Source organism: Dactylosporangium sp. NPDC051484 (assembly GCF_040689395.1).
GTDB lineage: Bacteria > Actinomycetota > Actinomycetes > Mycobacteriales > Micromonosporaceae > Dactylosporangium.
Genome location: NZ_JBFAZX010000035.1, coordinates 1 through 56,227, shown reverse-complemented (window position 1 = coordinate 56,227; position 56,227 = coordinate 1). Strand labels below are relative to the sequence as shown.

Sequence of the window (56,227 nt, the reverse complement as noted above, 5' to 3'; positions counted from 1 at the left end):
GGAGGTCGCTGGAGCGCAACGTGGCTCTTCCCCTCGAGCGGCGGATGGGCCGGCCCGAGCGCAATGAGCGGGTCAGAGAGGCGCTCGCGATGGTGGGGCTCGAGTCGCGCGCGAAGGACTACCCGTGGCGACTCTCCGGAGGCATGCAGCAGCGCGTCCAAATCGCCCGCGCGCTCGCGCTGCGTCCCCGCGTGCTGTTGATGGATGAGCCCTTCGGCGCTCTCGACGCGATGACCAAGGCCACGTTGCAGGACCAACTCCTCACCGTGCAGCGCGAGACGGGCGCCACGATCATCTTCATCACTCATGACATCGAGGAGGCGATCTATCTCGGCGACCGTGTCGCATTGATCGCCGGGTCGCCAGGCCACATCCCGCTCGAGATCACCACAGACCTGGACCGTCCCCGTAACCAGGTGGAGACTCGCGAACTGGCGCGCTACCTCGAAGTGCGGCACCAGCTTCATGCCGCTTTGGCCGCGGAGCACAACAAGTGACCGCCTTCCGGAACCTCGCACACCGCCTGAACCTCTCCGGCTGGGTTCTCGTGGTCATGCTTGTGTTGGCATGGCAGTTCGCCATCGTCTGGAAGATCGTCGAGTTCGATTATCTTCCCAAGCCGACCGAGGTCCTCCACGCGCTCGGCGAAGTCATCTCCGACGGCACGCTGTTCAGCCAGATGGGACACACCCTCACCACTGCGGCGATCGCATCCGTCATCGCCGTGGCGCTCGGCGTTGGCCTTGGCGCCCTCATGGGTCTGGTCCGGCCGGTCGCCAACTTCACCGGCGCTTCTGTGGACTTTTTGCGAAGCATCCCCGCCGTCTCGTTAATGCCGGTGGTGCTCCTTCTTTTGGGGCCGGCGGTGAAGTCGGAGGTCGTGGTAGGTGTGTTCGCCGGGGTCTGGCCAATCCTGCTCAACACGATCGGCGGCGTGCAGGCCATCAACCCACGCCTACACGAAGTCGGCCGGGTTCTGCATCTGGGCAGGCTTCAGCGCACGTTCAAGATCGTCATCCCCTCGATCGTGCCCTCGATCCTGGTCGGAGTCCGCTTGACGGTGGTGACCTGCCTGGTCGTGGTCATCATCGCCGAGATCATGATGAACCCCGAAGGGCTCGGCTGGGCGCTGACAACGGCGCAGAAATCGCTGCGACCGGACCTGCTGTTCGCCTACGCGATCGTGACGGGCGTCCTCGGCTACCTCATCAACCTGATCCTCGTCCTTGCCGTCCGTGCCTGCATGCCGGGCAGCCCCGCCCTCAAGGGGAGAGTATGAGAACGGTCCTGCGCTGGTTGTGTGGCCTCGTGCCGCTCGCTGTCGGACTCATCGTGTGGGAATTGAACAGCACGGCCGACGCGCTCTCGTTCCCCGCGCCGTCCTCATGGTGGACGGCTGGCAAGGAGCTGGCGAGCAAAGACAGCCTATGGCCGGCGCTGCGCTCCACGATGGAGACCTTCTTGATCTCGATGCTGCTCGCGACGATTCTGGGAGTGGCAGCCGGTGTGGTCATCGGTTTCACGCCGAAGCTGGAGCGCGCGCTCACGCCGCTCATCGACTTCTTCCGCACGCTTCCGCCCCCGGTGATGGTTCCCGTCTTGACGCTGCTGCTCGGCATCACCCTCAAGGCCAGCGTGGCCATCGTTGTGCTGAGCGTCGTCTGGCCGATCCTGCTCAACACGATCAGCGCGGTCCATGAGATGCCCGGAATCCGCCGGGAGGTCGCCCGGGTCTTCGGCCTGGGCCGGACGGAGGCCTTCTTCAAGGTCACCCTGCCCTCGCTGCTTCCGGGCATCGTCGTGGGGCTGCGGACCGCGCTGTCGATTGGACTCGTGGTCACGTTGCTGACCGACATGCTTGGCAGCGCAGACGGGATCGGACGGCTCCTGGTGATCCAGCAGCAGCTGTTCTTGCCCTCAGCGGTGTGGGCGCTGCTGTTCGTGATCGGCGCGCTCGGCTATCTGCTGAACCTGGCAGTCCAGGCAGCGGCGTCCTTCCTGCTGCGACGGCATCCAGCCACGCAGCACTGACTTCGAAGCACCTCGCTTCGGGACCCCCGGCGCTCGTGCGCCAGAAACAACCAAGAAACAACAAGGAGTAAGTGAAGTGAAGGTAACCAAACTGCTGGCAGGCATTGCCGGCATGCTCCTCGTCGGCGGACTTGCAGCGTGCGGCGACGACAAGTCTGCAAGCGAGTCCGGGGGAGCGGGATCCGAGCTCACGAAGGTGCGACTGGCGTTCACGCCGGGTGCGACCACGCTGCAGGTCCATCTGGCATTGACCAAGGGCATCTTCAAGAAGCACGGCTTGGATGTCCGGGCGACCGAGGGACTCGACCTTCCGACATGGATGGCCGGACTCGACAAGCAGTGGGATGTCGCGATGGAGACACCCGGGGTCTTCGTCTCGGGCGCTAACAAGCTCGATCTGGTCGTCCTCGCCGGTGCTCAGGCCCTCCTGAAGGACAGCCTTCAGGGTAATCCACTCATCACGCGAGACCCCAGTATCAACAATCCGATCGATCTTGTCGGCAAGCGAGTTGGCGTCGCCACCCTCACCGGCAGCACCCCGACGTCACTGAACTACCTCGTCACGAAGGCTGGTGGAGACTTCTCGAAGGTCAAGCTTGTGCAAGTCTCCTTCGAGCAGGCTGGCGATCAGCTCAAGGCCGGACAGCTCGACGCGGTGGTGTCCAACATTCCGAACGCCGACGTGATGCTCAAGGACCCCAAGAACCGGGTCCTCTGGGATCCGCAGCACGATGCCCTCCGCATGATTGCTCCCGCTCAGGATCCCTTCGCCAGCATCCTGTTCACCTCGACCCGCAAGTGGTCCGAGGCGAACCCTAAGGCCGCCCAGGCCTTCCAGGACGCACTCCAGGAGGCAGGCGAATGGATGGACGCGAATGAGCAGGACGCGAAGAAGGAGCTGTCCTCTTGGTTGGGCACTCCCAGCGATGTGATCGCAGGCGTGAAGTGGCCCCTCCCGGTCCGCGCTCGGATCACCCCGGAGATGCTCCAGCCGGTCATTGACCTCTACGTCGCCGCCGGCGTCCTGCCCAAGGCCGAGGCACCCGACCTCTCCAACCGGTTCCCCGTGAAGGGCAACTGAGGCCAGACCCGTGTCTACGCCTGACCTCTGGGACGGACTGCGTAACGGCCCGCTCCCAGGAGACGACTCGGCCTACGTCCTCCCGGCCGGAGAGGCGCCCCGGATCGACTCGCTGAACCTTCTGTTCAGTGTGCTCGCCCGCAAGCGAGACACGGCAGGTGCGTTCTCATTGCTCGAAATGGCGGGTGCGCGGGGCGCTATGGCCCCCGCGCACTCGCACGGCGATGAAGCCGAGGCGTTCTACCTGCTCGAGGGCCGAATGGACGTTCACGTCGCCGAGCTGAGCCGCAGTGCCGCCCCTGGTGACTTCGTCTACATCCCCAAGGCCACACGCCACGCGTTCGAGATCACCTCAGCATCGGCCAAGTTTCTATGCCTGATCGTTCCGGGCGGTTTCGAGGACTACTTCCTCGAATTGGGGGCCTTGACCGACGACACGTTCCCACGCGAGCCCCACGAGTTCGCTATTGCCGCGGCCGACCTGCGTGCGGATGTCGCCGCCCGGCACAGTTGGAGACGTGAGCCGGACTACGTACGGCGGGCTGGATCACCCGGGCGGCCGTTCCGTAGCCCGGAATCCCCGCGAACGCCAGATGGCTCGGCCGGTCGGCGTCCTACGCTCCATGTTCCCCAAGAACCAACTGAGGAGACGGCCCATGACGGGCGTGGCATTGATGTCGAATGACATCGCCGTGGAGGAGTCCACTGTCGAACTCGAGGTGGCCGAGAAGCACCTCGCCGCGCCCGACATCGTGACCCTCACGCTCCGGGCGACCTCCGGCGAGGATCTTCCGGCGTGGACTGAGGGGGCGCATGTCGACCTCGTGCTTCCCAACGGGATGACGCGCCAATACAGCCTCTGCAGTCCGGTCGACGATCTCAGCACCTATCGCGTCGGAGTCCTGCGAGATCCGGCGAGCCGTGGCGGATCGGCCTACATCCACGACGCGCTCAACGTCGGTGAGCGCCTCACGATGCGCGGACCCCGCAATCACTTCGAGTTCCTCCCCTCGCAGCACTACGTGTTCATCGCAGGCGGCATCGGCGTCACACCCCTGATTCCGATGGCGATCGCCGCCCAGCGGGCCGGCGCCGACTTCGAGTTCATCTATTGCGCCCGCAGCCGCAGCGCGATGGCCTTCCTGACGGAACTTCAGGACCAGTTCGGGGACAGGCTCATTGTCAACGCCGACGATGAGTCGGGGCTGTTCAATCTGCACGGATACTTCAACGAAACACAGGAGTCCACCCTGGTGCTCGCCTGTGGCCCCGCTCCCTTCCTCGACGCGACCGTGCGAGCGACAAAGAACTGGCCCAGCGGCACCGTCCGCTTCGAGCGGTTCGAGCCGCTGGAGGTCGACGACTCGACCAACGTCGCCTTCGAGGTCGAGCTCATCAGGAGCGGCAAGGTCCTTGAAGTTCCAAAGGAGAAGTCCGTTCTCTCGGTGCTCAAAGACAACGGGGTGCGGGTGCTGTCCTCCTGCACGGAGGGAACCTGCGGCAGCTGCGAGGTGGCCGTTCTCGGTGGCGACCCGATCGATCATCGCGACGCCGTCCTCAGCGCCGAGGAGCAGGCGAGCGGCGAGATGATGATGGTCTGCGTCTCTCGCTGCGAGGGCGGGCGCCTCATCCTCGATCTCTGACGATCTCGTGCGCAATGGAATACGAAGTTCCAAGTGCGCCACATCGCCCGGAACCCGCTCGAATGGTCATGCGCAACAGTTGCCGGAAGGACCCAGATCCATGACGACCCTGCCCGAGCTGGACATCGACCCGTTCACCGAGGACGTGCTCGCTGACCCCACCGACTTCCACAAGCTGCTTCGTGCGGCCGGTCCGGTCGTGAAGCTGCAGCAAAGCGAGGGCCACGACATCGTCGGCGTCGGCCGGCACGCGGTGATGCAGGCCGTCTACGAGAACCACGCAGACTTCATCAGCGGTCGTGGCAGCGGCATCCTGGACCTCGCCCGCGACGAACCCTTCCGGGTGCCGGGCCTGTTGAACGAGACCGACCCGCCGTATCACGACGTCGTCCGCAAGGTGACGACCGAGATCATCTCACCGCGCTTCCTGCGTGGCCTGCGACGAGACTTCCAGGCAAAGGCGGATGCCCTGGTCGACTGGCTCCTCGACAAGAAGGAGATCAACGCGCACCTCGACATGACTGAGGCATTCCCGCTCGAAGTCATCCCCGACGCGATCATGGGCGCCCGATCCCACGGCCGGGAGAACCTGCTGAAGTACAGCGTGTGGCTCTTCGAGTCCATGGGACCCAAGACACCCAGAGCCCGCAGGGTCCTGGAGAGCGTGGACAACGTCCAAGGCGCCGTCGCGTGGGTGGAGGAGAGCTCCCAGCGGGAGAACGTGCATCCCGGCAGCATCGGCGCGAAGTTCTGGGAGGCCGCTGACCAGGGCTTGCTCAGTGAGTCAGAGGCTGCGACGATGACCCGCACCCTCGTGGGTGCGGGAATGGACACCACCATCTACTCGCTGGGCATGACCGTGAACCTGCTGCTGGACAACCCCGACCAGTACGCGTTGCTGCACGCCCAGCCCGAGCTGGGCAAGTTCGCGTTCGACGAGGCACTACGCTGGGGGACGTCGGTGCGACAGGTGTTCCGCACGCCGTCTCGCGATGTCGAGATCGAGGGTGTCCCGGTCAAGGAGGAGCAGAAGATCATGCTCGTGCTGGGTGCCGCCGGCCGTGATCCGCAGCGCTGGGGCCCGACCGCCGATGACTTCGACATCACCCGGGACTCCAGTGGCCACCTGTCACTGGGACGAGGGATCCACAGCTGCGTGGGTGCACCTCTTGCGCGCATGGAGGCCGAGATCCTGCTCGGCACGTTCGCGCGCCGCGTCAAGTCGATCGAACGAATCGGCGAATCGACGCCTTACATCAACAACACCCTTCGTGGTTGGGTCGACATCCCGATGCGCCTCCACGCCGCCTGAAAGAGAACCGGTGAACGCACGAGCGCTCGAATCCCAGGAACTTCGGTGTCCATTCGCCCACGGTGAGGCGTTCGACCCATACTCGCCTCAGGCCAGCCAGGACCCCGAGCCCTGGCTGGCTCAAGCCCGTCAGGCTGTCCCAGTGTTCTGGGACGACAGGATCGGCGGCTTCGTCTTCACCAGGTACGACCACATCGTGGAGATCCTCACCAACCCGAAGGTCTTCTCTTCCAAGCACATGCTCAAGCACCGTCCCATACCCGAGGAGCTTGCTGAGTACTTCCCCGACGGCCACCCCGGCCTGCACTCGCTCACGTTCATGGACAACCCACGACACGGGCGCATCCGACGACTGGCCAACCAGGCATTCACCCCCCGGCGGATCGCCGAGCTGGAGCCGGTCGTTTCGGCCATCGCGAACCGGCTGATCGACACATTCCAGGAAAAGGGCGAAGCCGATCTCCTCGCGGAGTTCACCGCACAGCTTCCGATGCTGCTCATGCGCCATATCGCGGGCGCGACAGAGGAGACCGACCTCGACTTCACGAGCTGGGGACCGGATTATTTCGCCCTCACCGAGAGCGCACCCCCGCTCACCCATGATCGGATCGAGCAGATCGGCGCCAAGTCCGGCCGCATTCTGAAATGGATGCGTGAGTACGTCGAGCTCCGCCGCGCCAAGCCCGGCGACGACTTCATCTCCAGCCTTATCGAGGCACGTACCCCCGAAGGTGACACGGCGCTCAGCACGACCGAGGTCGTCGGCGTGCTGAGCGCCATGCTCAGCGCCGGCATCGAGACCACAGCACACTTTCTGCCACAATTGCTTCGCCACCTACTGTCGGACCCGAACCTTCTCGAGTTGGTGAAGGCCGACCGTGGCCGCATCCGACCGGTCATCGAGGAAGCGCTGCGCATCTACCCAGCCTCACGAGGCATGCGGCGCACGGCGCTGGAGGACGTCGAGGTCGGTGGCGTGCTCGTCCCAGCGGGCACAGATGTCTTCGTCTACCTGATCTCGGCGAACTTCGACGATGGGGTGTTCCCGGCCCCGCACGTCTTCTCCGATGAGCGTCCCAATGGCGAACGGCACCTTTCGTTCGGCCGCGGGACACACTTCTGCATCGGTGCGCCACTCGCCCGCCTGGAGATCCGGGTCGCGCTCAACCTCTTGCTCGACCGACTTCCAGGCTTGCGCCTGGATCCGGCCGAACCGGGCCCGGAGGGCGCCGTGGATTGGGAGCCGAATCTCACGGTGCCGCGGCTGAAGCACTTCTACGTGAAGTGGGACGCGGCGGCGATCCGAAGCGATATCTAGGGGTTGATCGTGCCAACCGACAACGGGAATGGCCGACGAACACGAAGCGCACGCTGTGCGGCGGGGGCGACCATGGAGGGCAGCCACTCAGCCCGGTAGTCGACGTCGACCACGACCTCGTCGACACCAGCGATGGCGCCGACCTCCTCATGGATCTTGGCTTCGATGATGCCGATCTGCATGCAAACGTTGCTGGTCAGCTGCAACCGGACAACGGCTCTCGCGCCCGTCCTCTCGGCTCCCAGGACCAGGCCCATGTCGACGAGGTCGATCGGGACCCCCGTCGCGATGCTGCATGGGTCGACGATGCGTCGCAGCGCGGCCTCCACGTCCGCGTCGAAGTGCGTGGTGTCGGGCGGCCCGTCCTGCGCTCCCAGCGCCATTGACGTGTTCTGCTCGGTCGTCATCCGAGCCTGCCTTCCGCGCGGAGTTCGGTGAGCGCGGCGACGTAGAGCTTCTCGAACTCCTCCTTGGTCTCGCGGATGAAGTCCAGGTGCGGCATCTTCCAGTAGGAGTCGGGATAGTCGTTGCCGTAGGACCCGTCGTCAGAGAAGACCTCCATCTCCCAGTAGCTGCGGTAGCCGGCGTCGAGGAGAGCCTTGATGATGGGGCCGGCCGTCGCCCGGCCGCGGCCGGGCAGTTCGCGGTCGAAGCCCCCGCGCTCGTCCACCTTCGCATCGCAGACCTGGACACTGTTGATGTAGGGCGCGTAAGCCCGGATCCGCTCCAGCAGGTCCGGCTCCGGCCAGCTGTGGAAGACGTCGAACATGATGCCGACGTTCGGGCTGCCCACCTCGTCGATCACGTCGACGATCATAGGGATCTCGTAGACGGGATTGCCCCGCCGCTGGGCGAGCAGCTCGAACCCGATCAGCACCCCGTGTGCCTCGGCGACATCGGCGATGGTGCGCAGGTTGGGGACCAGCGCTTCGACAGGGCCGGCCGGGTGCTCGGCGTTTCCGGAGGTGCCGGGCGCCACGGCGATGACTGCCGGCTTGAACTTGGCCAGCCGCTCAATGCTCCGGCAGATCAGCTCTGTGCGCGCCTCGGGCTCCTTGGGGGTCCCTGGCAGGTCGAAGGGGATACCCAGGATGGAGTGGCGCATCGGCACGGCGGTGCTGGTGGCGATGCCGCGGGACTCCATCAGCTCCAGCAGCTTCTCGTCCTCACCATCGACGAACTTGCCCTCCCACAAGCCCACGGCGGCAGCCCCGACCTTGGCCGACTGCTCGACGTCGTCGTAGATCGAGTTATGGGGCGTGGAGTAGGAGCACATCGCGAACTGTGGTGCGTCGACATCCGGGAACGAACGTGGCTGCAGGGGTGTCATCGGATCCTCCGTCGTGCGGTTGGTCTGGCGCGACGCTATCCGCCCGCCACTGGCGCGACGGGGCGCGTCCGCACCGATTCCCTCCAGGGGAACAGGCTCAGCGGCCCTGGAACGTGGCCTTCCGAGGCCCGTCGGTCAGGAAGGAGGCAAGTCCGGTCGCGGCGTCCTGCGTCGAGAAGACCGAGGCGAACAGCGCCGACTCCAGCTGGAGCCCCGTGGCGAGGTCGCAGTCGGCGCCGCTGTCGATGGCCCGCTTCGCCGCCCTGATCGCGATGGGCGCCCGGCGGGTCAGTTCCCGGGCGAGCCGGCGCGCGGTGGCGAACACCTGGTCGTCGGGGACGACCTCGTCAGCGAGACCCCACGACACCGCCTCGGTGCCGTCGATCGTCTCGCCGAGGTAGATCATCCGCTTGGCCCGAGCAGTGCCGACGAGCCGCGGTAGCCGCTGCGTGCCGCCGCCGCCGGGGATCAGACCGAGATGCACCTCGGGCAGGCCCCAGGTCGAGCCGACGCCGGCAACGCGGAAGTCCGCCGCCAGCGCGAGCTCGCAGCCGCCGCCCAGGGCGAATCCGGTCACCGCGGCCACGACCGGCACCGGGATGGCGGCGACCGCCGCGACGGCTTCCGAGATCCGTTCCAGGCCCTGCACCGCGTATCCGCGCTCGAAGCTCGCCATCTCCTTGATGTCGTCACCGGCGGCGAAGTACCTCGTCCCGCCGATCACCACGGCGCCCAGGTCGTGCTGGATCGACAGATCGCGCGCTACGGCGATCAGCTCGTCCTTGGTGCACCCGTCGATGGCGTTGACCGGTGGCCGGTCGAAGGTGACGACAGCGACGCGAGGCAATCCCTCGGCGTCGTCGTACTCGACCGTCACCCGGCTGCCCTGTGCTGTCATCGATGCCTCGTTTCTGGGGTCCGACTCGGACCCCAAACGCTAGGGAGCTCGGTCGCGCTGCGGAATCGGAGGAGGCGCGGAATCCGCTCCGTGGAACTCCGCGGCCCGAGCCGGGGTCCCCGCCTGCCGTGCCCATAGGGTCGGGGCACCGACGAGCAGGAGGTACCGACACGTGCAGGCGGTCTACGCAGCATCAATCAACCCTGATCAGCCGCTCGCCGGGCTCGTGGTGGGTGAGCGCCCCGAGCCCGTCCTGGAGGCGGGCTGGACGATGGTCCGGGTCAAGGCGGCCGCCCTGAACCATCACGACCTCTGGAGCCTTCGCGGTGTGGGGCTGGCAGCGGAGCAGCTCCCGATGACGCTGGGCACCGACGCGGCCGGCGTGGACGTCGAGACCGGCGAGGCGGTCATCGTGCACTCGGTGATCTCGAGCACCGACTGGCGCGGCGACGAGACGCTGGACCCGCGACGCACGCTCTTCTCCGAGAAGCACCAGGGCACCATGGCCGAGCTGGTCGCCGTGCCACGGCGCAATCTCGTCCCCAAGCCGGAGGGCCTTTCATACGCCGAGGCGGCCTGTCTTCCCACCGCCTGGCTCACCGCCTACCGGATGCTGTTCGTCAACGGGCAGGCCAGGCCGGGGCAGACCGTGCTGGTGCAGGGAGCCACCGGCGGCGTGGCCTCCGCCGCCATCGCGCTCGCCCGGGCCGCCGGCTGCCGAGTGTGGGTCACCGCGCGGACCGACGCGAAGCGCGCCGTCGCGCTGGACCTGGGCGCGCACGCCGCCTTCGCCACCGGGACGCGGCTCCCCGAGCCGGTCGACCTCGTCGTGGAGACGGTGGGCGAGGCAACCTGGGCCCACTCGGTGCGCTCGCTGCGACCCGGCGGTACCGTCGTCATCTCCGGGGCGACCACCGGTGCGAATCCGCCGGCCATCCTCAACCGCGTCTTCTTCCTGCAGTTGCGGATCATCGGGTCCACGATGGGCACCCGCGCCGAGCTCGGCGAGCTGCTGACGTTCCTGGCCTCGACCGGGCTGCGGCCGAGGATCGACCGCGAAGTGCCACTGGCCGATGCCCGTGGCGCATTCGCGGCCATGGAGGCCGGCGAACTGGTCGGCAAGGCCGTCCTGACCGTCGCGTGAGAGAGAACTGAGGAAACCCAACGATGACAGCACCCGTGTACAGCCGCTTCGTGAACGTCGGCGGAATCCGGACCCACTACCTCGACGCGGGCGACGGGCCGCCGGTGGTGCTGCTGCACTCCGGGGAGTTCGGCGGGTCCGCCGAGATCTGCTGGGAGTTCAACATCGCTGCGCTCGCCGCCGGCCACCGGGTGATCGCGCCGGACTGGCTGGGCTTCGGCCAGACCGACAAGCTGCGTGACTTCGTGTCGGGCTCGGACCGGATGGTCCGCCACATGGCTGCCTTCCTGGAAACGATGGCGATCGACGAGGCCGACTTCGTCGGCGTGTCGATGGGGGCCACGACCCTGCTGCGGGAGGCGTCCTCGCCGCGCTGCAGGTTCCCGATCCGCCGGATGGTCACCGCCAGCGGCGGTGGTTTCGTGCCCGACAACGAGGAGCGCCGCAAGAGCCTCAACTACGACGGCACGCCGGAGATGATGCGGGCGATCCTCAAGTCGAACTTCTCCGACCCTCGGTGGCACGACGACGAGGAATACGTCGCCCGCCGGGTCGCGGCCAGCAACGCGCCCGGTGCTTGGGAGGCCGTGGCCGCAGCGCGGTTCAAGTCTCCCCAGGTGCCGCCGAGGTCGCAGTTCGGGCAGCCCGACACCATCGCCTACGAGAGTATCCCCTTCCCGACCCTGGCTGTCGCGGGAAGCGAGGACCAACTGCGGGAGACCGGCTACCACGAGGTGCTGGGCCGCATCCCCAACTCGACGGTCGTTGTGCTGGAGGGAGCCGGCCACTTGCTCAACATCGAGCGCGCCGAGGAGTTCAACGCGCTCGTGCTCGACTTCCTGGGCTGATGCGCTAGATCGCCATGAAGAGGATCTCCTCGCGGGAGTACATCCTGTTGTGCGCCTCCTGAAGATGAGCCTGGGTCTTCTCCACAAGCTCGTCCTCGGTCTCGGCCTTGATGACCGTCCCGCAGGGACAGGTGATGCTCGTCTTCATCGCCCTTTGCCTTTCGTTGCGGTGGCGGAGTCGTCGTATCCGCCTTGCCCATAGTCATACGCCATCGCGTGCTCGATGTTGACCGCTGCGTTGCGCAATACCGCCACGAGGGACGGAAGAAGCTGTTCCCGATACCGGGTGTCCGGCATCGACACGGCAATGCCGGCGACCGTCGTGCCGTTCGCGTCGCGGACCGGCACCCCGACCGCGGTGATGCCGCGCTCCGAGCGACCTCGGTTCACGGCGACCCCGCTGCGGCGGACGGCCGCGAGCTCGCTTCGAAGCGTAGCTGGGTGGACGTGCTCCGTGGCTCGGTTGGCGTCCCCGGGCGAGCCGTAGAGCTCGGCGAGGTCTTCATCGCTCAGCTCGGCGAGCAGGAGAAGACCGGCTGTGGTGCGGTGAGCGGGAAAGACCATTCCCTCCCGCGAGCCCACTCGCAGCGCTTGGCTGGACTCGACGCTGGCGATGAATCGAACGGTGGCGCCTGACCGAATGGCGAGGTTGGCGGACTCGTCGAGCCGGTCGACGACTCGGCGCAGCTGAGGCAGGGCCGCCGCACGAAGTCTGGAGGCGAGCGAAGGCGAGTGCCTGGAGAGCTCGAGGACGGGTCCCACCCGGTAGCGCCGGTTGTCGTCCTGCACGGCGAAGTCGCGGTAGACGAGCATCTGCAAGAGGCGGTGGGCGGTCGAGGTGGCCACATTGAGCCGTGCGGCGACCTCGCTCACGGTGAGGGGACCTTCGAGCTGCAACGCGGCGGCGATGCGAAGGGCGTTGTCGACGCTGGCGATCGCGTACGCCGGTCGAGACTTCAGAGGCTGTTCCATGGGTGCTCTCTGCTGTACAGAATTTCGTTCTCTCTTGAACGGGATGGTGCCTAGGGTAGCGGACATGGCCGCCATCGACACCCCCGTCCAGCTCAAGGCCGTCGCCGCGCCGGGCCAGCCGGACGTCACCCCGGAGCTCGAGCAGCTCTACCAAGGCTTCGAGCGGGAACTGCTCGTGCCGCTCTGGACCGAGATCGGCGACCTCATGCCGGCACACCCGCGCAGCCGCGCCGTGCCGCACCTGTGGAAGTGGGACAACCTGGTCCGCCTCGCCGACGAGGCCGGGCACCTGGTGCCGGTCGGTCGCGGCGGCGAGCGCCGCGCCATCGCCCTGGCGAACCCGAGCCTCGGCGGTCGTCCGTTCGCGACCCCGACGCTGTGGGCGGCGATCCAGTACCTCATGCCCGGCGAGGACGCCCCCGAGCACCGCCACACCCAGCACGCCTTCCGCTTCGTCGTCGAGGGCTCCGGCGTGTGGACCGTCGTCGGCGGCGACGCCGTCCCTATGAACCGCGGCGACTTCCTCCCGCAGGCCGGCTGGAACTGGCACGCACACCACAACGCGTCCGACCGGCCGATGGCCTGGATCGACGGCCTCGACATCCCGCTGCAGTACGTCACCGAGGCGCAGTTCTTCGAGTTCGGCCGTGACGAGATCTCCGATGCCGAGCGGATCACGCCGCGGTACTCCCGCTCCGAGCGGATCTGGGGTCACCCGGGCCTGCGGCCGGTCGGCGTCGCGCACACCACGCCCGGCTCGCCGCTGCTCGCCTACAAGTGGGAGCACACCAACCGTGCCCTCGCCGACCAGCTCGAGCTGGAGAAGCAGGGGTACGCCGGCACGGTCGAGCCCGGCCACGCCGCAGTTCGCTACTCCAACCCGCACGACGGCAGCGACGTGCTGCCCACCATCCGCGCCGAGTTCCACCGCGTCGCCCGCGGCGCTGAGACCACGCCCGTCTGCGAGACCGGATCGAGCGTCTACCAGGTTTTCGACGGCTCCGGCACCGTCACCGTCGGCGAGGTGTCCTGGTCGGTCACCCGGGGCGACCTGTTCGTCGTGCCGTCGTGGCAGGCCTTCTCCGTTCGCTCCGAGGCCGGGTCGAGCGACTCCGACTCCGGCGCCCTCGACCTCTTCCGCTTCTGCGACGCGCCCGTTTTCGAGGCGCTCCAGCTCAATCGCACCCAGATCGACAAGTAAGGGACACCGCAGCATATGAAGCTCGCGACCATCCGAACCCACGAGCATGGGACCGGCAGCACCCGCGCGGTGCGGCTCGAGGTCCTCCCCGACGGACGCGGCGTGCTCGTCGACCTCGGGTACGCCGACCTGGGCGCTCTGTTCGCCGAGGCGGACTGGCAGGCGAGGGCGGCATCGACCACCGCGGCCGGGGGAGCCGTGACCTACGACCTCGAGGGCGCCGACTTCGCGCCGGTCGTGCCGACGCCGTCCAAAGTGATCTGCGTCGGCCACAACTACAAGGGCCACATCCAGGAGATGGGCCGGGAACTGCCGTCGTACCCGACGCTGTTTCCGAAGTTCGCCGAGACCCTGCTGGGAGCGAACGACGACGTCACCAGGCCTGCCGAGACGGACGCGCTCGACTGGGAGGTCGAGCTCGCCATCGTCGTGGGCAAGCAGGTTCGCCGCGCCGGCGACGCGGAGGCCGAGGCGGCCATCGCCGGCTTCACGGTCATGAACGACGTCTCCGTGCGCGACTGGCAGTTCCGCACCATCGAGTGGACGCAGGGCAAGATCTGGGAGGCGACGACGCCGGTCGGACCGTTCGTCACGACGCCTGACGAGGTCGGCGGCGTCCGCCCGGCCCTTGAGGTCAGGACCGTGGTGGACGGCGAGGTCATGCAGCGGGACAACACCGGCGACCTGCTGTTCGACCCGGTCTTCCTGGTCTCCTACATCTCCACGATGATCACGCTCCAGCCGGGCGACATCATCGCCACCGGCACCCCAGCGGGCGTCGGCCACGCGCGGGACCCGAAGGTCTACCTGGTCGGTGGCGAGACGGTCGTGACCGAGATCGAGGGCCTCGGCGCGTGCACGAACCGCATCGTCAGGGACGCTTGATGGAGGACGTGTCGACGCGTGGCGCCTCGGCAGGCTCGGCGAGTGCGGTCCGGCGGACCGCCGCCGACGCGCGGCGCTGGATGCAACAGGGCACGGCGCTCTTCGTCGAGGCGGCCGACAGCCTCACCGAGGCCGAGTACGACGTCGCGAGCCTGCTGCCGGGCTGGAGCCGCCGCCACCTGGTGGCCCACGTGGCCGCCAACGGCGACGCGCTGGGCAACCTGGTGCACTGGGCGGCGACTGGCGAGGTGACGCCGATGTACGCCTCTGCCGAGGAGCGCGCCGCCGGGATCGAGCGGGGCGTCTCGATGACCGCCGCCGAGCTGACCGGCTGGGTGCGGCACTCGGCGGACGCGCTGGACAAGGCGATGGGCTCGCTCACGCAGCGCCAGTGGCAGGCCGAGGTGATGACCGCCCAGCGGCGCACCGTCCCGGCCACGGAGATCCCGTGGCTGCGCTCGCGTGAGGTCCTCGTGCACGCCGTCGACCTCGACCGTGGCGTCGGCTTCGCCGACCTCCCGGCGAGCTTCCTCGAGGCCTTGGTCGAGGACATCTGCGCCAAGCGTGGCCTCGGCGCCTCCGCACTGCCCGCCGGCCCTCTCGCCGAGGTGGCGGCCTGGCTCGCGGGCCGGCCGCACACCCTCGTCGAGGTGCCCGAGCTCGGGTCCTGGCTCTGAAGGACCGCTGCTGTCTCCCCGACGATCCGCGGCTGAGGTGAGTGCACCGCAGCCGCGGATCGTCGGAGTACGAGAGCACGTGGCTCGACTTCGATCGGCGCGGTCGGCCGTCGGTGCGCGGTCTCGATCGCTTCTACGCTGAGGTGCTTCGGGCAGCAGCTCGTTCGCCTGCCGGCTGGAGCGTGGTGCGGCGCCCCCCGGATGGAATCAGAAGCCCGGCCGCTGCCGCCAGCACCGCAGCCATCATGATGAAAGTGAAGACGTTGACGTATCCCTGCTCCGCCGGATAGCCGGTGGGACCGGTCCTGGCGGCGATCAGGGTGGCAGCGATCGCCGAGCCGAAGGCCCCGCCGATCGTGCGGATGTTCGCGTTCATCCCCGTCACCGCGCCCGTCTGGTCGGGCCTCACAGCGGCTACGACGGCATTCGCGAGGCAGGCGTAGACAGCAGCGACGCCGACGCCGGTGAGGCCGGAGACGACGTACATCTGCCACGTTTCGTCGTGGAAGTAGGCGGCCATCCCGGCGCCTGCGGCGGTAAGCAGCGACCCGGCAACCACCACCTGCCTGGTCCCGATTCGTCGCGCGACCATCGGGACGAGAAACCCGAGGGCGAACGCTCCAACTGTCTGGGGCAGCGTGATGTGGCCGGCCTCGATGACCGATGCACCCAGGCCGTAACCTTCCGATCTGGGTACCTGGGAGAACTGGGGATAGAAGGTGAACCCGGCAAACATGGCCAGTCCCGTCGTGAGTGCCACGACGTTCGCGCTCCAGACCCCACGAACGGTCATCATGCGCAGGTCGATGAGTGGCACCGGAAGCCGCCACTCGACGACTGCCCACACCGCACAGGCGACCACCGCCAGAGCAATCAGCCCAAGTGCCCGCAGCGAGATCCAACCGGCTGCCGGCGCGCTCGTCACACCTACGAGGAGTGGCACGAGCCAGCCCGCCAGGAGCAACGCGGGTAGGAGAGGCACTCGCTCCCGGCTCCGCGTCGGCGATTCCGGGACCAGGAAGAGCATCGCCACGGCGGCAAGGGCGGCGACCAGCCCGGGTAGCAGGAAGATCCAGCCGTAGCCGAACGCATGCAGGATCGGCCCTGACGTCATCATGCCGGCCGCGAAACCGATCGCCATGAGCGACGAGATGAGGCTGATGCCGATCGGCACGAGCCGCGTCGGCATCTCGTCTCGCACCATGCCGAAGGCCAGTGGGAAGAGGCCACCCGCCACGCCCTGCACCACACGCGCGACGATCAGTACGGCTATGTTGGTGGCGATCGCGGCAAGGACCGAGCCCGCTGCCAGCAGCACAAGGGTGACGAGTGTGAGGCGCTTCTTGCCGTAGGCGTCGCCCAGGCGGCCGAGAATCGGCGTGGCCACCGATGACGAGATGAGGAACGCGGTCATCACCCAAGAAGCGGCCGACTGGGTGGCGCCGACCTGTTCCTGGATTCGTGGGAGCGCGGTGACGGCGGTCGACTGCAGCATGCAGTACGACGCCACGCCGGGCGCGACGACCGCGAATGTGAGCCAAGGACGCGCTGGTGGCGCGCTGTGGCTACGCACTCAGGCGCCGGATCGGGATTCGTGACCGGTGAGTGAGGCGAGTGAGGAGCCGGTGACCGCGCGGTAGTTGTCCAGGAGCTGCTGTACCTCGCTCGGGGAGATCACATTGGCGATGTCTTCGAAGGGCAGATCGCCGGTCCGTTCGAACACCTCACGAAGCAGGGCGTCGGGAGGGTTCACGCGATTGAGCTGAACGATCTCTGCCGTGCGCGGCAGGCGCTCGCGCTCGTAGCGCGTCAGGGCAGCCCGTGGGTTCGCCTCTTCCACGAGCGCATCGGTCAGGGCCCGGGTGTCGAGGATCGCCTGGCCGGCGCCGTTGGAACCGCGGGGCACCATCGGGTGGGCGGCATCCCCGAGCAGGGTGACGCCACCCTTGGTCCAGAAGGGCAGCGAGTCCTGGTCGAGCATCGGATATTCATAGACGCGTTCGGCGCCCCTGAGCATGGCCGGAATGTCGAGCCAGTCGAAATCCCATCCCTCGAAGGGCTCGAAGAACTCACCATCCTCGGCGACCTGATTCCAGTTGCGGTTGGTGCGCTGCGGGACCGCGATCTCGGCCACCCAGTTCACCAGCTGGGTGCCGTCGTCGTAGTTCAGGATCGGGTAGATGACGAGCTTGCCGGTCTCGAGCCAGCCCACGCGAACCATGCTCGCGCCGTCGAGGTACGGCGCCATGCGCGTTGTGCCACGCCACATCGTGTAACCCGAGTAGAGCAACGCGCCCTCGTCGGGGTGCAGGATCCTGCGGATCGTCGAATGGACGCCGTCGCAACCGACTGCGACCACGCCGTCGTAGGTCGACTCCGCACCCGCGGAGTCGACAGTCCGTACGGTGACCCGGTCTCCATGGTCGACGAAGCCAGTCGCCTTGGCGTCGAGTACGAGACTCTCCTCGCCGAGACGTTCGCGAACCAACTTCGCCAGCGTGAGCTGGAGCTCGCCACGATGGATCGAGTACTGCGGCCAAGGAAAGCCAGCCGCGTTGCCCGCCGGGTCGGCATGGATGAACTGACCGAACCGGTTGTAGAAGACCGATTGCGACGTCTGCACCGAGATGGGCGTCAAATCGTTCTGCACGCCCAGCTGCCAGAGTTCCTTGCTCGCGTGCGGAAGGATGTTGATGCCGACACCCAGCGGCTTCAGGTCCGGTACCGCCTCCAGAACCCGCGCGCGGATACCTGCACGCTCCAGCTGCAGCGCCAAGGTAAGTCCGCCAATGCCGCCACCGATGATGAGGACCCCGTTGGTCGCCGTCATCCTCCGCCTCCCGCCTCTGCCATCGCACTTGGCCGTCACGCGGCCACACCCGGGACTCGTACCTGGGGGCAGCCACGACTCTTGTGCAAGTGAGTGCGAACGCGAGTGATGGCGGCAAAGAATTCCGTCCTTCGCGACACGGCACGGTCCCGCGTCAGCGCGGTGTCAGCCCCCACGTGTGACCGACGCCACCGACGTGCGATGCTCGTTCCACTATGAGGAATCAAACGGGCGGAACACTGTCATCGGTCGACAACGCGTTGCGTGTGCTGGAACTCCTGAGTGTGCGCACCAGCTTGCGGGTCATCGAGGTCGCCGACCATCTCGGCGTGGCGCGCTCGACTGCCCACCGGATCCTGGCCGCACTGCTCGCCCGCGGCTTCGTGGTCCAGGACGCGCACAAGATTTACCGGCCCGGCCCGGCCATCGAGCGCTTTCGACTTCCCCACCTCGGCAGGCCGCGCGCCACCGAAGATCTGGTCCATCCGCACCTGGAGCGCCTTGCGGCCGCGGTGGGCGAGACATGCCACGTGGCCGTTCTCGAGGGCAACGGCACCCGCTTTCTCGACAGCGTGGAGTCCTTCCAAGCGCTGCGCGTCGGCAATCGGATAGGCATGTTGCTGCCCGCTCACAAGACCGCCATCGGGATCGTTCTGCTCGCTGAGCTCCCGCTGACGACCCTGCGATCCATCTATCCGCGTGGCTTGACCGGAGACGCCCGCGAGGCGAAGCAAACCCTCGTGGCGCTCGAGGGCAAGATCAGGACGGTTCGCCGGACGGGTTACGCCGTCAACATGGGGGACAGCGACGTGGGGATCTGCGCGATCGGCATGTGCCTGCGCGATCCCTTCGGCCGCGCGTTCGCCGGCATCGCGATCGCCATCCCGACTCCGCGGTTCGACCGGAAATCGACGCAAGAGCTCGTTCGGGAGCTCAGCAACACCGCCGAAGCGGTGCGGCAGGAGATGGCTCAGGGTCTCACGTTGGAGTCGCCTGTTTCCTCGGGCGGTGCGGCGCATTCCCCACTCGCCGACAACTGACCCTGATTCCGGAAGGCGGAATCCGGCCAAGGTTCGCGAATGGGTGACTCGGTCCGGCCCTACGGTTCTACAACGCCTCAAGAGCACCGGGTGCGTTCGATCTCAGAGAGGGTCGCCGTGATCACCACGACTAGCAGCTCAATCGAGCGCTGCATCCTCGGCGGTTTCCGAGGTGGGGAATGAGCGCGCGGCCTCGGCACGCGCGATCGGTCGCGAACGACGCGACGTCGCACTATGTCGTCGTCGGAGACGGTCCGCCCCTGGTACTGCTGCACGGGTTTCCCCAGACCTGGCGGGAATGGGAGGGGGTGATCGAGCACCTCGTCGACGAGTACACGATCATCGCACCGGACCTGCGGGGACTGGGCGGCGTGCCAGGGCCTGCAAGCGGCTATGACATCTTCGCTCTGGCTGAGGACGTGCGGGCCATCGTCGAACGTGAGGTCGGCAGCGGACCGATCACGCTGTGCGGGCATGACATGGGTTCCTACGTCGCCTTCGCCTACGCGTTGACGCATCGTGACGGTGTCAGTTCCCTCACCCTGGTGGACGCACCCCTTCCTGGCACATCGCTGGGTGACTCGCTCAGGACCAATCCACGCACCTGGCACGTCGCCTTCCACCAGAACGCCGACGTGGCGCATCTGCTCATTGCCGGCCGCGAGCGGGAGTACCTGGAGTACTTCATCCGCTCGCGACTGATCAATCCCGACGCCGTCTCAGGTGCCACGATGGACTCGTACGTTGGCGCCTACACCGCGCCCGGAGCGCTGCGCGCGGCGCTGGAGATGTACCGATCGTTGCCCTACAGCTCTGAGCTCGTGCGCGCGGAGCTGCACGAACGTGGCAAGCTGACCTGCCCTCTTGTCTACGTGGCGGGAGCGTTGACCGCGATCCAGGACGACGTGCGCGCCATGGTCGAGGAGATGTCTCTGGGCGGCGACATCCGGGTGGTCGAGTCCTCGGGCCATTACGTTCCCGAGGAGCAGCCGGAGGTCCTGGCCGGGATCATCCGCGACATGCATGCGAAGGGTCTCACATGACCGCACCCGCACTCGAGCGGCCCCGGTTCTCGTTCACGGCCTACTGCACCCCCCACAACGATGCGTTCGACGACATCCGCGACGCGGTGGCGACCGGCGCTGATGGCATCGGCCTCTCCGAACTCAAGATAGAGACCGGCCGGGAGAACGAGCTTCACGACGCGATGGAGCAAGCCGGCCTCGTCTCCACCTTCTGCGTGCCGCGAAGCCACACCCTGCTGGGAATGCCGTTCGGTCCAGCCTCGCAACTGAAGCTCTCTCTCCAGCAGCGCGTCGACATGATCGCGGCCAGCATCGAGCGCCTCGCTCGGTTCAACCCTGTCGCGATCGTGATCGCGCCCGGCGCGACCGGCGATCCGATCCACCCGGCCGGTCCCGTGGAGGACGTCTACGAGGCGTTGCCGATCATTGCCGACGTAGCGGCTGAGTTCGGTCAACAGATCGCGTTCGAGTTGCTCGGCCAGCGGCGAGGATCGGCCATCTCCACGATCCCCGACATGGTCGCGGTCATGGACGCGATCAACCGGCCCAACGTCGGCCTTGCCCTGGACAACTTCCACAGTTGGCCCGAAGAAGGGCTCTACGAGCACATCCACGAACACATCGACAGGGTCATCGCTGCTCAGGTCTGCGATGTCCGCATCGACGAGCGCAGCGGGCTTGACCGCGAGATGCCCGGCCTGGGCCGCGCGACCGCGGTCCCCTGGGTCGCGAACCTCCTCGACGCCGGCTACCGCGGATGGTGGGAGTTCGAGGTCTTCTCCGACGACGGCACCTTCGGCAACGACTTCCCCGATTCCTACTGGCACATGCCCCACGCGGAGTTCCTCCGTATGGGACGTCAACACTTCGAGACGGTCTGGCAGGAAGCCACAGACCTCGCAGCCGCGATGCAGCGAAGGAGCCGAGGACGGTGACCCGAACGAAGCTCGCCCTCAACCAGCGGATGACCCCGCACAACGACTTCTTCGCCGACGTCTCCCAGGCGCAAGCTCTCGGGTACGACGGGATCGGTCTCGACGAGATCAAGATGCCCGAGGGGATCGACGCTCGCGCCCTCGAGGCCATGGAGGCCGCCGGCCTGGTGTCGACCTTCGTCACGCCCAGTATCTGGCCGATCATCCCGGGTCCGCTCGACCAGCCCGGCCAGCTCACGGACATCTCTGCTCGCGTCGAGGCCATCTGCGCGAGCGTCGAGCGGCTGGCGAAGTTCTCGCCGCTCGGCGTCGTGGTCGGTGGCGGCCGCAGCGGTGATCCGACCAACCCGGCCGGCACACCGGACGAGATCGCCGAACCACTCGCGCGGATCGCGAAGACAGCCGCCGCCTACGGTATGGACGTCGCGCTGGAAGTGATGCCGCTGCGCCGAGGATCCGCCATCCCCGACGTCCCGACAGCGGTGGCGCTCCTGGACGAGCTCGGACTGTCCAACATCGGCCTGCTCATCGACGTGCAGCATGTCTGGGACGAAGCCGACCGCGACCCCGTCTTGACCAAGAACGCGTCACGTGTGCTGTACGCCCAGCTCAACGACGTCAGATCGCCCCAGCGCACCTGGGCGGACCGCCTGCTCCCGGGCGATGGGCTCAGCCAGGCGCCGGCGATCGCCAACGCATTGCAGGCGGGCGGATATCAGGGCTGGTGGGAGCTGGAGGTGTTCTCCGACGACGGCACCTTCGGCGTCGAACTGGAGGACTCGCTGTGGCGGATGCCCCACCTGGAACTCCTGCGCCTGGGCAAGGAACGGATGCTGCGCACTCTCGGCAGCCTGTCAGGGGAGGCCTGAAGCCATGAACGCGTCCCACGAAGTCGAGGCCACGGCGCGGGCATTCGACGAATTCGAGATCGATGGATGGTCCAAGCTCGGCTCCGCGTACCACGAAAGACTCGGCCCGCTGACCAGTCGTGCCGCACCCGACATCGTCGCCTCCGCGCGCCCCCAACCGTCTGACACGCTGCTCGACGTCGGAACCGGTCCCGGCTACGTCGCGGCGGCAGCAGCACGGCAGGGGCTGCGCGTCACTGGCTGCGACATCTCCGAGCCCATGCTCAGGCTCGCGCGCACACTCCACCCCGAGATCAGGTTCGACGCGGCGGACGCCCGCGCCCTGCCCTACGGCGACGGTCACTTCGACATCGTGACCTCCGGCTTCGTCCTGCTCCACACCGCGATGCCGGAGGTGATGGTCGCCGAGGCGGTCCGAGTGCTCAAGCCCGGCGGACGCTTCGTCACCTCGGTCTACGACGAGCCGGCCAAGGCACGCTTCGCCAGCGTGTTCGGAGAGGCACTCGGGAGCGTCCAGATCGCACCACCTCCGATGCCGCCTGGTCCCGGACTCTTCGACCTGTCCTCAGCCGAGAAGCTCCGGGTCCTGCTGAGCGAGGCCGGCCTCGTTGACGTGACCGTCAAGACGCTCGACCTGAGCCACGACCTGCCGAGCGCTCAGGACCTCTTCGACAGCTTCGCCGAGAGCACCGTACGAGCCGGCACGATCCTGTCGGCGCAATCCACCGCCACCCGTCAGCGGCTCGTCACCGCACTCGCCGCCGCGCTCGAGCCCTACCGCAGTGGCGACCACTACGAAGTACCGGTGTCCTTTCTCGTGGCATCGGGCACACGCCCCCCGAAGGAGTCCAGGTGAGCACCAATCGCCGTCCCGCCGATGTCCCCGACTACCGGGCTCGCGCCGCGCTGGACGGGCAACGCATCGTGGTCCTCGGAGGGGGTGCCGGCATGGGCCGCCAGACCGTGCACGCGCTCAGCCAGCTCGGCGCCACGGTGGTGTGTGTCGACCGTGAGCAGGCCCTTGCCGAGACTGTCGCCGCGGAGTCCGGAGCCATCCCGATGGCCTGCAACGTGATGGACCCCGACGACCTCGGCCGTTGCTTGACGGCAGCGGTGACCGAGCTCGGCGGCTCCCCGACCTCCATCGTGGACATCATCGGCACGGCCTGGATCGGCGACTTCAAGGACATGACGCCGAGCGATTGGGAGTTCCAGCTCGACATCAACCTCCGGCACGCCGTCCACGTCGCCAACCTGATCCACGAGCTTCCCGAGCTTCCCGAGTCGCTCGCCTTCGTCGGGTCGATCTCGGGCAACAGGCACGTGCCGCGGCAAGGCGCCTACGGCGTGGTCAAGGCCGCCCTTCACCAGCTCGTCCGTGCGCTGGCCGACGAGCTCGGACCCCAGGGCGTGCGCGTCAACGCCATCGCTCCGGGCTGGACCAAGACACCACGCCTGCTGGAGAAGCTGGGGGAGGAGGCATGGCGCATCGTCGACGCGGAGATTCCCCGCGGATTCGCGGCCGATCCCTCGGAGATGGCGGGACCACTCGCGTTTCTCGTGTCGCCGCTCGCGAGCTACATCACCGGTCAGATCCTCACCGTCGACGGCGGCCTCACCAACGCTCAGGCCACTCCCCGCGTCTTCTGACACCCGCCTTCCAACGCCGCATCTTTCAACCCGCATCTCAGCGCACACGCGAGGAGCCTCCATGAAGGCGATCAGCTTCACGAAGCCTGGTCCATCGTCGGTACTCGAGTACGGCGAACTGCCCACTCCCGAGCCCGCTGCCGGGGAGGTACGCGTCCGGATCGCGAAGTCGGGTGTCAACCCGAGCGACTGGAAGTCACGCGCCCGTGCCGTCTACGAGGCCTCCGGCGAGCGAACCATTCCCCATCACGACGGTGCCGGCGTCATCGACGCGGTAGGGGAGGGAGTCGACCCGGCCCGCATCGGCCAGCGGGTGTGGCTCTACTTCGCTGCCTGGCAGCGCCCCGGGGGGACAGCGGCGCAGTGGACGACCGTCCCGGACCGGCTCGCGGTGCCACTGCCCGACGACGTGCCAGACGAAGTCGGGGCCTCGCTCGGGGTGCCGGCCATCACCGCCCACAACCTGCTCGGAAACCTGGGTGCGCTCAAGGGCGGGACGGTGCTGGTGAACGGCTTCGGCGCCGTCGGCTTCGCGGCCCTTCAGCTGGCGACCTGGGCGGGAGCTCGAGTCGTCGTTTCCACGAGCTCGGCCGAGAAGCGCGACCTGGCGAAGAGGCTCGGCGCTGACGACACGCTTGACCCGACACATCCGGACAACCTCGCCGTTGCGAGAGGTCTGATTCCGGAGAAGGCGATCCGGATCGTCGAGCCCGCGCTCGGTGCGAACATCGAACGCGATCTGGCCGTGCTCGCGCCGAGCGGCACCATCGCCATCTACGCGACCGAGGGGCCGGCCCCCTCGGATCTGCCGGTGCGCTCCTTCATCAACCTCAACGGCCGCCTGGAGTTCACCGGACTCTACTGGCTTCCCCGCGAGTCGGTCACGAAGGCAGTGGAAGGCATCAACGAAGCCCTCGACGCCGGCTACCTGCGCGGCTACCCGATCCACCGATTTGCCCTTGAGGAGACCGCAGCAGCTCACGACGCGCTCGCCGGGGGCATCTTCGGCAAGGTGATCATCGACGTCCCGTAGGACAAGGGAATCGCATGAGCGGGCTACCGGGGGTGTACGGCGTAGGTCAGGTGCGTCACCCTCGGGGAGGGCTCCACGCGGACCGGCTCCAAGGCCACGCGGGCCGCGTCCACACCCTCGAACAGGCGGATTCCGGAGCCGAACAGCACGGGCGCCAGCGCGATCGAGAACTCGTCGATCAGACCGGCGTTGACGTACTCAAGGATCGTCTCGGCGCCGCCGGCGATGCGGACGTCGCGGTCGCCGGCGGCCTCGCGGGCCTGGTCGAGCGCGGGCTCGATGCCGTCGTTGACGAAGTGGAACGTGGTCCCGCCCGGCCGCTGCCAGGGGTCGCGCTTCTCGTGCGTCACGACGAAGACCGGCGTGTGGAACGGCGCCTCCTCCGGCCACGCCTGCTCGCCGGCGTCGAACATGCGCTTGCCCATGACGCTCGCGCCGGTGCGCTCGAACGTCTCCCGCACGATGTCGTTGTCGAGTCCTTCCTCGCCGCCCTCGCCGAGCTTGAGGTTCTCCCGGAACCACCGCTGCGGGAACACCCACGCCTGAAGCTCCGACCACTTCGTCATCCAGCGCTGGACCCTCGGGTCGCTCTGACCTTCGGGTGAGAAGACGTCCTCGACAGGCACGGCCTCCGGCGCCATGAAGCCGTCGAGCGACATCGTCACGCTGAAGAACACCTTCCCGGCCATCAGCCCTCAGCTCCCTTCCGAACGATCTCGGTGACGTAGGCAGCCAGGTGGCTCAGGGTCTGCTGGCCGCCCTCGATCGCGTGGTACTTCTCGACCGCCTCGTCGCGCAGTTCCTTGGTGGGGAACACCGTGCGCATCTGCATCCGGGTCGCCGCGCCGTCCGGTTCGAACGTCAGGACCGACTCGAAGGCGTTCGGGTCGTCGCGGGACTCACCGTGCAACAGCGCGATCCGCTCCGGCGGGGTGATCTCTGTCCAGGTGATCCACTCCTGGTAGTCCGTCCCGTCCGGTCCGTGCATCACGAAGTCCCATTCCCCACCGATGCGGAACTCGAACGCCCGTGTGGTGGTGGTGAACCCCTCCGGTCCCCACCACCGCGACAGGTGCCGGACCTCGGTGAACGCCTCGAACACCAGCTCTCGCGGGGCGTCGATGCCCCGGGAGATGAGGATCTCGCGGTCGGCCGTCGCGGACTGCGCCGGCGCTCCTCTTTCCGTCGAGCTCATCGGCTACTCCTCCTGTCTTGCCTGCTTCAGGTCCTGCACGTATGCGTCCAGCCGGTCGAAACTGTCGTTCCAGAACCGCTCGAATCCGCCGGCCCACTCGTGGACCGGCCGCAGCCCGCGGGCGTCAAGGCCGTAGAGGCGCTGCTTGCCTGCCTTGCGGTCCCGCACCAGCCCGACCTCCCGGAGCACCCGCAGGTGCTTGGACGCCCGCGGCTGGCTCATCCCCAGCTCCTGGGCCAGGTCGTTCACCGGCCGCTCACCCGCCCGCAGGAGCGCCAGGATGTCCCGGCGCTGCGGCTCGGCGATCGCGTTGAAGACGTCCGACGTCGTCGCTGCTCGTGCCATAGCGGCCATCATATTCCGATAAGGGAATGCGTCAAGCCGGGATGGGTGAAGTCGCGGACCAGAACCCGGCCGGATAACCGCTTGGGCCCTGCGGCGCACCGGCGTGCGCCGCAGGGCCGAAGCCGTCACGTCACGAAGCTGAACCTTCCGACGCTTCGAGCGGTGCCCAGCGGCGTGGTCACGGTGATGTAGCCGGTTCTGGCGTTGGGCGGGGCGACGAAGGTGATGGTGGTGCTGGACACCACGGTGAACTGGGTGATCTCCACGCCACCGAGGGTTACCGAGGTCGCGCCGAGGAAGTCGGTGCCTTCAACGGTCACCACCGCGCCCTCGTAGCCGCCGTACGGGCTGAAGTCGGTGATCGTCGGCGCGGCCGGCGAGACGGTCACCAGGGTCGAGGCCACCATCGGCGTCGAGGCGGCGTCCTCCCGGTAGGCGGCGGTGATCCAGACCTGGCCGGCGAACAGGCCCTTGACCACGCCGGCGTCCGACACCGTGGCGGTCGCCGGGTTGCCGCTGGTCCAGGTGACCTTGGCGTTGCTGGCGTTCTTGGTCGTGCCGTCGGACATCGTCAGCACGGCGGTCAGCCGGACCGTCTTGCCGTTCAGCACGTTCGGCGTCGGCGGCGAGAGCGACACGCTCGCCACGTCCGGCGCGGTCACCTCGACCTGGGCCGTCGCCTTGATCGCCGGGTCGGCGCCGAGGGTGACGGTGATCGTGGTCTTGCCCTTGGCGACGCCCGTCACCTGCAGCGTGGTCGGGTCGACCGTCGCGATCGTGGTCGACTTGCTGGTGGCGGTGACGAGCGCGCCGGCGTCCCGGGTGGAGCCGTCGCTGTAGACGGCGGTGACGTTCAGCTGCTGCGTGCGGCCTTTGGCCACCGTCACCGGCGCCACGCTGATGCCGGTGAGCCTGGCCGAACCGGTGGTCAGCCTGCCCATGATCGCGTCGGCGTACCGGCGCGCGCCGGCCCGGTTCGGGTGCCCGATGGAGGCGATGGGGCACGGGGCGAACTGGAACACGGTCAGGCAGGCGCCCACGCGGCTGCCGACCACCTCGTCGTCGAGGCCCGAGAAGAGCTTGCTGTCGGCGTCGAACAGGCCGTCGCCGGGGCCGAAGCCCGGGTCGACGAAGTGCAGCCAGGTGTGATTCGGGTCGAGCGCGGCGACGTGCTGCTGGGCGAGGTTGCGGAAGTCGCGGTCGAAGGTCGCCGAGCGCTCGATGAGCGTGTTCGCGCCCAGGTCGGCCACCGCGCGCAGCCAGTCGCGGGACTTGCCGAGCCGGTCGGCCAGGACCAGCTGCTCCGCCGCGACCAGGCCGCGGTCGAAGATCGGGTAGTAGCCGGTGTAGATGATCGTCGCCTCGGGATGGTCGCTGTGCAGGGTCCGCAGCATCTGCTCGACCGGTGCCCCGCAGCGCTGCGTTATGGAGTCGCGCAGGTCTTGCAGGCCGACCAGGGGGTTCAGGATCTTGTCCACGCCGACGTCGTTGATGCAGCCGTCCACGAGAATGACGTCGGCCTCCTTGTCGCGCACCTGCTGGGCCTGGCAGACGCCGATGTCGGGGCTGCTCGTGGGTACCTCGCCCCCGTAGTACCCCGCCGTGGCGCGCAGGCCGGGCGCGCAGCCCGCGCCGTCGTGGACGAAGGCGCCGGAGTGCGAGACGTTCATCGCGTCGGTGTACTCGACCGGCCGGCCGCTCTGCTGGTGCAGCGCGTCCTTGACCAGCTCGGGGTACTTGTGGTTGGGTGCGAGGCCCTGACCCCAGGCGATCGAGTCGCCGAGCACGAGCATCCGGATCGGGTTGCAGCCGGACCCGACCGTCGTCGACCACTCCGGCCCCGTCTCCGGGGCGTCGTCCGTGGCGGTGATACGCAGCCGGGCGCCGGCCGAGGTGAGGTCGGAGGTCTTGATGGTGAAGGTGGCGACGGCATCGTTGCCGCTGAGCGGGCCTTGGCCGACCGGCGCCTCGACGCCGTCCAGCGTGGCCGTGTAGCCGGTGAGGCCGAAGAACTCGTCGGAGAAGTGCGCGGTGACGGTGACGTCCTGGTCGCACGAGGCGGTGCTGGACACCGTGGCCTGGACGGTCGGCGCGGCCGGCAGGGCGCTGGTTTCCCCCTCCTGGATCGGATGCACCATCGTGCGTTTGCCGTTGATGATGGCGCTGACCGCGAACCAGCCGGAGCCGCCCTTCGGCAGCGGGATGGCGGCCCTGGTCACGCCCGCCGGCAGGGTCGCCACCGGGGTGGTGGGGAACTCGGTGTTGAGGTCGGGCGTCTGGTAGATCTCGTAGCCCGTGGCGCCTGGCACCGGCGTCCACTTCAGGCCGACGCCCATGCCGAGCCCGACGGCGTCCAACTGCGGGCCGTGGTCCGGGTCCGACAGTGCCGGGTGCTTGGTCACCACCGCGGCCGGGCCGCCGGCGCCGCCCGCCACGGCCACGAACGACTTGCCGAGGTTGAGCTCGCCGTCGATGTCGGGGGCGAAGATGAAGTCGTCGGCCCAGAAGATGGCGCCGGGCTCGATCCGGGCGGTCTCCTGCCGCAGCGCCTGCCCCGGCTGTCGCAGGTAGTGCGGGCTGTGCTGGTCGGTCATCTGCACGGCCGCGTTGTAGATCGGCACGTCGGCCACGTTCTTCAGGCCCACCCGCACGCGGTACGGGTAGCGGTTGTAGATGTCCTGCTCGGCGTCGACGATGATGGTCACCGCGGAGCCGCCCCACACGTGCACGGGCTTGATGGTGCGGGCGTCGACGGTGACCGGCTCGCCGAACGGGCTCAGCGTCGCCGCGTAGGTGGCGTTCAGGTCGTAGAAACCCTCCTTGTCGCCGCGGACCAGCCAGGCGGTCGTGGCGCTGTGCCCGCCGGAGACGTCGGGGACGGCGACCGTGGCGTGCTGCTGGATGGTGGTCGGCGCCAGGGTCAGCCCCGCGGGCAGGGTGAGCGTCGCGACGCCGCCGTCGAGCGAGAAGTCCGGGCCGGCGAGGTTCGTCACGGCCAGCTGGACGCTGAAGAACTCCTTGAGCCAGCTCGCCTTCGCGGGCATGACCAGCCACACCAGCTGCGGTTTCTCGCGGACGTGGGTGACCGAGACGGAGACGTCGTAGCCGCCGGCGGTGAAGCCCGCCGTCCGGCGGTCCGTCGAGCAGGACGCGTCGGCCCCGTTGGCGTCCGGGCAGAGCGGGAAGCCGCCGGGCGAGGCGTAGCCGGTCAGTTTCACCGGCTCGGTGTTGATGGCGAGGCTGATGCTGAACTGGTAGACCCGCTGGTTGCCGGGGTCGTCCGGGTCGATGCCGGCGGCCACGATCTCGTCCTTGGTCAGCGGCTGCGATGTCAGCGACGTCTCGGCGACCTGGCCGGTCGTGAGGTTCACGGTCGTCGTGCCGCTGCCGTCGGTGACCGTGCCGGTGCCGGTGCCGGGCAGGTAGCCGGCCTGCCAGGCGTAGACGGTGTAGGTGCCGTCGCCGAGGGCGTTGAGGTGGGCCTTGCCGTCGGCGTCGGTGGCGGCGCTGGTGCGCGCGCCGGAGGCGTCGACGAGCATCACCGAGGCGCCCGGGAGCGGGGCGCCGCCGCCGGTGACGGTGACGACCAGGCCCTCCTCGGCGGGCTTCTGCTTGACGGTGACGACCAAGGTGTCGGTGCTCGTCTCGGCGGCCGAACGCACGGTCAGGGTCGCCGTGTACGTGCCCTCACGGGTGTAGGTGTGGTCGGCGACCACGCCGGACGCGCTGCCGCCGTCGCCGAATGCCCATTGGTACGACTCGATTCCCAGGCTCGGCCGTGAACCCCCGCCGTCGAAGCGCACCGGCTCGTCCACGACCGCGTTGACGTCGTCGCCGGCGTCGGCGATGAGGGGCTCGCCGGGGGCGACGACGAAGGTCACGGTGCGATACGTGCTGAGCCGCCCGTCGCTGACCGTGAGCCGGGCGACGAACGTGCCGGCCCGGACGTAGGTGTGGGTCACCGCCGCGTGTGGCAGCGCGCCGTGGTCGGTGGTGCCGTCGCCGAAGTCCAGCGTGTACGTCAACGCGTCGCCCTCGCGGTCGCTGCCCGCCACGCCGAGCTGGACCGTCAGCGGCGCCACGCCGCGGGTCTGCCCGGCGGTGAGGGTGGCGCTCGGCGCGGTGTTGGCCGCGCTGCTCACCGCCACGTCGACCGTCTTGGAGGCGGCGGCACCTGACGGGCCGGTGACGGTGATGTAGGCCCGATACACACCGGGCTGTGTGTAGGTGTGCGCGAGGGAGAGCGGGTCGTACGGCGCGGCGATCTGGCCGGTCGCCACCGCTGTGCCGTCGCTGAAGTCGACGCGGTACGCGAGCGCCCGTCCCGTCGGCTCGGAGGCACTGATCTTCAGCGTGGTGGCCAGCGGCGCCGGCCCGCGCGCGGGCTCGGCCGTGACGCTCAGCGGCACCGAGGTCGCGTCGATGACGACGGGGATCTGCGGCGCGTACCAGGAATGGTCGGCGCCGAATGCGTCCTGGTAGCGCACCCTGGTCTGGAGCACGGCCGGCCCGCTGACCAGCCCGCCGGTGAAGAACGTGGTCCGCCAGACGCCGTCCGGGGACGGGTTGAACGCGGAGCTCCCGCCGCCGGTGTTGAGATAGAAGTCGACTTGGCTGAGCTGGAACCCGTCGGCAGGGCGGAACTCGGCCGTGGCCAGCCCGGTCAGTACCGCACCGGGGGTCGGCACGGTCACGCCGCCGGGGGAGCGCGCGTCGACGCCGACCTGGACACTGTCCTCGGCGGTGCGGCCGCCCGCGGTGGTGGCGGTGACCCGGACGGTGTACACGCCGTTGGCCACGACCGCGCCGGCCGCGTCCCTGCCGTCCCACTCGAGCGCGTTGTTCGTGTAGCCGTAGCAGACGGGGTAGCCGTGCTGTTGCGCAACGTCCTTGGTGCGGCGCACGGCGCCGGTCGCGTCGGTGACGGTCAGGCGCACGACGGCGTCGGTCGACAGGCAGTACTGCACCGCGATCGTGTCCTCGTAGCCGTCGCCGTTCGGGCTGAAGTACCGCTGCGAAGCCTGCTGCGAGATCGTCAGCCGCGGCGCGTTGTCGACCGTGATCGGCACGCCGTCGCCGTACCAGGTCTGGTAGGCGCCGAACGGGTCGCGCCAGGTGACCGCGGTCCGGAGCTGGTTGGTCCCATCGGGACAGGCGGTGCTGTCGAGCCTGCCGCGGAACGCGCCGTCGGCGGACGGCTGCCGCACGGTGGCGTAGCCGGGTCCGTCGCAGTAGACGGTGACGTCGGTGACGCCGACTCCCGCGGTGGGCGTGAAGACCCAGTCGAACGGCCCCTCGACCGCGGCCTGCGGCGTGGGGGAGGTCAGCGTGCCCGGCAGGCCGGCCTCGACGCCGACCGTGACACTGTCCTCGACGGCCCGGCCGCCCCCGTCGACGGCGCGGAGTCGCACGGTGTAGACGCCGTCGGCGGCGACCGCTCCGGCGTCGGTCCGCCCGTCCCAGGTCACGGTGGCGTTCCACCCGCCGGAGCACTGCCGGCCCGGGAACGGCGGACCGGCGATGGTACGTACGACGGCGCCCGCGCCGTCGGTGACGGTCGCGGTCACCTCAGCCGGCGCGGACAGGCAGTAGTAGATGGCGAGGGCGTCGTCCTGGGTGTCGCCGTTGGGGCTGAAGTACCGGTGCGACGGCTCCTGCCAGATCTTCAGCGTCGGTGCGTTGTCGATGGTCACGTGCACCGGCGGCGCGGTCCAGTACTGCTGCGCGCCGAACGGGTCGGTCCACAGCACGAGGGCGTTGACAGTGGTCGGGCCGCCGACGCACGCGGTGGTGTCGATGCTGCCGGACAGGCCGTTGGAGGAGCCGCTCGCGCCGTCGCAGTACACCTGGACGGAGTCCACGGTGTGGCCGGGCGCCGGCGTGAAGACCCAGTCGACGGTGCCGGAGAGGGTGGCGCCCCCGGCGGGCTCGGTCAGCGCGCCGGGGCCGTGCTGGTCGACGCCGACCGTGACCGTGTCCTCGGCGGCCTGGCCGTCCGGGTCGGCGGTGCGCAGGCGGACGGTGTAGACGCCGTCGGCGACGAGCGCACCGCCGTCGTCGCGGCCGTCCCACTCGGCCGCGGCGTTCCAGCCGTAACAGGTGGGGGACCCGGACCCGTCGAGGACGGTGGTGCGGACCACGGCGCCGGTGGCGTTGGCGACGCTCATCGTGACCGGCCCGCTGCGGGACAGGCAGTAGTAGACGAACGCGGTGTCCTGCTGGCCGTCGCCGTCGATCGTGAAGTACCGATGCGAGGCATCCTGATCGATGACCAGCCGCGGCGGGTTGGTGACCGAGACCGGTACGGCCGGCGCGACCCAGAACTGCGGGTTGCCGAACGGGTCGGTCCAGCTGACGGAGGCGCCGATCTGGTTGGCGCCGGCGGTGCACAGGGTCGTGTCGCCGGCGCCGCTGAACGTGCCGTCCGGGTTCGCGGTGGCGGCGTAGCCGAGGTCGGTGCCGTCGCAGTAGGCGTTGACGTTCCGCACGCCGACACCGGCTGCCGGGGTGAAGGTCCAGTGCAGGGTGCCGGAGACGGCCGAGGCGGGTGCCGGCGCGGTGATGGCGCCCGGGGTACGGGTGTCGACGCCGACCTGCACGGCGTCGTCGCCGGTCTGGCCGGTCCCGTCGACCGCGTGGACGCGCAGCGTGTACACGCCGTCGGCGACCACGGTGCCGCCGTCGCCGCGGCCGTCCCAGACGGCGGCGGTGTTCCAGCCGTAGCAGGGGGCGCCGCCCGGGTGCGAGACGTCGCTCTCCACGGTGCGTACCCGCGTGCCGGCCGCGTCCTCGACGGTCACGGTCACGTTCGCCGGCGCGGCGAGGCAGTAGTAGACCGCCAGCTCGTCGCTCTGGGCGTCGCCGTTAGGGCTGAAGTAGCGGTGCGAGCCGCCCTGGTCGATCGCCACCGTGGGCGGCTCGGCGGCGGTGGCCGCGCTCGATGCGACGGCGAGCCCGAAAAGGCCGCCGAAGAATGCCGCGACCAGCCATCGGCCGGCGCGAGCAGGGACGTCGAAAAGCGAACTTGGCACGTGCCACCTCCATCGATGGACGACAGTGTCTCGGACACTGTAAAGCCGGAAATTGATCCGCATCACAAGTCGTGCGGAGTTTTTCGCATGACGTTAAACGCGCGGTCGATCTTTCTCTGCCGCAGTGGCGGAGAAATGGCCGGCGAAAACTTCCGACCGGTAGATTCCGGCCACGCCGACTGGTAGCATGCCGCGAATGAGAAGTCGCCGAAACCTTGTCGTGGCAACGGTTCTCATGGCGAGCCTGATGGGCGCCTGCGACGGAGAACCGCCGAAACCGGCGCCCGCGACCAGCCCGCCGCCGCCGGACACGCAAATCGTACAATTGACCGCCGACGGGGCGCGCCACTTCACCCCGTCCACGATTTCGGTACATCCCGGAAAGGTCCGGATCGTCCTGGCCACCACCGGCGAAATGAAACACACGTTCACGTCTCCGACCCTCGGCGTCAATTCCGGCGAAATTCCCGCCGGAAAATCGGTGACACTCGACTTCAACGTGCCGAAAACAGGCGAATATCCGTTCTACTGCGCGTATCACCAAGGTCAGGGAATGGCCGGAACGATCAGTGTCAAGGCGTAGGTCGATGCCTTGATCGGCGACCAGGGCGCCATCTGGCACCTGGTCGCCGATCTGCTTGCACAACCTCGACGATTCGGGAGGGGGACTACTTGGCGGAGAAGACGCGGCGCAGGAACTTGCCGATCCGTACGCCGGCCACCGCACCGGCGGCGCCGCCGGCACCGGCGGCCGGAGCGATGGCGTGCGCACCGACGACGGTCGCCACACCCGGGGCGGCCGTGGACGCGGCGGCCGTGGCGACGACGGTGCCGGTGATCCCGCCGATCACGCCGAGCACGGCGCCGATTGCTGCGCAGGCCGCATCGAAGCCGGTGTCGGCTTCCTTGGCTGCTTTGGCCATGCCTTCGGCGAGCTTGCGACCGGCCTTGGCCGCTTGAATTCCGTTGGACATACCCGCCTCACCAGTGCTGGTCCCAGTGATGCCCGCAGCCCGACCTGCCGCAGGTGTAGCCGGTCGAGCCGGAGAAGCCGGGGCAGGAACACCGGCCGCACTGACCCCACGCCGCCATTGGCGACCACGAGTCGACGTCCGGCCGGACCGGACAGAGTTTGCGGACAGGCAGCGTGCCCTGGCCGTCGTGCGCCGCTGCGAGACGTGGCGCAGTGATGATGGTCATGACAGAAGTGAAGCGCCGTAACGCTCCCGGCGCGTGTCGGCTCTTCGGCTGTCATACCGCCCGTGAGCGGTAGTCGCCCACCTCGTCGGCGCGGAGAAGTCCGTCCTCGATCGCCCGTGCCAGCAGCGCGGTCTTTGTCGGAACCGGCCGGCCGATTTTGGTGTACTTCACGCGCACCCTGCCGATGTACTGCTTGACGGTCGCCTCGCTGATGCCCATCCGGGACGCCACCGACGCCTTCGACATCGACTGGAACCACAGCAGCAGGGCGGTGCGTTCCTGCTCCGACAGGTGGGGGCGCTGCGGGCGGTCGTCGGCGAGCAGCGCACCGGCCTCCGTCGGGGTCACGTACGGCTCATCGGCCGCGGCCGCGAGGATGACCGACATGCAGTGGTCACCGGATTCGTGCTTGGCCACGTAGCGGGCTCCGGCGTCAATGACCGCGAGCACGATCTCCCGTTCGTCGTGGTTGGAGTAGACGACGACGCGGTAACCGGAACCGCACAGTTCACCCACCTGATCGATGATCATTTCATCGCCGAGTTCGAGATCGAGGACGAGCACGTCGGCGTCCCGGCCGGGTCCGGCAAGAACGGCCTGCACCGACGGGCCACTCGCGATCAGCGTTGCCCGTTGCCGGGGATCACGATCGATCCACGACCGGACACCCTCGATCGCGACCGGATGATCGTCGATGATGGCGACGGTCACCGGCCGTGCCAGCGCGTCTCGATCCACAGCCGACCTCCTTCTCGATGCGTGGTGAAGAGGACGTCAGGATGGCTGCTCGCGGCGACGACGTCAGGGGAGTCGGCGACGACGCTGACGATGACCGAGCAGTCGGTGCCGACGACGGTCAGCCGGGCCGCCGTCCGGGCGCCGCTGAGCGCTTCGACGGCCGGGTCGGTGAGAGCCCGGCGTACGGCGACCGGCGGCACGGGCAGCACGCCGATCACGCTCAACGACACCAGCGCGCCGCGCCGCTCGGCGATGTCAGCGCAGGCGCGCATCTCGTGCAGCAGCGGTGCGGGAACGTCGTCGGTCTCGGCCATCAGCCGCCGCAGCCGCGCCGCGCTGGCAGAAGCGCTGCGCCGTACCGCCGAGTCGGCTGGATCGGCACCGTCAGCGAGGTCGGACAGCACAGCGACACTGTCGCGGCGTACCGCACGATAGCGCTCCGCCCTCGTCAGCGCGGCCGCCTCGGTCGCGGCTTGGAGCGCCATCGCCGAGGCCCGAGCGGCCGAGTTCGCCGCCGCCCACCTTGCCGCGGCGTCGAAGCTGTGCGTGCTGATGCTGTACCCGAGCTGCAACGTCACCGCACCAAAGATCACCATGAGGTAGCGGGCGAACGACATCCGGTCCAGGGCGCTCTCGGCCGCCATCGCCGCCAACATCAGCAGCGCGTTGACGGCCTGCGTCGCCAGCAGTTCGCGAGGCCTGCACCGCCACAGCGTCAGCACCAGCAGCCAGCCCACCGAACCCGTAGCCCAGTTGGCCGGGGAATGGGTCGCCGCACCGGGCGTCGACACCAGCACCGCGATTGCCACCAGCAGCGTGCAGACCGCCAACACGCGGGCCAAGGCCGCCGACCCCGGTCCGCGCAGCAGCATCATCGCCCCGACCAGACCGATCACCGTGTACACCGTCCACGCGACGGCGGCGAGGACCGGCCAGCGGTACACCGTCCACTGGGACACCAGCGACGGCAGATCGAACCCGAGATGCCAGCACGCGGCAATGACCACGGCGGCGACGACCGCGCCGCGCGCGTACCGCTGGGCCACCGTCACCGCCGCGTCAGCACTCACGGCGTCCACCACAAGGACACGACGGTCCCACCAGCCCCTGACGCGACCGCCGCATCACCGCAGACAGAGCGCATCCGCTCCACGATCGCCTCACGGATGCCGTACCGGTGCGCGGGCACAGCATCGACCTCGAACCCGCCGCCGTCGTCGCTGACATTGATACGAACCATGCCGTCGTCGCACCACAGCCGCACCAGCGTGTCCGACCCATAGGCGTGGCGGGCGACGTTCGTCAGCGCCTCCGTCACCGCACTCGTGAAGGCCGTGCCGACTGCGGCCGGGACGACGCATGGAGCGCATTCCCACCGCACAGCGATCGCCAGCCCGTGCCCGGCCGCGACCAGATGGCGGTCCAACGCCACCTCGCCAGGCAGGTCCTCCACCCGCCCCGCGCTCTCGATCAGCTCCAGATCGGCACGCGCCCGCTCACGCAGAATCGCCGACGTACCCTGCAACGCGCCCGTCGCGACCGTTACCAGCGTCGCCAGCACCGTGTTGTGGATACGCCGGTTCTGCTCACGCTCCTCCGCCCGGCGGGCACGCGACGCCTCAGCGTCGCGCTCGGCGTCCCGCGTCGCCGTCAAGGCCTCATCGGCGGCGGCAGCGGCGCGGCGCAGCACACGCATGAGCGACGCGGTCGCGATCACCTGCACAACCTGAATCCCCACGGAGACAGCACCGCCATCACCAGACCCAGCCAGGTGCGCGCCCAAAGCGTGGGCGGCGACGACTGCCAACCCCGCCGGCACCGCGTACCGAGCCGTCCAGGCGAAGTTCGCGATCACGATACTCATCGTCGCCAGACCCGCGACCCAGCTGACCCCATCAGGCAAGATCGCCGCGGCAACGAGGCGGCCCTGTATCAGGCACAGGCACGCGGTGATCGCCACGTCCGCCGCCATCAGCCAACTCGCCAGACCCCGCCGCAGCGCGTACCAGGCAAACAACCCGGACCACGCAAGGCTCACCGTGACCGCTGGGAGCACCCATTCGACCGACGCCGGCGCGGCGATGCTGGCCAGCGCGGCGGCAGCGCCCGCCACCGCCACGGTGGTACGCATCGCAGCACCGCACAACGCGGTAACCCGATCGAGCGCCGCGGCGGCGGGCGCCGCCTCAGCATTGTTCACATCGGGCACGATCCATGTCATCACAGATGGCTAGCGCTCGCGACGACCGAACAGCCGATACCCGGAAGACAGTTTCGTGCCCTCGACGGCCACCGATATCGCGCCTCGAGCCATGCTGGCGGCAGCGCGGCTGACCATCCCGGCGCGCGATGCCGGCGGGGCGTCGGCGATGCTGTGGGCGTGGAGTACGTGTCCAGAGTGCCGCGACCGCCGCTGGACGGGCTGATCGACGACCTCTACTACCTGGAGGGTACGCCACCGTACGCCCGGCTGACGCTGCCGCCGTCGCCAGCGGCATTGGTCATCGTCAACCTCGGGGCGCCGTTCCGCATCCGCGGCGGCACCGACATTGAGACGGCGGAGTACGCCGACGGCTGCGTGGTCACCATGCCCACCCGCGCGTGGGACTTCGGCTACCCACTCCCCACCCGGTCCGTCGGCGTGCACTTCAAGCCGTGGGGGCTGGCGCCGTTCCTGCCGATGCCCGCGGCCGAGCTGTGTGACCGGCCGGCGACGGTAGAGCAGGTTTGGGGCCGGCCCGCCATTGCTGAGCTTCGAGACCGGTTCGCCACGGCGGACGAACCGCACGAGATGCTGACGCTGCTCGAGGAGGAGCTCATGCGACGGCTGTGCGAGACCGCGGGCCTGGGGCTGGTCCGTCATACGAGCAGCGTCATCGCGGCGACCAACGGGGCGGTGGCGATCGGCGACCTGAGCGAGGCAGCCGGTGTCAGCAACACTCATCTGGCACAGCGGTTCAAGGAGCTCATCGGCGTCACGCCGAAACGGCTGGCCCGCTCCCACCGCTTCGCCGCCACCGTGCTCGCGATCAACCCCGCCGAGCCGATCGACTGGGGCGACCTCGCCGTTGGCGCGGGCTACTTCGACCAGGCCCACTTCGGCCACGAGTTCCGGACGTTCACCGGGCTCACGCCGACCCGGTACATCGAAGTCCGGCGGCGGTTCCTGCGCGAACATCCCGGCCACGCGCTGGACAGCTGGCCGCTGCCGGCCGATTGATTTCTTACAAGAGCTTCAGCTCACGACACGCTACTTTGGGGTGCCCCAAAGTAGAGGAGAGCCCCGTGGGCAAAGTAGTCATGTACAGCTCGGTATCGATAGACGGCTTCGTCGCGGACGAGAATGACCAGCCCGGACCGCTGTTCGACTGGTTGTCCAGCGGTGACGTCCCGTTGGACGAGAGCGGCGAGGTGAAGGTGTCGCAGACGTCCTACGACTACACCCGGCCGTACTGGGACCAGATCGGGGCGACAATCGTCGGCCGCCACGTCTTCGACATGACGGACGGCTGGGAAGGGAAGCCTCCGGGCGGGATCGACCACGTGGTCGTCGTGACGCACCGGCCGGCGCCCGAGGGCTGGGACCCCGAGGCGCCGTTTCACTTCGTCGACGGCGTCGAGGCAGCCGTGGCCAAGGCGCAGGAGCTTGCGGGTGACCGCATGGTCGAGGTCGCCGCTGGCGACGTCGGTGGCCAGGTGCTTGCCGCGGGCCTGATCGACGAGGTGCGCATGGACGTCGTACCCGTCGTATTCGGGTCCGGCAAGCGCTACTTCGGGTCGGTCCATGCGCAGCACCTGTTGGAGGATCCTGATGTGGTGATTCAGGGCAACCGGGTGCTTCACCTGCGCTATCGGGTGCGCCGTTGACCGATCTGAGCGGGTACGCGAAGAAGTCCACTGCGAACGGTGACACAAGATCGGGCCTCCAGCTGCGTTTGCGCATCGCTGTCCCTGCTCGGGCAGCCGACGCCGATCCGCCCCAGCACCTCACCTGCGGCAAGTTCAACTCAAGATCACTGGTTGCCGGGTTTCCGTCGCATCTTGGCCGACCCCCGACAGCGGTGGGCCGCAGCGTAATGTCCGCTCGGCCGATGCCGCGGCCGCGCCTAGTTTACGAAGATCGATACTTCAAGTAGCAGCGTCGTGAGGGGTATCCATGGGTGGCTGGCCGCAACTGCGCGAGAGCCGGACCGTCACGTCGGGCCAGGCGCCCGGCACGGTGATCCGGTGCGGCCTGCGGGACACGCTGCTGTCGAACGTCCCGGCCTCGATCGTGCTGTTCTTCGCCCGGCCACTGCCGGCCGACGACCTGGCGAAGGGGCTGGCGCAGGCGCTGGCCGCGGTTCCCGTCTTCGGCGGGCGGATGCGCACCACCGGCGACCTGCTGGAGATCGTCTGCAGCGACGAGGGCGTACCGATGGAGTTCTACACCATCGACGACACGCTCGCCGAGGCCGTCAGCCGCGTCGCGATGCCCAACTCGGGGCTGGCCAACCACTGCGAGGCGACGAAGGCGCGCGACGGCGGGCTGCCGCTGCTGACCGTGCGGGTCACCGAGTTCTCCGACGGCGGCACCGCCGTGTGCACCTCGTTCCACCACTCGGTCGGCGACATGCAGACCTACATGCTGTTCATACAGGCGTGGTCGGCGGCGGTCGACGGCGGGGAGATGCCGGAGGTCGTCGTCGTGGAGGACCGCGACGGGTACCTCGACGAGATCCTGCCGCCGAGCGACGGCGGGATGCCGAGCTTCCGGCTGCCGGAGCCCGCCGAGGCCGAGGCGCTGGCCGCCGAGCTGGCGGCGGCCGCCCGGGCGAACCGGGCCGTGCAGATCTACTTCGGCGCGCAAGAGGTGGCCCGGATGCGCGACGAGCTCGCCGCCGAGGCCGGGCGCTGGCTGTCGACCAACGACGTGCTCGCCGCGCACATCCACACCGCCCTGCGGGACCTCGACGACTACGATGGGGTGCGGCACATCTCGATGCCGGTGAACATCCGGCCCCGGCTGGACCTGCCGCCCGCGGTGGTCGGCAACATCCTCAGCGAGGTGTACGTCCCGTGCGCCCCGGAGACGACGACCGCGCAGTTCGCCGTCCAGATTCGCGCCACCATGGACGACCTCGCCGTCACGCCGCCGAGCTTCCGGGCCGACGAGCGTCTCATCGAGCAGCTCGGCCGCGACCGGCTGCCCGACCTCGTGCCGTACGCGTTCGATCCGCCGCGCCGCACGTTCAGCCTCTCCAACTGGACCCGATTCGGCGTCGTCGATGTCACCCTCGGCGGGCAGCGGCCGGTGATGGTGAGCCCGACCACCGCCGTCTCCCTGCCATGGGTCGCCTGGCTGGTGGAGGGCTTCGACGGCGCCGGGTACCTGCTCACGATCGTGGTGCCGGTGCGCTTCGCCGGCAAGCTGCGCGGCGAGGCGGGACGCGCCCGGCTGCACCGCTTCAGGGCTGACGACGACGAGCTGCCGGCGCTGGCCGTGGCGGCGGGCCGGATCATCTGAGCGGTTCCCGGCGCGGCGCCGGTCACTGCCGCGTCGTCATCGCGTCAGCAGCCGATCGTCGCGCCGGGAACGTCGTCGTGGTACTTGCGGCCGAGGAGCAGCCGGTCGACGCCGGCCAGTGGGGCCACTCGGTCACCAGATGGCGAAGATGCATCGGGTACCGTCCCGGGTCGGGCTCGGCCGGGCGCGGCAGTGACTGGATGACGAGCCGCGATCCGCCGTCCGTGTCGTCCCGCACCCGCAGCGAAGTGCTCCCGCGCTGTTGCGCAACATCATCGCTGCCAGCTCGCCCGCCATGCGGGGCACGCCATGGTCTGCGGTCATCGGCGTTGCGGACGTGACCCGGTCAAGGTATTCGAGCCGGAATCCCTCCAGGGTCCGCAGCAACGGCTCGAGGTGGACCTCGTAGCGGGCGTCCAGCACGATCGGCGCCGGATCCATTTCCCAGCGGTCAACGCATGCGCCGGGCCGGCGTGCCGGGACGGGATTTCGTTCGCCCGGTGTGCCGAATCCGGGCGTTTCCTTTGACCTTGACACTAGTGTCAAGGTTCTAGGTTCCTCGTATGCGTGAGGGGATGATCGGAGTGCGGATCGGAGAGCTGTCCGATCGCTGCGGGGTCAGCGCACGCTCGCTGCGCTATTACGAGCAGCAGGGCCTGATCGCCCCCAGCCGCGCAGCGAACGGTTATCGGGAGTATGACGAATTGACGGCCGTCAGAGTACGCAATATCCGGGAACTGCTGGAGTCCGGCCTCACGGTCGACGACATCCGGCTCTCCCTGGAGAAGGGCTGCCTCGACCGGCCGTTGAGCACGCTGCCGATGTGCCCGGACGCGATCAGGGTTGCAGGTGACCGGCTGGCATCACTCGATCGGCGGATCGCCGCGCTGCAGGACCTGCGAGAGCGGCTGGCCGGGCAACTCGCGCAGACCGAGACGGCGATGGAACTCAACGGCAGCCACGACGTCCCCCGATACGCCGTGGCGGGTGCCGCACCGCTGCGCACCTGAGCGCCGCTCATCCAGTCAGGCCCGGCGATGCCGGGCCCGCTGCCTGCTGCCCGAACCGACCTTTCAGGAGAGTCTTCCCGGTGACCACCGAACGCGAAGCCGAGAACATCCGAGAGGCCCACCCGGCCGCGGTGAGGCGGCCGGGGCTGGCACTGACCGTCCTCGCCGGTGCGCTCGCCCTGGACATCGGGGGCATGAACGTCATCAACGCCGCGCTGCCGAGCATCCAGCAGCACTTCGCGCTGGACAGCGCCGTCCTGCAGTGGACACTGACCGCCTACGCGGTCACCTTCGCCGGCTTTCTGCTGCTCGGCGGCCGGCTCGCCGACGTGTGGGGCCGCCGGCCGGTCTTCATCCTCGGCGTGGCCGTCTTCGCCGTCGCCGCGCTCGGCGGAGCCCTCGCCCCCGACGTCCGTGTTCTGATCGTCATGCGCGCGTTGCAGGGCGTGGGTGCAGCGCTCTCCGGCCCGGCGGCGATCGCGCTGCTCTGCGAGGTCTTCCCGGAAGGACCCGCCCGCAACCGCGCCTTCAGTCTCTACGCCGCGGTCGGCGCGGCGAGCGGTAGCGGCGGCTTCGCGCTGGGCGGTGTGCTGACGGACCTCTTCGGCTGGCGGGCTGTGTTCGCCTTCTCGGCGGTACTGGGGGCTCTGGTCCTGCTGCCCGTCCATGCCGCGCTGCCCGCCACCGTCCGTCGCCCGCAGCCGCTGGACGCGCCGGGCGCGGTGCTCGTCACCGCAGGGCTGCTGCTGGCCGTCTTGGCCGTCACCCGTTCCGGCTCGTCGGGCTGGAGTGACCCGGGCACCCTGGGCCTGCTGCTCTGCGCCGTGGCGCTGCTGACCGCTTTCGTGCTCTGGGAGCGGCGCGTGCCCGACCCGCTGCTGCCGCTTTCGGTGCTGCGGCCGGCGCCGGTCCGGGTCGCCACCCTCGCGGCCTTCCTGCTCTACACCGCGGCGCTCGGGCTGCAGTTCTTCGCGCCGCTCTACCTGCAGGACATGCTCGGCTACTCGCCGTTCCTGTCGGGCATGGCGGTGATGCCCTTCTCGCTCACCGTCTTCCTGATGGCGAACTTCTTCACCGGCCGGCTGCTGTCGCGGGTCGGCCAGAAGCCGCTGCTGACGGTCGGGCTGGTCCTGGTCGGCCTCGGGATCCTGGCCTGGGCATGGACCCCGATCGAGGGCGACTACTGGCTGCGCGTGCTGCCCGGTCTGTTCGTCATCGGGGTGGGCGTCGGTGCGGTGTTCCCGACGATGACGACGGCGGCGCTGACCGGGGTTTCGGCGGAGCGCCACGGTGTGGCGGGGGCCGTGAACGTCACCGCGCAGCAGATCGGGGCGAGCGTCGGGGTGGCGATCCTGGTCGTCGTCGCCGGCGCCACCGAGATCAGTGCCCAGGGGCAGGCCGGGCTGCTCCACGGCTACCACGTCGCCTACGTGCTGGCGGCGACGGCGTGCGTGCTCGGCGCCGTTGTCATCGGCGTCGTGCGGTCGTGGGAGCGGCCCGCTGACGCCGCGGGGTCGTGAATGGTCGTGGCCTTGGCCCGGGCCGCCACCCGGAGTTGCTGAACAGTCCCGACGTTATCTGGAGACCAGAGTGAAGTTTGGATTTTCCCTTGAGCCGCCGCTGTGGCCCGAGGAGCCCGGCGCGGCGATGGTGCAGGCCGCGCGGGACGCGGAGCGGATCGGCCTGCAATACGTGCTGATGTCGAGCCATGTGCTCCACAACGAGCACGGTGCGGCAGTGGACCCGCTTGTGCTGCTGTCGGCGGTGGCGGGGGCGACCTCGCGCATCGGCTTGGCCACGAGCGTGCTCGTGCTGCCGTATTACCACCCTGTGGTGCTGGCCAACCAGGTCGCCTCGCTGGACGCGCTGTCCGGAGGCCGGTTGACGCTGGGCGTGGGCACGGGGTGGAATCCGCAGGAGTTCGCGGCGCTGGACGTGCCGGTCCGGCAGCGGGGCCGGCGTACCGACGACAGCCTTGAGGTCATGAAGGCGATCTGGTCGGGGACGACGGCACAGCTTCCGGAACGGTTCGGTGTGCTGCGGGAGGCGGTCGGCGGGGTGCGGCCGACGTCGCCGGGCGGCCCGCCGATCTGGGTCGGCGGGCACAGCGACGCGTCGATCCGGCGTGCGGTGCGGTTCGGGGCGGGCTGGCACGGCTCCGGGATCAGCCACGACGACGCGCAGTTCTTCCGTGAGCGCATCGACGAGCTGGCCGCCGAGGTGGGCCGGGATCCGTCGACGGTGGAGATCAGCACGGTGGCGTTCCTGGTGCCGCCCGGGTTTCACGCGGTGCGTCACGTGCCCGGCCGGCTACTCGGCGGCGGCGTCGGAGCCAGCGCGGAGGCGATCGTCGAGGACCTCAGCCTGCTCGGCGAGGCCGGTGTCACGATGTGTTCGCTGTGGATACCTATCGAAGCGCATCGGGTGACCGAGGCACTCGAATGGTTCGCCGCGGACGTCCTGCCACGAGTCACCGTTCGAAGTCATTCACCAATATAGATCATAAATGGCGTACGCCGGCCCGGTCCTCGCTCCCCGCGTCCTGGGGCGGGCCGGGCGAGCGTGGGCCGTTCATCTCGTTCCGCGGACTGGACAACCAGGTCTACTACATGCTCGGTCCCGGTGGTTCCTACCTGAACTTCAGCGGTACGGGCAACACGCTGAGCTGCAACCATCCGGTGGTACGCGAATTCCTGCTGGACTGCCTGCGGTACTGGGTCAGCGAGTACCACGTCGACGGCTTCCGGTTCGACCTGGCCTCCATACTCGGCCGTGCTCCGGACGGGACGCCGCTGGACAACCCACCACTGCTCGAAGCGATCTCGGCCGACCCCGTACTACGCGACACCAAGCTGGTCGCCGAGGCGTGGGACGCCGCCGGGCTGTATCAGGTCGGCAGCTTCCCGCACTACGGCCGCCGGTCCGAGTGGAACGGCAGGTACCGCGACGCCGTGCGCCGATTCCTGCGCGGCGACCCGCACACGCTGGCATCGATCAACTACGTCAGCTCACACGACGGCTTCACGCTGCACGACCTCTTCGCGTACAACGAGAAACACAACGTCGCCAGCGCACGATCGTGTAGCCGGCCGGATCGATCGACGCATGGTAGGTGCGCATCCGCTCGACGGTGTCCACGCTAGAGAACGAGCAGCTGAAGGCGCAGAACACGGCCGAACCGCCGTCGCACTGGACGGTCTGGCGGCCGGTGGGGCGTCGTGCGTAGCAGGTCTGCACGTTGAGATCCGCGAGCCAGGGCTGGGCGATGGACTTGACGCTCGGGTCGGCGAACAGAGCGAGGCCGGTCGGGTTGTCCGGTTTCCCGCCGTCCAGGTTCTTGTAGACGAGCAGGCCGGCAGCGGCCGCGAGGGCCACGATCGCGGCCGCGACGCCGACCAGGAGACCGCGCCGGCGCTTCGGCGCCGCTGTTGGTGCGGGCGCCGGGGCGGCGGCCGCCGGGTGCCGGTTCGATGGCCGCCGGTTCTGCCGGCGCGGGTGCCGGTTCGGGGACCGCTGGGGGTGCCGGCTGCGGGATCGGCGCGAGTGCGGCCGTGGCCTGCGGGGCGGGCACGCCGACGAGGGCGCCGTGGGCGACGACGAGCTCGGGCTGCTCCAGGATCGTGGGTGCGATACCGAGACGCCGGTGCAGCAGTGGCGACGAGCGGGATACGGCTGGACCCGCCGACCAGGAACACCCCGCCGACGCGCCCGGCGCCGCCGCAGCGCTCCACGATGCGGGCCGTGGCGTCGGTCATGGAGGACGACCTCCGCGACCGCGTCGCCTCGCAGCCGGAAGTACTGGCGTAACTGGATAGGTCCCTGAATTGAGTCACGGCACTTGGCGGCGGTCCCTAGCAGTACGCAGCCTGGGACCGGGCGCCCGTACACAATGCAGTGATCGTCGCGAAAACTGCGTAGCCCTTCCCGGTCTGTATTCGGCCAACCGAATACTGGATGTGCGGCTTCTCTCCTTGCTTTAGTGCTCTAGGAGGGCTGTAATACCATCATCGCCGCAACGCGGTACTAGGAAACATTCGGTATACAGAACTGGAAGAGACCGCAGGATCTGGCCTGCGTGTCGATGGCTGACCGCCTGCGCTGTTCTTGGAAAGAGCTGGCCCCAAAAACGAATGGACTTCGATGCCTGAAACCCCCGTGACAGACAGTCGGTTTCCTCTGATCACCGACGAAGCGCTCGATGAGCTGAGGGCCCGTATCGGCCAGCAGTTTGACCGTCCCCAGCCTCATGTAACTGAGGCAACAAGGGACTCAATCCGACACTGGGCGCTCGGGATCGGCGACGACAACCCGCTGTGGCTAGATGACGAGTACGCGAGGAAGTCCCGATGGGGCGGAATCACGGCACCGGGCAGCTTCCTCTACGCGTTCGACCGCGTTGTGAGCGGCTACGTCTCGGGACTGCCTGGCGTGCATGCGATGTTCGCGGGTACGGACTGGAACTGGCGACTCCCTATCCGGCTGGGTGACCGCATCATCGCCAAGCCGGCGTTGAAGGAACTGCGTGATCTCAACAGCAACTTTTCCGGCCGCTCGATCAAGCAGACCTACAATGTGACGTTCTACAACCAAGATGGAGACGTTGTCTGCGACGCCGACTCCTGGTGCATCCGGACCCAGCGTGACGTCGCACGTGACCGCGCTACTCGGGAAACGGTGGAGCCTCGGGTCTGGACCGAAGACGAGATCTCAGAGATTTCTTCGAGGTACGCCACCTACGAACGACGCGCTGACGAGTCACGGTACTGGGATGATGTCCACGAGGGAGACGTACTGCCGGAGCTGCTGAAGGGGCCGAGCACCGTAACGAGCTTCGTCTGCTTTACGCAAGGCTGGGGGAGTCTGTATGTCAAAGCGCACGGACAAGCCTTTGACATGTTCAGGAAGCATCCCGCACTTGGTATTCCGAATGCGCTCGGTGTTCCCGAGCCGCCGGAGCGCGTGCACTGGGATAACGAGCTCGCCCGGGCCGTCGGCGTACCCGCGGCATATGATTACGGGCCGGAGCGCATCTCGTGGCTCGGCAATCTGATGACGGACTGGATCGGAGATGACGGCTTCCTAAGGCGCCTTAATGTGCAGGTGCGCCGCCACAACATCATCGGCGACTTGACGATTTGCAAGGGCACGGTGCTTCGGAAGTGGCAGGAAAAAGAGGATCACTTGGTTGAGGTCGCCGTACGGTGCGAAAACCAAAATGGCGAGCAGACCGCGATCGGTACCGCCGTGGCAGTGCTACCCTCGCGCGGGTAACTGTGACACGCCAGCAAGCATCGCCGCACGAAGCGAGCCAAGAGGCCAGCGCGCAGTCACAACCGACTTGGGGCGAATCCGTTGCGCGCGAACTCGTTCGAGGCCATCCGACCCTCGTCTACGCGAACCGACCGAAATGCATAACGGCTGTACTGGATGAGTCTCGCAGATGGGCAGGCCGCCCCTTCATCATCCAGGGCGAAAGGACGATCACATTCGCTGAACATGAGCGCATGGTCGCAACGATCGCTACACGACTCCGCTCAGAGGGAGTGCGGCCAGGGGATACCGTGGCGATCTTCGCGAGTAATAGCCCGGAGTGGGTTGCAACCTTCTTTGCGGTTATGGCGCTCGGAGCAATTGTCGTCCCGTGCAACGGGTGGTGGTCTGCCGAAGAAATGGAGCATGCCGTACTGGCCGTAACTCCTCGGCTGGTAGTGTGTGACGAGCGTAGGGGCCAGCGCGTTCAACCGAATGTGCGCCAGCTGAACCTGGCGACCCTGGCGGCAGACGCCACAGCAGCAGCCGAGAACGCCGATGATCTCATGATGGACGTTGGCGAGGACTCGCCCGCCGCAATTCTCTTCACCGCCGGCACTACCGAATTTCCGAAGGGCGTGACCCTCTCGCATCGCGCCCTGGTGGCCAACTTGCAGACGCTACTAACGGTATCCCGCAAGCTGCCTCACCTTATTAGCGACGATATTGCGCCAAGTGTTACTTTGGTAGGCCTTCCACTATTTCACATCGGAGCAATCCAGCTAATTCTCGTTCCGATGATCACTGGTAGCCAGATCGTGTTCCTGGAAGGACGCTTCGACCCGGACGCAGTCCTGCGTCTGATGGAGGGAAGAGGCGTGACAATGTTCTCGGGCGTACCCACCATGATGCAGCGCCTGCTGGCACATCCAGACGTAGATCGACGCGATCTCAGCACAGTCAGGACTGTGGTCCTCGGTGGATCGCCGGTCGACACCGCTCTGTTAGAGAAAGTAGCGCGAGCTTTCCCGAACACGCGGCGCGGTGTTGGCCAAACGTATGGGCTAACCGAAGCGGGAGGAGTAGTGAGTACCGGGGTCGGCACTCAGATTCGCTCACATCCTGGTTCGTCTGGCAAGGTCGCACCCGTTGTCGAAATCCAGATCGATCAGCCGGACGACAACGGCGACGGCGAAATCCTCGTCCGCTCACCAGCGTGTATGAATGGCTACTGGGGACTCGTTGACGACGAGGTCATCAACGAGTCAGGATGGTTACGTACCGGCGATATCGGACACCTTGACGACGACAACTATCTATACGTCACGGGCCGGTCGAAGGACGTTATCATTCGCGGCGGGGAGAACGTTGCGGCTAGCCGTGTCGAGTCTGTCCTGCAGTCGCACCCCGCAGTTGCAGAGGCGGCGGTAGTAGGTCTGCCCGACGAGGAATACGGTCAGATAGTAGGCGCCGCGATACGTCTACGGACCCAAGACTTGTGCGGGCAGGCGGAACTGAGTGCATATGCGGCCCAGAGGTTGGCCCAGTTCGCTGTTCCGACCCAGTGGTGGTTCTTCGACTCACCGCTGCCGACCAACGATTCAGGGAAGGTCCTGAAGTCCCAGATCGTGTCGAACTGGCCAGCCCAGAACAAACTCTAAGGCCGTATGCGACAGAGAACGGCACACTGACTCGAACGACAACCATCTCGTCGAGCTAAAAAAGCGGGGACAAGTTGTCGCCATGCGGACCCGCTGGTGCATAGTCGGGGAAAGGTGCGCCTGACCTGCAAGGATGTGAGTGTCTAGATCATATCCACGGCAGAATCGGGTGCACCTTTCCGGTGGGTAGGGGCAGCGGGTGGGACCAGCGGTTGCAGGTAGCCGCGGGCGGGAAGGGTTTGGTCGGTCACGCGAGTGCGGTCTTGCTGCGGCGGTGCGCGGACCGGACTGGCCTGACCGGGGCGTTGAACAAGGTGCTGCCCCTGGGCGGGGGGCTGGGGTGGTGGGATCGGGGCACGGTCCTGGTCTGTCTGGCGGTCGATCGTGCTCGGCGCGAGGAGCATGTCCGACATCAGCTTGCTCGCGCATCAGGCCCTCGTATTGGCCGATCCGCCGTCGGAAGCGACCGTCCGCCGGGCCTTGGCCGGCCTTGACCCGGTGTTGCTGGCCCGGATATCAGGGGACAACGGAAGTTCCTCGATCGCGGACTTGAGCCCTCCCCGGTTGCGGACGGCGAACCTCCCAAGTCGTGGACATGTCGTCCCCATCGCACTGGACTGCGATCGGACCCTCCGGACTCGACGCATCGTGTGTGGTGGCAAAGGGGGATCACGAACTCGGGTCGCCGTGGTCTACGCGTCTGGCGGACCAGCGGTCAACGCGTCGTTCGATCCTGACGAGTGTCCGGCGCAGGCCGGCACAACGTGTGCTCGGCGGTGTCGGCGAGGGTGGCGGTGACTGCGTCGGTGGACAGTTGTCGGCCGGTGAACAGCAGGTCGAAGCTGTCGAAGCCGGTGAGCAGCCACAGCACGTCGGAGGCCTGGTCAGCGGTGACGCCGTCGCGCAGCGTGTGCTGTTCGTGGAGGCGTTGGGCGAGGCCGTTCATGCCTTCGGCGCGGCCTTGTTCCAGGCGTTGGACTGCCCCGCCGACTGCGTCGGCGTCGAGTTGGGCCATGGAGAACAGGGCGCGCAGGACGTCGCGGTGAGCCGCGTACATGTGCACGTTGCCGCGGATGCCGTCGCGCAGGCCCTGCCGGGCGTCGGGCTGCAGGACGGCGTGGACCATGCCGGTGAAGTCGCCGCGGTGGAGTAGGTCCATGCCGAACGCGTCGAACAGGCACGCACGAGACCCGAAGACCGTGTAAATGGTCGAGCGGGCCACCTCGGCGAGTTTCGCGACCTTGTCCAGGCTGACCGGTTCGGACGGCGCGTCGACGAGCTGCTGGTAGACCGCGTCGAGGATGCGGCGCTTGGTGTCCACGGCGGCCTGGGCGCGCAGCCGCTGCTCGTACTTCCGCGTGGGGGGCATGAACCCGACCCTAGCATTCATTTGACATAGCGTCTTACGAAAGACATGCTGTCTTACGAAATACAGGCCGTCCGATGAAAGTAGCCTGCCCAGCACGGCGAAAGGAGCCCAGAATGCGGGTGCTGATCCGCTACACGGTCAAACCTGAGCACATCCGCCACAGCACCGAATTGCTGCGCGCGGTCTACGCGGACCTGGAACGCACCGAGCCGACGGGGTTGCGCTACGAGACGTTCCAGGTGGAGGGCACCGGCCAGTTCCTGGCCATCATCGAGTCCGACAGAGGCCCAGGCGACGCTGCGCACCACCGGCTCGCCTCGTTCCAGCGCTACCGCGCCGCGCTCGACGACATCTGCGTCGAACCCCCGACCGTCGCCCATCTGGAGACCGTCGGCGCCTACCGACCCTGATGACCCCACCCCATCATGACCGCAAGGAGATACCAACCGTGATCCGCATCGCCGTCGTCGTCGGCAGCACCCGTCCCGGCCGCCGCGGCGAGTCGGTGGCCCGCTGGGTCGCCAACACTGCCGCAGCACACCCCGCCGTCACCGACGGCCGAGCCGCCGTCGAGGTCGTCGACCTGGCGACCTTCGACCTGCCGCTGCTCGACGAGCCGGTCCCCGCCGCGTTCGCCAGCTACGCCCATGCCCACACCCGCCGCTGGGCGGACACCGTTGCGGGATTCGACGGGTTCGTGTTCGTCACCCCGGAGTACAACCACTCCTTCCCCGCCGCGCTGAAGAACGCGATCGACTTCCTCTACACCGAGTGGCACGACAAGGCCGCCGGGTTCGTCGGCTACGGCATCCACGGCGGCACCCGCGCGGTCGAACAGCTGCGCCAGATCATGGCCGAGGTGAAGATCGCCGACGTGCACACCCAGGTGGCACTTTCGATGTTCGCCGACTTCACCTTTACCAACCCGGCCGATCCCACCGACCCGGGAACCTGCACGCCCGGCCCGCACCACGCCGACGCCCTGACCGCCATGCTCGACGAGGTCATCGCGTGGTCGGCGGCACTAAAGCCGCTGCGCGCCCCCGCCGCCGAGCCGCTGTCCGTCTGACACCGACACACGGTCGGGTGCCGTGGGCACAACGCGCCCGCCGTCCGGCCGCGCGTCCTGCCCACGGACCGCCGCAGAACGAGGCAGTGCGCGATGACGAACCAGGCATCCAAGAACCGTGCCGAAACCGCTGATCCGCGTTTCGGGCGGCCTTTCCCTCACCGGCAACCAGCGCCCACACGGCAGCTACCGGGGGAAATCCGCTGACCGCCAGTGGCGGCTCTTCATGTCCGCACATGGGGAAGTCCAGGCGACCGCTGACAGTGCGTGGCCGGCAAGCTGCTCACCGGGTGGGTGGTCATCGACCTGGACCACCCTGATCACCGCTCACTGCGATAAGCAGGGCGCCGCGGCGACATTCAAGCGTGGGTTCGGATTCCACCCGCCGGGTGCGTGGTGCGCGAACACCGGCGAGAGCCTGGCCATGCTGCTGCGATCCGGCAACGCCGGCTCGAACACGGTCACCGACCATGTCCGGGTCCTCGGCGAGGCGATCGCCCAGCTGCCGGTGGCCTACCGGCGGAAGATCCTCGTGCGTATCGACGGTGCCGGCGCCACCCAACGCAGGACCGGCTGGCCTTACGCGATCATCGCGACCAACATCCGCCGGATCGGTGGCGTGCCCGGCTCCCACCATCCACAATTCCTCGCCGTGCTGCATCGCTCGCACGCCACAGTGAAAGATCAAGTTCGGGCCGGCAAGGCCATGGGTCTGCGGAACCTGCCGTCGAAATCCTGGATCGTCAACCGCGGCTGGATCCTCGCCGCGAACATCGCCGCCGACCTGGCCGCCTGGACCCGGCTGCTCGGCCTGCCCGACCAACCCGACCTCGCCCACGCCGAACCCGACACCCTGCGCTACCGGCTGCTGCACCTACCCGCGAAACTCGCCACCGATGCCCGCCGACGAACCCTGTCCATCCCCGACACCTGGCCCTGGGCTGACGCCTTCCTACTCTGCTGGCAACGCCTTGACCCGACACCCCGGATCATCTGACCCCGCCACCCCCAGCACTCAACCAGCCAGAAGGCCGTCCCGGCACCAGGAGACCCGGCGCGCCCGCAGCGACACGCGGCACTCCGCCCCCCGCCTCCCGCATCACGGCTCTTCGAAGTTGAGCGGGATTCGGGTGTAAAGGGCCGTACCACCGCCGCCGTGCTCGGCTGGCTGTGCCAGCGCCCCCAGGCGTGGCGGGAACAGGTCTGCTACGTCGCGATTGACATGTGCACGATCTTCAAGTCCGCGGTCCGGCCGGCCCTGCCGCAGGCCACTGTGGTGGTCGATCATTTCCACGTCGTGCGGCTGGCCAACACCGCGTTGACCGAGGTGCGCCGCCGGGTGACCATCCAACACCGGGGGCCGCCGCGGCCGTAAAGGCAATCGCGAATGGGAGCTACGCATCAGGCTGACCCGCTCCGCCGCCCGCATGCACGCCCGCCATCTCGCCCCGATGGTCGATGACCTGCACACCCTCGGCCGACCCGGGCAGGACATCCTCACCGCCTGGAACGCGAATGAGGACCTCCTCGACCTGCTCGCCCTGGCCCGCACCCACCCCAGCCGTGAGAACATCGCCTCGCTGCTGCACCGGTCCTTCCACCGCTGCGCCCACTGCGGCCTGCCCGAGTTGGAGCGCCTCGCCACGACGGTGGAGACATGGTGGCCCGAAATCGAAGCCTTCCTGCACACCGGCATCACCAACGCCGGCTCCGAAGGCACCAATCGGGTCATCAAAACCATCGCCCGCGACGGCCTACGGCTTCCGCAACCCGGAGAACCAGCGCCTACGCACCCGCTGCGCCACCACCCGCCGCAACGGCGGACACCTCAGGCTGAGTCTGTCCGTGTGCGCAGACTGACCGACCGGGAGGGGTAGAAGCTGCAGCAGGTGGTGCGCCGGGGCAGCACGAGTTCGGTGCGCTACCGGCGGGCGATGATGCTTCTCGCCTCGGCCGGCGGGAACCGTGTGCCGGTGATCGCCCAGCTGGTGCAGGCAGACGAGGACACCGTCCGCGATGTGATCCACCGGTTCAACGAGATCGGCCTGGCCTGTCCGGACCCTCGGTGGGCGGGAGGTCGTCCCCGCCTGCTCAAGCCTGACGACGAGGACTTCGTCATCCAGACGGCCACCACCCGCCCCACCAAACTCGGCCAGCCCTTCACTCGCTGGTCACTGCGCAAGCTCGTCGTCTACCTGCGGAAGTTCACGTCCGGATCATCCGCTGGGCCTGCCCCGTTTTGACGGACATCCGAGATCAGGGGACCTGGGGTCTCCGGGAGGATGTCCAGCATCATGGAGAACGTGGGGAAGAAGCGATCGAGGCCACGGCGGGCGTTCACGCCTGAGTTCAAGGCCGAGATCGTCGAGTTGTGTCAGCGCGGGGACCGTACGGTCGGGCAGGTCGCGCGGGATTTCGACCTGACCGAGACCGCGGTGCGGCAGTGGGTCAAGCAGGCCGAGCTTGATGCCGGGACCCGCTCGGACGGGTTGACCAGCGACGAGCGGGCCGAGCTGGCCCGGCTGCGTGCGGAGAACCGCCGGTTGCAGCAGGACGTCGACATTTTGAAGCGGGCGACGGCTTTCTTCGCACGGGAGACCCGGTGAACGTGTATCCGTTCATCGAGGCGGAGCAGGCCGGCAAGCACAGTGTCAAACGCGCGTGCGAGCTGCTGCAGGTCTCCCGGTCCGCCTACTACACCCGCAACATCACCAGCTCCCGGGAGCGCGTCGACGAGCAGCTCACCGCAAAGATCCTGCAGATCCATGCGGCGTCGAACGGCACCTATGGGGCGCCGCGGATCCACGCCGAGCTCGCCGCTGCCGGGCTGCGGCACGGCCGCAAACGCATCGCCCGCCGGATGCGCGCGGCCGGGATCCGGGGCAAGAGCCCACGCCGTTGGCAGGTCACCACGATCCCGGACCCGAACGCGGCGAAGCGCCCGGACCTGATCGGCCGGGACTTCACGGTCGACCCAGCGGCGATCGACACCCGCTGGTGCGGTGACATCACCTACATCAACACGTGGGAAGGCTGGTTGTATCTGGCCACCGTCATCGACCTGGCCTCCCGCCGCGTCGTGGGCTGGGCCGTGGCCGACCATCTCAAGACCGACCTGGTCGACGCCGCCCTGACCGACGCGCTGCGCCGCCGCCGGCCCGCCGACGGGCTCGTGTTCCATTCCGACCGCGGCTGTCAATACACCAGCGCCCAGCACGCCCGCCTTGCCAAGCGGCATGATGTCCGCCTGTCGGTCGGCCGGCGCGGTCAATGCTGGGACAACGCGGTCGCCGAATCGTTCTTCGCCACCATCAAAACTGAACTCATGCACCGGCAGGCCTGGCCCACCCGCGCTGCCGCCAGGCAGGCGATATTCGAGTACATCGAGGGCTGGTACAACACCCGCCGCCGGCATTCCAGCCTCGGCTACCTCAGCCCCGCCGCCTTCGAGAACAGCACCAGCGTCCGGCCGTTGACCGCCCTCAGGGTAGCTTGAGGATCAACACATCGACCCTGTCCGTCGAATCGGGTCAAGCCCACCGCATCGGCCGTGTCGCGAGGCGTTACGGGTCTGCTGGCCCGCCGGGGTGTCACCTTCCAGCGAACCAAGACGTGGAAGGAGTCCCCGGATCCTGAGCGTGACGCCGAACTCGACCGAATCGAGCATGTCCTGGACTGTTTTTCCGGACCGGGTCTTCGCGTTCGACGAGTTCGGCCCGCTCGGCATCCGGCCCACCGCGGGCTCGGGCTGGGCCGAATAGCGACGTCCCGACCGGTTGCCGGCCACCTACCACCGCACGCGCGGAGTCAGGTACTTCCATGGCTGCCACTCGGTCGGAGAGGACCGTCTGGGGGGCGTCAACCGCCGCAGGAAAGGCGCCGCCAATACGCTGGCCGCGCTGAAATCGATCCGCGATGCCCACCCCGACGGCGCCCCGATCTACGTGATCATGGACAACCTGTCCGCCCACGAGGGCGCCGACATCCGTCGCTGGGCCAAGAAACACAAGGTCGAACTGTGCTTCACCCTGACCTATGCCTCCTGGGCCAATCCGATCGAGGCGCACTTCGGACCGCTGCGGCGAGTTCACCATCGCCAACTCCCACCACCCCAACCACACCGTGCAGATCCGGGCCCTGCACGCCTACCTGCGGTGGCGCAACGCCCACGCCCGCCACCCCGACATACTCGCCGCACAACGCCGAGAACGTGCCCGCATCCGCAGTGAGAAGGGCATCCGCTGGGGAGGGGGCTCCGCCCTCGAGACCGTGGCCTGAGCCGTCCTCCACATGCGGCACATCGCACACATGTCCCGGATCACCGCCTCGGGCGGCGGCCATCGCTGTCGAGAGCTTCGGCGAGTTCGGCGCGCAACTGGCTACGGGTGCGCACCAGAATCCGCCCGAGCATGTTCTTGCCGTTCCCGGTCCTGCCCCGACCCCAGTAGTGATCGGTGGTGGTGTCCTCGACGATCTCTTCGTCACCGGTGGATAACAGAATGTCACGGATATCGGCATGCGCGCGGAACTTGGTTGCCACCGCACGGCGCATCACGTCGTCCTTGACCCGTTCACAGTCTCTCCGCAGAGGTTTGGACGAGTCACGGCCCAGCTCCGCTGCCCGCAGCGGTGTGCGAGCACGCCGGACGAGATCCGCGTGACGAGTGCCCTTGAATTTCTGTGCCTGGAAGTAGTGCTCCGAGGTCGGCCACCAGACCCCGTCGAGGTCGAAGCCGTGATCGGAGAAGTTCGAGAAGCATCCATAAGGGACTTCGCCGGCGCCGTAGAAGTAGATCGTCACGGGAACCTCACGGGTATTACGGAAACCCGCACCGTCTCAGGCATGCCCAAGCCCCCGCAACCAGTGTTCTTCGCCGGGCCCGGCCTCTCAACGCGCCAACGACCCGGTGAACCTTCCCGGTCAGAGCACTAGCGCCAGAGGCTGTCCCCAACCGTCCGGGACATGCCCACCACCGTACCGAACCACGCAGGACCGGACGTGTGGTGCGGCCGCCCGCGGACGACGCACCATCTAATGACGTGATCTCAACGAGATTGCGGTAGGTACCGGTATTCGAAGTGTGTGAGATGCAGAGCTGCGGCGACGATGTCGCCGAGTGTGCGAGGGCTG

General features: G+C 68.1%; 55 protein-coding genes and 3 pseudogenes (1 of these 58 cut by a window edge). 40 read left to right on the top strand and 18 right to left on the bottom strand.

The window, feature by feature from the left end:
* The 8 genes from AB0367_RS33785 to AB0367_RS33750 form a co-directional block, all read left to right on the top strand.
* Positions 1–497, top strand: partial view of an ABC transporter ATP-binding protein gene (locus AB0367_RS33785; RefSeq protein ID WP_366230555.1) — the 3' portion only. 373 nt of this gene lie to the left of the window's left edge; 497 of the gene's 870 nt are visible here — the last part of the coding sequence; the start codon falls outside the window, past its left edge; it ends in the stop codon at positions 495–497.
* Entirely contained in the window at positions 494–1,279 is a 786-nt protein-coding gene (locus AB0367_RS33780) for an ABC transporter permease subunit (RefSeq protein WP_366230554.1), read from the top strand. The genes AB0367_RS33785 and AB0367_RS33780 overlap by 4 nt, the downstream gene beginning before the upstream one ends.
* Positions 1,276–2,031 (top strand): ABC transporter permease, encoded by a 756-nt coding sequence (locus AB0367_RS33775; RefSeq protein ID WP_366230553.1) that lies wholly within the window; start codon positions 1,276–1,278, stop codon positions 2,029–2,031. Before AB0367_RS33780 ends, AB0367_RS33775 begins: the two co-directional genes overlap by 4 nt.
* Before the next feature lie 76 nt (positions 2,032–2,107).
* A complete protein-coding gene (locus AB0367_RS33770; RefSeq protein ID WP_366230552.1) occupies positions 2,108–3,112 on the top strand; it encodes an ABC transporter substrate-binding protein in 1,005 nt (334 codons plus the stop codon).
* Positions 3,113–3,122: 10 nt separating this feature from the next.
* The gene (locus tag AB0367_RS33765) at positions 3,123–3,797 is read left to right on the top strand and encodes a quercetin 2,3-dioxygenase (RefSeq protein WP_366230551.1); all 675 of its coding nucleotides are present in this window, start codon (positions 3,123–3,125) and stop codon (positions 3,795–3,797) included.
* On the top strand, positions 3,769–4,755 hold the full coding sequence (locus tag AB0367_RS33760; RefSeq protein WP_366230550.1) for a PDR/VanB family oxidoreductase: 987 nt from the start codon (positions 3,769–3,771) through the stop codon (positions 4,753–4,755). Before AB0367_RS33765 ends, AB0367_RS33760 begins: the two co-directional genes overlap by 29 nt.
* A gap of 100 nt (positions 4,756–4,855) precedes the next feature.
* A complete protein-coding gene (locus tag AB0367_RS33755; RefSeq protein ID WP_366230549.1) occupies positions 4,856–6,067 on the top strand; it encodes a cytochrome P450 in 1,212 nt (403 codons plus the stop codon).
* A 142-nt stretch (positions 6,068–6,209) separates the two neighbouring features.
* Complete coding sequence (locus AB0367_RS33750; protein ID WP_366230548.1) at positions 6,210–7,385, top strand: cytochrome P450; 1,176 nt, start codon at positions 6,210–6,212, stop codon at positions 7,383–7,385.
* Here the strand turns inward: AB0367_RS33750 and AB0367_RS33745 are convergent.
* From AB0367_RS33745 to AB0367_RS33735, 3 genes are all read right to left on the bottom strand, one after another.
* On the bottom strand, positions 7,382–7,792 hold the full coding sequence (locus AB0367_RS33745; protein ID WP_366230547.1) for an iron-sulfur cluster assembly protein: 411 nt from the start codon (positions 7,790–7,792) through the stop codon (positions 7,382–7,384). The two genes, AB0367_RS33750 and AB0367_RS33745, sit on opposite strands and share 4 nt — an antisense overlap.
* Entirely contained in the window at positions 7,789–8,715 is a 927-nt protein-coding gene (locus AB0367_RS33740) for a sugar phosphate isomerase/epimerase family protein (RefSeq protein WP_366230546.1), read from the bottom strand. The genes AB0367_RS33745 and AB0367_RS33740 overlap by 4 nt, the downstream gene beginning before the upstream one ends.
* A gap of 97 nt (positions 8,716–8,812) precedes the next feature.
* Positions 8,813–9,613, bottom strand: coding sequence for an enoyl-CoA hydratase-related protein (locus tag AB0367_RS33735; RefSeq protein ID WP_366230545.1), 801 nt, complete (start codon positions 9,611–9,613; stop codon positions 8,813–8,815).
* A 172-nt stretch (positions 9,614–9,785) separates the two neighbouring features.
* Here AB0367_RS33735 and AB0367_RS33730 point away from each other — a divergent pair, with 172 nt between their 5' ends.
* Positions 9,786–10,757, top strand: a complete 972-nt coding sequence (locus AB0367_RS33730) for a zinc-binding dehydrogenase (RefSeq protein WP_366230544.1) — start codon at positions 9,786–9,788, stop codon at positions 10,755–10,757.
* Between the two features lie 23 nt (positions 10,758–10,780).
* Positions 10,781–11,605: an alpha/beta fold hydrolase gene (locus AB0367_RS33725; RefSeq protein ID WP_366230543.1), complete on the top strand. Its 825-nt coding sequence runs from the start codon at positions 10,781–10,783 to the stop codon at positions 11,603–11,605.
* A gap of 4 nt (positions 11,606–11,609) precedes the next feature.
* On the opposite strand, the gene AB0367_RS33720 is transcribed toward AB0367_RS33725, so the two are convergent.
* A complete protein-coding gene (locus AB0367_RS33720; protein WP_366230542.1) occupies positions 11,610–11,753 on the bottom strand; it encodes a DUF1059 domain-containing protein in 144 nt (47 codons plus the stop codon).
* Positions 11,750–12,577: an IclR family transcriptional regulator gene (locus tag AB0367_RS33715; RefSeq protein ID WP_366230541.1), complete on the bottom strand. Its 828-nt coding sequence runs from the start codon at positions 12,575–12,577 to the stop codon at positions 11,750–11,752. The genes AB0367_RS33720 and AB0367_RS33715 overlap by 4 nt, the downstream gene beginning before the upstream one ends.
* A gap of 64 nt (positions 12,578–12,641) precedes the next feature.
* Between AB0367_RS33715 and AB0367_RS33710 the strand changes: the two genes are divergently transcribed.
* The 3 genes from AB0367_RS33710 to AB0367_RS33700 are packed head-to-tail and all read left to right on the top strand — an operon-like array spanning position 12,642 to position 15,340.
* The gene (locus tag AB0367_RS33710) at positions 12,642–13,778 is read left to right on the top strand and encodes a cupin domain-containing protein (protein WP_366230540.1); all 1,137 of its coding nucleotides are present in this window, start codon (positions 12,642–12,644) and stop codon (positions 13,776–13,778) included.
* A gap of 15 nt (positions 13,779–13,793) precedes the next feature.
* Positions 13,794–14,663 carry a fumarylacetoacetate hydrolase family protein gene (locus tag AB0367_RS33705; RefSeq protein ID WP_366230539.1) on the top strand — a complete coding sequence of 290 codons (870 nt, stop codon included), beginning with the start codon at positions 13,794–13,796 and terminating at the stop codon, positions 14,661–14,663.
* Positions 14,663–15,340 (top strand): maleylpyruvate isomerase family mycothiol-dependent enzyme, encoded by a 678-nt coding sequence (locus tag AB0367_RS33700; RefSeq protein ID WP_366230538.1) that lies wholly within the window; start codon positions 14,663–14,665, stop codon positions 15,338–15,340. Before AB0367_RS33705 ends, AB0367_RS33700 begins: the two co-directional genes overlap by 1 nt.
* Before the next feature lie 133 nt (positions 15,341–15,473).
* On the opposite strand, the gene AB0367_RS33695 is transcribed toward AB0367_RS33700, so the two are convergent.
* Both AB0367_RS33695 and AB0367_RS33690 read right to left on the bottom strand, forming a co-directional pair.
* The gene (locus AB0367_RS33695; protein WP_366230537.1) at positions 15,474–16,850 is read right to left on the bottom strand and encodes an MFS transporter; all 1,377 of its coding nucleotides are present in this window, start codon (positions 16,848–16,850) and stop codon (positions 15,474–15,476) included.
* 63 nt (positions 16,851–16,913) lie between these two features.
* Positions 16,914–18,170: a flavin-dependent oxidoreductase gene (locus tag AB0367_RS33690; RefSeq protein WP_366230536.1), complete on the bottom strand. Its 1,257-nt coding sequence runs from the start codon at positions 18,168–18,170 to the stop codon at positions 16,914–16,916.
* Positions 18,171–18,385: 215 nt separating this feature from the next.
* Between AB0367_RS33690 and AB0367_RS33685 the strand changes: the two genes are divergently transcribed.
* The 7 genes from AB0367_RS33685 (at position 18,386) to AB0367_RS33655 (ending at position 24,722) form a co-directional block, all read left to right on the top strand.
* Positions 18,386–19,210 carry an IclR family transcriptional regulator gene (locus AB0367_RS33685; protein WP_366230535.1) on the top strand — a complete coding sequence of 275 codons (825 nt, stop codon included), beginning with the start codon at positions 18,386–18,388 and terminating at the stop codon, positions 19,208–19,210.
* Between the two features lie 179 nt (positions 19,211–19,389).
* On the top strand, positions 19,390–20,253 hold the full coding sequence (locus AB0367_RS33680; RefSeq protein ID WP_366230534.1) for an alpha/beta hydrolase: 864 nt from the start codon (positions 19,390–19,392) through the stop codon (positions 20,251–20,253).
* Positions 20,250–21,170, top strand: a complete 921-nt coding sequence (locus AB0367_RS33675) for a sugar phosphate isomerase/epimerase family protein (protein ID WP_366230533.1) — start codon at positions 20,250–20,252, stop codon at positions 21,168–21,170. Before AB0367_RS33680 ends, AB0367_RS33675 begins: the two co-directional genes overlap by 4 nt.
* Positions 21,167–22,039, top strand: coding sequence for a sugar phosphate isomerase/epimerase family protein (locus AB0367_RS33670; RefSeq protein WP_366230532.1), 873 nt, complete (start codon positions 21,167–21,169; stop codon positions 22,037–22,039). The genes AB0367_RS33675 and AB0367_RS33670 overlap by 4 nt, the downstream gene beginning before the upstream one ends.
* A gap of 4 nt (positions 22,040–22,043) precedes the next feature.
* Positions 22,044–22,895 (top strand): methyltransferase domain-containing protein, encoded by an 852-nt coding sequence (locus tag AB0367_RS33665; RefSeq protein WP_366230531.1) that lies wholly within the window; start codon positions 22,044–22,046, stop codon positions 22,893–22,895.
* Positions 22,892–23,689: an SDR family oxidoreductase gene (locus AB0367_RS33660; RefSeq protein WP_366230530.1), complete on the top strand. Its 798-nt coding sequence runs from the start codon at positions 22,892–22,894 to the stop codon at positions 23,687–23,689. Before AB0367_RS33665 ends, AB0367_RS33660 begins: the two co-directional genes overlap by 4 nt.
* Positions 23,690–23,750: 61 nt before the next feature.
* A complete protein-coding gene (locus AB0367_RS33655) occupies positions 23,751–24,722 on the top strand; it encodes an NADPH:quinone reductase (protein ID WP_366230529.1) in 972 nt (323 codons plus the stop codon).
* A 23-nt stretch (positions 24,723–24,745) separates the two neighbouring features.
* Here the strand turns inward: AB0367_RS33655 and AB0367_RS33650 are convergent, their stop codons facing one another.
* The 4 genes from AB0367_RS33650 to AB0367_RS33635 all read right to left on the bottom strand — a co-directional run bounded on the left by AB0367_RS33650 (position 24,746) and on the right by AB0367_RS33635 (position 33,293).
* Positions 24,746–25,411: a dihydrofolate reductase family protein gene (locus AB0367_RS33650; RefSeq protein ID WP_366230528.1), complete on the bottom strand. Its 666-nt coding sequence runs from the start codon at positions 25,409–25,411 to the stop codon at positions 24,746–24,748.
* Positions 25,411–25,917 carry an SRPBCC family protein gene (locus AB0367_RS33645; protein ID WP_366230527.1) on the bottom strand — a complete coding sequence of 169 codons (507 nt, stop codon included), beginning with the start codon at positions 25,915–25,917 and terminating at the stop codon, positions 25,411–25,413. Before AB0367_RS33645 ends, AB0367_RS33650 begins: the two co-directional genes overlap by 1 nt.
* A 3-nt stretch (positions 25,918–25,920) precedes the next feature.
* Complete coding sequence (locus AB0367_RS33640; protein ID WP_366230526.1) at positions 25,921–26,262, bottom strand: metalloregulator ArsR/SmtB family transcription factor; 342 nt, start codon at positions 26,260–26,262, stop codon at positions 25,921–25,923.
* Between the two features lie 125 nt (positions 26,263–26,387).
* Positions 26,388–33,293, bottom strand: coding sequence for a PKD domain-containing protein (locus AB0367_RS33635; protein ID WP_366230525.1), 6,906 nt, complete (start codon positions 33,291–33,293; stop codon positions 26,388–26,390).
* Between the two features lie 235 nt (positions 33,294–33,528).
* Here AB0367_RS33635 and AB0367_RS33630 point away from each other — a divergent pair, with 235 nt between their 5' ends.
* Positions 33,529–33,876: a cupredoxin domain-containing protein gene (locus AB0367_RS33630; RefSeq protein WP_366230524.1), complete on the top strand. Its 348-nt coding sequence runs from the start codon at positions 33,529–33,531 to the stop codon at positions 33,874–33,876.
* Between the two features lie 85 nt (positions 33,877–33,961).
* On the opposite strand, the gene AB0367_RS33625 is transcribed toward AB0367_RS33630, so the two are convergent.
* From AB0367_RS33625 to AB0367_RS33610, 4 genes are all read right to left on the bottom strand, one after another.
* A complete protein-coding gene (locus AB0367_RS33625) occupies positions 33,962–34,267 on the bottom strand; it encodes a hypothetical protein (RefSeq protein WP_366230523.1) in 306 nt (101 codons plus the stop codon).
* Between the two features lie 277 nt (positions 34,268–34,544).
* The gene (locus AB0367_RS33620) at positions 34,545–35,231 is read right to left on the bottom strand and encodes a response regulator transcription factor (RefSeq protein WP_366230522.1); all 687 of its coding nucleotides are present in this window, start codon (positions 35,229–35,231) and stop codon (positions 34,545–34,547) included.
* Complete coding sequence (locus AB0367_RS33615) at positions 35,201–36,301, bottom strand: hypothetical protein (RefSeq protein ID WP_366230521.1); 1,101 nt, start codon at positions 36,299–36,301, stop codon at positions 35,201–35,203. Before AB0367_RS33615 ends, AB0367_RS33620 begins: the two co-directional genes overlap by 31 nt.
* Positions 36,298–37,452 carry an ATP-binding protein gene (locus tag AB0367_RS33610; protein ID WP_366230520.1) on the bottom strand — a complete coding sequence of 385 codons (1,155 nt, stop codon included), beginning with the start codon at positions 37,450–37,452 and terminating at the stop codon, positions 36,298–36,300. Before AB0367_RS33610 ends, AB0367_RS33615 begins: the two co-directional genes overlap by 4 nt.
* 159 nt (positions 37,453–37,611) lie before the next feature.
* On the opposite strand from AB0367_RS33610, the gene AB0367_RS33605 reads away from it, so the two are divergent.
* The 3 genes from AB0367_RS33605 to AB0367_RS33595 all read left to right on the top strand — a co-directional run bounded on the left by AB0367_RS33605 (position 37,612) and on the right by AB0367_RS33595 (position 40,737).
* Positions 37,612–38,451, top strand: coding sequence for a helix-turn-helix domain-containing protein (locus AB0367_RS33605; protein WP_366230519.1), 840 nt, complete (start codon positions 37,612–37,614; stop codon positions 38,449–38,451).
* Between the two features lie 65 nt (positions 38,452–38,516).
* Positions 38,517–39,098 carry a dihydrofolate reductase family protein gene (locus AB0367_RS33600; protein WP_366230518.1) on the top strand — a complete coding sequence of 194 codons (582 nt, stop codon included), beginning with the start codon at positions 38,517–38,519 and terminating at the stop codon, positions 39,096–39,098.
* Positions 39,099–39,387: 289 nt separating this feature from the next.
* Positions 39,388–40,737 carry an acyltransferase gene (locus AB0367_RS33595; RefSeq protein WP_366230517.1) on the top strand — a complete coding sequence of 450 codons (1,350 nt, stop codon included), beginning with the start codon at positions 39,388–39,390 and terminating at the stop codon, positions 40,735–40,737.
* Between the two features lie 132 nt (positions 40,738–40,869).
* Here AB0367_RS33595 and AB0367_RS33590 read toward each other — a convergent pair whose 3' ends face one another.
* Entirely contained in the window at positions 40,870–41,178 is a 309-nt protein-coding gene (locus tag AB0367_RS33590) for a hypothetical protein (RefSeq protein ID WP_366230516.1), read from the bottom strand.
* 122 nt (positions 41,179–41,300) lie between these two features.
* On the opposite strand from AB0367_RS33590, the gene AB0367_RS33585 reads away from it, so the two are divergent.
* From AB0367_RS33585 to AB0367_RS33555, 7 genes are all read left to right on the top strand, one after another.
* Positions 41,301–41,747: a MerR family transcriptional regulator gene (locus AB0367_RS33585; protein ID WP_366230515.1), complete on the top strand. Its 447-nt coding sequence runs from the start codon at positions 41,301–41,303 to the stop codon at positions 41,745–41,747.
* Between the two features lie 80 nt (positions 41,748–41,827).
* Positions 41,828–43,267, top strand: a complete 1,440-nt coding sequence (locus tag AB0367_RS33580; protein ID WP_366230514.1) for an MFS transporter — start codon at positions 41,828–41,830, stop codon at positions 43,265–43,267.
* Between the two features lie 70 nt (positions 43,268–43,337).
* Complete coding sequence (locus AB0367_RS33575) at positions 43,338–44,246, top strand: TIGR03619 family F420-dependent LLM class oxidoreductase (RefSeq protein ID WP_366230513.1); 909 nt, start codon at positions 43,338–43,340, stop codon at positions 44,244–44,246.
* 110 nt (positions 44,247–44,356) lie between these two features.
* The gene (locus tag AB0367_RS33570; protein WP_366230512.1) at positions 44,357–44,890 is read left to right on the top strand and encodes a hypothetical protein; all 534 of its coding nucleotides are present in this window, start codon (positions 44,357–44,359) and stop codon (positions 44,888–44,890) included.
* 481 nt (positions 44,891–45,371) lie between these two features.
* Positions 45,372–45,554 (top strand): hypothetical protein, encoded by a 183-nt coding sequence (locus tag AB0367_RS33565; RefSeq protein WP_366230511.1) that lies wholly within the window; start codon positions 45,372–45,374, stop codon positions 45,552–45,554.
* Between the two features lie 333 nt (positions 45,555–45,887).
* A complete protein-coding gene (locus AB0367_RS33560) occupies positions 45,888–47,018 on the top strand; it encodes a MaoC family dehydratase N-terminal domain-containing protein (protein ID WP_366230510.1) in 1,131 nt (376 codons plus the stop codon).
* Complete coding sequence (locus AB0367_RS33555) at positions 46,949–48,658, top strand: class I adenylate-forming enzyme family protein (protein ID WP_366230509.1); 1,710 nt, start codon at positions 46,949–46,951, stop codon at positions 48,656–48,658. The genes AB0367_RS33560 and AB0367_RS33555 overlap by 70 nt, the downstream gene beginning before the upstream one ends.
* 715 nt (positions 48,659–49,373) lie before the next feature.
* On the opposite strand, the gene AB0367_RS33550 is transcribed toward AB0367_RS33555, so the two are convergent.
* Entirely contained in the window at positions 49,374–50,027 is a 654-nt protein-coding gene (locus tag AB0367_RS33550; RefSeq protein ID WP_366230508.1) for a TetR/AcrR family transcriptional regulator, read from the bottom strand.
* Between the two features lie 113 nt (positions 50,028–50,140).
* Between AB0367_RS33550 and AB0367_RS33545 the strand changes: the two genes are divergently transcribed.
* From AB0367_RS33545 to AB0367_RS33505, 9 genes and pseudogenes are all read left to right on the top strand, one after another.
* On the top strand, positions 50,141–50,437 hold the full coding sequence (locus AB0367_RS33545; protein WP_366230507.1) for a hypothetical protein: 297 nt from the start codon (positions 50,141–50,143) through the stop codon (positions 50,435–50,437).
* A 38-nt stretch (positions 50,438–50,475) separates the two neighbouring features.
* Complete coding sequence (locus AB0367_RS33540) at positions 50,476–51,096, top strand: NAD(P)H-dependent oxidoreductase (RefSeq protein WP_366230506.1); 621 nt, start codon at positions 50,476–50,478, stop codon at positions 51,094–51,096.
* A 226-nt stretch (positions 51,097–51,322) separates the two neighbouring features.
* Positions 51,323–52,093: a transposase gene (locus AB0367_RS33535; protein ID WP_366230505.1), complete on the top strand. Its 771-nt coding sequence runs from the start codon at positions 51,323–51,325 to the stop codon at positions 52,091–52,093.
* A 159-nt stretch (positions 52,094–52,252) separates the two neighbouring features.
* Positions 52,253–52,471 (top strand): transposase, encoded by a 219-nt coding sequence (locus AB0367_RS33530; protein WP_366230504.1) that lies wholly within the window; start codon positions 52,253–52,255, stop codon positions 52,469–52,471.
* A 52-nt stretch (positions 52,472–52,523) separates the two neighbouring features.
* Positions 52,524–52,973 (top strand): transposase, encoded by a 450-nt coding sequence (locus AB0367_RS33525; RefSeq protein ID WP_366230503.1) that lies wholly within the window; start codon positions 52,524–52,526, stop codon positions 52,971–52,973.
* A gap of 3 nt (positions 52,974–52,976) precedes the next feature.
* Positions 52,977–53,294 (top strand): annotated as a pseudogene (locus AB0367_RS33520) (helix-turn-helix domain-containing protein); the annotation flags it as partial.
* An 84-nt stretch (positions 53,295–53,378) separates the two neighbouring features.
* A pseudogene (locus AB0367_RS33515) lies at positions 53,379–53,681 on the top strand (transposase); the annotation flags it as partial.
* A 17-nt stretch (positions 53,682–53,698) separates the two neighbouring features.
* Positions 53,699–54,592 carry an IS3 family transposase gene (locus AB0367_RS33510; RefSeq protein WP_366230502.1) on the top strand — a complete coding sequence of 298 codons (894 nt, stop codon included), beginning with the start codon at positions 53,699–53,701 and terminating at the stop codon, positions 54,590–54,592.
* Between the two features lie 75 nt (positions 54,593–54,667).
* Positions 54,668–55,374, top strand: a pseudogene (locus AB0367_RS33505) (transposase); the annotation flags it as partial.
* Positions 55,375–55,414: 40 nt separating this feature from the next.
* Here the strand turns inward: AB0367_RS33505 and AB0367_RS33500 are convergent.
* Positions 55,415–55,897, bottom strand: a complete 483-nt coding sequence (locus AB0367_RS33500) for an NADAR family protein (RefSeq protein ID WP_366230501.1) — start codon at positions 55,895–55,897, stop codon at positions 55,415–55,417.
* Positions 55,898–56,227: the final 330 nt, after the last annotated feature.

Bases quoted from the DNA above. Each gene is read 5' to 3' on its own strand.
- AB0367_RS33655 (WP_366230529.1), top strand. From the start codon at position 23,751: ATGAAGGCGATCAGCTTCACGAAGCCTGGTCCATCGTCGGTACTCGAG.
- AB0367_RS33740 (WP_366230546.1), bottom strand. From the start codon at position 8,715: ATGACACCCCTGCAGCCACGTTCGTTCCCGGATGTCGACGCACCACAG.
- AB0367_RS33650 (WP_366230528.1), bottom strand. From the start codon at position 25,411: ATGGCCGGGAAGGTGTTCTTCAGCGTGACGATGTCGCTCGACGGCTTC.
- AB0367_RS33705 (WP_366230539.1), top strand. From the start codon at position 13,794: ATGAAGCTCGCGACCATCCGAACCCACGAGCATGGGACCGGCAGCACC.
- AB0367_RS33585 (WP_366230515.1), top strand. From the start codon at position 41,301: ATGCGTGAGGGGATGATCGGAGTGCGGATCGGAGAGCTGTCCGATCGC.
- AB0367_RS33545 (WP_366230507.1), top strand. From the start codon at position 50,141: ATGCGGGTGCTGATCCGCTACACGGTCAAACCTGAGCACATCCGCCAC.
- AB0367_RS33570 (WP_366230512.1), top strand. From the start codon at position 44,357: ATGCTCGGTCCCGGTGGTTCCTACCTGAACTTCAGCGGTACGGGCAAC.
- AB0367_RS33690 (WP_366230536.1), bottom strand. From the start codon at position 18,170: ATGACGGCGACCAACGGGGTCCTCATCATCGGTGGCGGCATTGGCGGA.
- AB0367_RS33665 (WP_366230531.1), top strand. From the start codon at position 22,044: ATGAACGCGTCCCACGAAGTCGAGGCCACGGCGCGGGCATTCGACGAA.
- AB0367_RS33775 (WP_366230553.1), top strand. From the start codon at position 1,276: ATGAGAACGGTCCTGCGCTGGTTGTGTGGCCTCGTGCCGCTCGCTGTC.
- AB0367_RS33710 (WP_366230540.1), top strand. From the start codon at position 12,642: ATGGCCGCCATCGACACCCCCGTCCAGCTCAAGGCCGTCGCCGCGCCG.
- AB0367_RS33685 (WP_366230535.1), top strand. From the start codon at position 18,386: ATGAGGAATCAAACGGGCGGAACACTGTCATCGGTCGACAACGCGTTG.
- AB0367_RS33610 (WP_366230520.1), bottom strand. From the start codon at position 37,452: ATGACATGGATCGTGCCCGATGTGAACAATGCTGAGGCGGCGCCCGCC.
- AB0367_RS33725 (WP_366230543.1), top strand. From the start codon at position 10,781: ATGACAGCACCCGTGTACAGCCGCTTCGTGAACGTCGGCGGAATCCGG.
- AB0367_RS33535 (WP_366230505.1), top strand. From the start codon at position 51,323: ATGTCCGCACATGGGGAAGTCCAGGCGACCGCTGACAGTGCGTGGCCG.
- AB0367_RS33720 (WP_366230542.1), bottom strand. From the start codon at position 11,753: ATGAAGACGAGCATCACCTGTCCCTGCGGGACGGTCATCAAGGCCGAG.
- AB0367_RS33625 (WP_366230523.1), bottom strand. From the start codon at position 34,267: ATGTCCAACGGAATTCAAGCGGCCAAGGCCGGTCGCAAGCTCGCCGAA.
- AB0367_RS33550 (WP_366230508.1), bottom strand. From the start codon at position 50,027: ATGCCCCCCACGCGGAAGTACGAGCAGCGGCTGCGCGCCCAGGCCGCC.
- AB0367_RS33645 (WP_366230527.1), bottom strand. From the start codon at position 25,917: ATGAGCTCGACGGAAAGAGGAGCGCCGGCGCAGTCCGCGACGGCCGAC.
- AB0367_RS33735 (WP_366230545.1), bottom strand. From the start codon at position 9,613: ATGACAGCACAGGGCAGCCGGGTGACGGTCGAGTACGACGACGCCGAG.
- AB0367_RS33755 (WP_366230549.1), top strand. From the start codon at position 4,856: ATGACGACCCTGCCCGAGCTGGACATCGACCCGTTCACCGAGGACGTG.
- AB0367_RS33595 (WP_366230517.1), top strand. From the start codon at position 39,388: ATGGGTGGCTGGCCGCAACTGCGCGAGAGCCGGACCGTCACGTCGGGC.
- AB0367_RS33760 (WP_366230550.1), top strand. From the start codon at position 3,769: ATGACGGGCGTGGCATTGATGTCGAATGACATCGCCGTGGAGGAGTCC.
- AB0367_RS33680 (WP_366230534.1), top strand. From the start codon at position 19,390: ATGAGCGCGCGGCCTCGGCACGCGCGATCGGTCGCGAACGACGCGACG.
- AB0367_RS33675 (WP_366230533.1), top strand. From the start codon at position 20,250: ATGACCGCACCCGCACTCGAGCGGCCCCGGTTCTCGTTCACGGCCTAC.
- AB0367_RS33525 (WP_366230503.1), top strand. From the start codon at position 52,524: ATGCACGCCCGCCATCTCGCCCCGATGGTCGATGACCTGCACACCCTC.
- AB0367_RS33715 (WP_366230541.1), bottom strand. From the start codon at position 12,577: ATGGAACAGCCTCTGAAGTCTCGACCGGCGTACGCGATCGCCAGCGTC.
- AB0367_RS33560 (WP_366230510.1), top strand. From the start codon at position 45,888: ATGCCTGAAACCCCCGTGACAGACAGTCGGTTTCCTCTGATCACCGAC.
- AB0367_RS33745 (WP_366230547.1), bottom strand. From the start codon at position 7,792: ATGACGACCGAGCAGAACACGTCAATGGCGCTGGGAGCGCAGGACGGG.
- AB0367_RS33590 (WP_366230516.1), bottom strand. From the start codon at position 41,178: ATGGATCCGGCGCCGATCGTGCTGGACGCCCGCTACGAGGTCCACCTC.
- AB0367_RS33630 (WP_366230524.1), top strand. From the start codon at position 33,529: ATGGCGAGCCTGATGGGCGCCTGCGACGGAGAACCGCCGAAACCGGCG.
- AB0367_RS33640 (WP_366230526.1), bottom strand. From the start codon at position 26,262: ATGGCACGAGCAGCGACGACGTCGGACGTCTTCAACGCGATCGCCGAG.
- AB0367_RS33700 (WP_366230538.1), top strand. From the start codon at position 14,663: ATGGAGGACGTGTCGACGCGTGGCGCCTCGGCAGGCTCGGCGAGTGCG.